The sequence below is a fragment of the Bacillus piscicola genome (assembly GCF_022458745.1).
Taxonomy (GTDB): Bacteria; Bacillota; Bacilli; order Bacillales; family Marinococcaceae; genus Alteribacillus_A; species Alteribacillus_A piscicola.
Map to the genome: position 1 here is coordinate 1 of NZ_JAJJJF010000016.1, position 49,058 is coordinate 49,058.

General features: G+C 41.1%; 39 protein-coding genes and 1 pseudogene. 4 read left to right on the plus strand and 36 right to left on the minus strand.

Annotation, left to right across the window (positions count from 1 at the left end; translation table 11 throughout):
• Positions 1-350: 350 nt before the first annotated feature.
• From LOR49_RS16055 to LOR49_RS16220, 35 genes and pseudogenes are all read right to left on the minus strand, one after another.
• On the minus strand, positions 351-752 hold the full coding sequence (locus LOR49_RS16055) for a VanZ family protein (RefSeq protein ID WP_240377968.1): 402 nt from the start codon (positions 750-752) through the stop codon (positions 351-353).
• Between the two features lie 8 nt (positions 753-760).
• Positions 761-1,186 (minus strand): glucose-6-phosphate isomerase, encoded by a 426-nt coding sequence (locus LOR49_RS16060; RefSeq protein WP_240377969.1) that lies wholly within the window; start codon positions 1,184-1,186, stop codon positions 761-763.
• Positions 1,187-1,473: 287 nt separating this feature from the next.
• Positions 1,474-2,640, minus strand: coding sequence for a nucleotide sugar dehydrogenase (locus LOR49_RS16065; protein ID WP_240377970.1), 1,167 nt, complete (start codon positions 2,638-2,640; stop codon positions 1,474-1,476).
• A gap of 23 nt (positions 2,641-2,663) precedes the next feature.
• Positions 2,664-3,689 (minus strand): GDP-mannose 4,6-dehydratase, encoded by a 1,026-nt coding sequence (locus LOR49_RS16070; protein ID WP_240377971.1) that lies wholly within the window; start codon positions 3,687-3,689, stop codon positions 2,664-2,666.
• 300 nt (positions 3,690-3,989) lie between these two features.
• Positions 3,990-4,193 (minus strand): hypothetical protein, encoded by a 204-nt coding sequence (locus LOR49_RS17785; protein WP_420830493.1) that lies wholly within the window; start codon positions 4,191-4,193, stop codon positions 3,990-3,992.
• Positions 4,194-4,206: 13 nt separating this feature from the next.
• A pseudogene (locus LOR49_RS17790) lies at positions 4,207-4,682 on the minus strand (hypothetical protein).
• 144 nt (positions 4,683-4,826) lie between these two features.
• Positions 4,827-5,633, minus strand: a complete 807-nt coding sequence (gene cysQ, locus LOR49_RS16080; protein ID WP_240377972.1) for a 3'(2'),5'-bisphosphate nucleotidase CysQ — start codon at positions 5,631-5,633, stop codon at positions 4,827-4,829.
• 42 nt (positions 5,634-5,675) lie between these two features.
• The gene (locus LOR49_RS16085) at positions 5,676-7,454 is read right to left on the minus strand and encodes an SLC13 family permease (RefSeq protein WP_240377973.1); all 1,779 of its coding nucleotides are present in this window, start codon (positions 7,452-7,454) and stop codon (positions 5,676-5,678) included.
• Between the two features lie 96 nt (positions 7,455-7,550).
• A complete protein-coding gene (gene cysC, locus LOR49_RS16090; RefSeq protein WP_240377974.1) occupies positions 7,551-9,374 on the minus strand; it encodes an adenylyl-sulfate kinase in 1,824 nt (607 codons plus the stop codon).
• Between the two features lies 1 nt (position 9,375).
• The gene (gene cysD / locus LOR49_RS16095) at positions 9,376-10,275 is read right to left on the minus strand and encodes a sulfate adenylyltransferase subunit CysD (RefSeq protein ID WP_240377975.1); all 900 of its coding nucleotides are present in this window, start codon (positions 10,273-10,275) and stop codon (positions 9,376-9,378) included.
• Between the two features lie 103 nt (positions 10,276-10,378).
• Positions 10,379-11,194 carry a sulfotransferase gene (locus LOR49_RS16100; protein ID WP_240377976.1) on the minus strand — a complete coding sequence of 272 codons (816 nt, stop codon included), beginning with the start codon at positions 11,192-11,194 and terminating at the stop codon, positions 10,379-10,381.
• 54 nt (positions 11,195-11,248) lie between these two features.
• On the minus strand, positions 11,249-12,091 hold the full coding sequence (locus LOR49_RS16105; protein ID WP_240377977.1) for a sulfotransferase domain-containing protein: 843 nt from the start codon (positions 12,089-12,091) through the stop codon (positions 11,249-11,251).
• Between the two features lie 95 nt (positions 12,092-12,186).
• Positions 12,187-13,146, minus strand: coding sequence for a sulfotransferase family protein (locus tag LOR49_RS16110; protein ID WP_240377978.1), 960 nt, complete (start codon positions 13,144-13,146; stop codon positions 12,187-12,189).
• Between the two features lie 86 nt (positions 13,147-13,232).
• Positions 13,233-14,666: a lipopolysaccharide biosynthesis protein gene (locus LOR49_RS16115; RefSeq protein ID WP_240377979.1), complete on the minus strand. Its 1,434-nt coding sequence runs from the start codon at positions 14,664-14,666 to the stop codon at positions 13,233-13,235.
• A gap of 141 nt (positions 14,667-14,807) precedes the next feature.
• Complete coding sequence (locus LOR49_RS16120; RefSeq protein ID WP_240377980.1) at positions 14,808-15,980, minus strand: glycosyltransferase; 1,173 nt, start codon at positions 15,978-15,980, stop codon at positions 14,808-14,810.
• 181 nt (positions 15,981-16,161) lie between these two features.
• A complete protein-coding gene (locus tag LOR49_RS16125; RefSeq protein ID WP_240377981.1) occupies positions 16,162-17,316 on the minus strand; it encodes a glycosyltransferase family 2 protein in 1,155 nt (384 codons plus the stop codon).
• Positions 17,317-17,583: 267 nt separating this feature from the next.
• A complete protein-coding gene (locus tag LOR49_RS16130) occupies positions 17,584-18,789 on the minus strand; it encodes an O-antigen ligase family protein (RefSeq protein ID WP_240377982.1) in 1,206 nt (401 codons plus the stop codon).
• 67 nt (positions 18,790-18,856) lie between these two features.
• The gene (locus LOR49_RS16135) at positions 18,857-19,942 is read right to left on the minus strand and encodes a glycosyltransferase (RefSeq protein ID WP_240377983.1); all 1,086 of its coding nucleotides are present in this window, start codon (positions 19,940-19,942) and stop codon (positions 18,857-18,859) included.
• Between the two features lie 179 nt (positions 19,943-20,121).
• The gene (locus LOR49_RS16140) at positions 20,122-21,324 is read right to left on the minus strand and encodes a glycosyltransferase family 4 protein (RefSeq protein ID WP_240377984.1); all 1,203 of its coding nucleotides are present in this window, start codon (positions 21,322-21,324) and stop codon (positions 20,122-20,124) included.
• Between the two features lie 109 nt (positions 21,325-21,433).
• Entirely contained in the window at positions 21,434-22,492 is a 1,059-nt protein-coding gene (locus LOR49_RS16145) for a lipid II:glycine glycyltransferase FemX (protein ID WP_240377985.1), read from the minus strand.
• Positions 22,493-22,527: 35 nt separating this feature from the next.
• The gene (locus LOR49_RS16150) at positions 22,528-23,592 is read right to left on the minus strand and encodes an aspartate aminotransferase family protein (protein WP_240377986.1); all 1,065 of its coding nucleotides are present in this window, start codon (positions 23,590-23,592) and stop codon (positions 22,528-22,530) included.
• A 26-nt stretch (positions 23,593-23,618) separates the two neighbouring features.
• On the minus strand, positions 23,619-24,428 hold the full coding sequence (locus tag LOR49_RS16155) for a sulfotransferase family protein (RefSeq protein ID WP_240377987.1): 810 nt from the start codon (positions 24,426-24,428) through the stop codon (positions 23,619-23,621).
• Positions 24,429-24,448: 20 nt separating this feature from the next.
• The gene (locus LOR49_RS16160) at positions 24,449-25,078 is read right to left on the minus strand and encodes a sugar transferase (protein ID WP_240377988.1); all 630 of its coding nucleotides are present in this window, start codon (positions 25,076-25,078) and stop codon (positions 24,449-24,451) included.
• Entirely contained in the window at positions 25,075-26,205 is a 1,131-nt protein-coding gene (locus LOR49_RS16165) for a DegT/DnrJ/EryC1/StrS family aminotransferase (protein WP_240377989.1), read from the minus strand. Before LOR49_RS16165 ends, LOR49_RS16160 begins: the two co-directional genes overlap by 4 nt.
• 529 nt (positions 26,206-26,734) lie before the next feature.
• On the minus strand, positions 26,735-27,142 hold the full coding sequence (locus LOR49_RS16170; RefSeq protein ID WP_240377990.1) for a prepilin-type N-terminal cleavage/methylation domain-containing protein: 408 nt from the start codon (positions 27,140-27,142) through the stop codon (positions 26,735-26,737).
• A gap of 132 nt (positions 27,143-27,274) precedes the next feature.
• Entirely contained in the window at positions 27,275-28,162 is an 888-nt protein-coding gene (galU, locus tag LOR49_RS16175; RefSeq protein WP_240377991.1) for a UTP--glucose-1-phosphate uridylyltransferase GalU, read from the minus strand.
• A 537-nt stretch (positions 28,163-28,699) separates the two neighbouring features.
• Entirely contained in the window at positions 28,700-30,520 is a 1,821-nt protein-coding gene (locus LOR49_RS16180; RefSeq protein ID WP_275899712.1) for a polysaccharide biosynthesis protein, read from the minus strand.
• Positions 30,521-31,230: 710 nt separating this feature from the next.
• Positions 31,231-31,746: a winged helix-turn-helix domain-containing protein gene (locus LOR49_RS16185; RefSeq protein ID WP_240377993.1), complete on the minus strand. Its 516-nt coding sequence runs from the start codon at positions 31,744-31,746 to the stop codon at positions 31,231-31,233.
• 209 nt (positions 31,747-31,955) lie between these two features.
• Complete coding sequence (locus LOR49_RS16190) at positions 31,956-32,717, minus strand: tyrosine-protein phosphatase (RefSeq protein ID WP_240377994.1); 762 nt, start codon at positions 32,715-32,717, stop codon at positions 31,956-31,958.
• A 244-nt stretch (positions 32,718-32,961) separates the two neighbouring features.
• Positions 32,962-33,981 carry an LLM class flavin-dependent oxidoreductase gene (locus LOR49_RS16195; RefSeq protein WP_240377995.1) on the minus strand — a complete coding sequence of 340 codons (1,020 nt, stop codon included), beginning with the start codon at positions 33,979-33,981 and terminating at the stop codon, positions 32,962-32,964.
• A 277-nt stretch (positions 33,982-34,258) separates the two neighbouring features.
• Positions 34,259-34,879, minus strand: a complete 621-nt coding sequence (locus LOR49_RS16200) for a flavin reductase family protein (protein WP_240377996.1) — start codon at positions 34,877-34,879, stop codon at positions 34,259-34,261.
• The gene (locus LOR49_RS16205; RefSeq protein WP_240377997.1) at positions 34,869-36,143 is read right to left on the minus strand and encodes an MFS transporter; all 1,275 of its coding nucleotides are present in this window, start codon (positions 36,141-36,143) and stop codon (positions 34,869-34,871) included. The genes LOR49_RS16200 and LOR49_RS16205 overlap by 11 nt, the downstream gene beginning before the upstream one ends.
• 437 nt (positions 36,144-36,580) lie before the next feature.
• Positions 36,581-38,113, minus strand: a complete 1,533-nt coding sequence (locus LOR49_RS16210; RefSeq protein WP_240377998.1) for a BCCT family transporter — start codon at positions 38,111-38,113, stop codon at positions 36,581-36,583.
• Between the two features lie 27 nt (positions 38,114-38,140).
• A complete protein-coding gene (locus LOR49_RS16215) occupies positions 38,141-39,718 on the minus strand; it encodes a zinc-binding metallopeptidase family protein (RefSeq protein ID WP_240377999.1) in 1,578 nt (525 codons plus the stop codon).
• A gap of 290 nt (positions 39,719-40,008) precedes the next feature.
• Positions 40,009-41,634, minus strand: a complete 1,626-nt coding sequence (locus LOR49_RS16220) for an amidohydrolase (RefSeq protein ID WP_240378000.1) — start codon at positions 41,632-41,634, stop codon at positions 40,009-40,011.
• A gap of 614 nt (positions 41,635-42,248) precedes the next feature.
• On the opposite strand from LOR49_RS16220, the gene LOR49_RS16225 reads away from it, so the two are divergent.
• The 3 genes from LOR49_RS16225 (at position 42,249) to LOR49_RS16235 (ending at position 45,793) form a co-directional block, all read left to right on the plus strand.
• On the plus strand, positions 42,249-43,640 hold the full coding sequence (locus tag LOR49_RS16225) for a sigma-54 interaction domain-containing protein (RefSeq protein ID WP_240378001.1): 1,392 nt from the start codon (positions 42,249-42,251) through the stop codon (positions 43,638-43,640).
• Positions 43,641-43,864: 224 nt separating this feature from the next.
• Positions 43,865-44,788, plus strand: coding sequence for a nuclease-related domain-containing protein (locus LOR49_RS16230; protein ID WP_240378002.1), 924 nt, complete (start codon positions 43,865-43,867; stop codon positions 44,786-44,788).
• 66 nt (positions 44,789-44,854) lie between these two features.
• Complete coding sequence (locus LOR49_RS16235) at positions 44,855-45,793, plus strand: nuclease-related domain-containing protein (protein WP_240378003.1); 939 nt, start codon at positions 44,855-44,857, stop codon at positions 45,791-45,793.
• Between the two features lie 632 nt (positions 45,794-46,425).
• Here the strand turns inward: LOR49_RS16235 and LOR49_RS16240 are convergent.
• Positions 46,426-47,799, minus strand: a complete 1,374-nt coding sequence (locus LOR49_RS16240) for an aspartate aminotransferase family protein (protein WP_420830494.1) — start codon at positions 47,797-47,799, stop codon at positions 46,426-46,428.
• Positions 47,800-48,289: 490 nt separating this feature from the next.
• Between LOR49_RS16240 and LOR49_RS16245 the strand changes: the two genes are divergently transcribed.
• A complete protein-coding gene (locus LOR49_RS16245) occupies positions 48,290-48,967 on the plus strand; it encodes a GntR family transcriptional regulator (RefSeq protein WP_240378005.1) in 678 nt (225 codons plus the stop codon).
• The last annotated feature ends 91 nt before the right edge of the window (positions 48,968-49,058 follow it).

Below are 49,058 nucleotides of genomic sequence, written 5' to 3' on the forward strand. Positions count from 1 at the left end.
CAGGTCGACGAATTATATTTAGGCTTGTACTTTACGAATAAAGCTATAGTATCGTATCGTATAGTTAATAGCGGTGTATAGCTTCGACTTACACTTAAGGGGACTGGATGCGTCTGGTCCTTTTTTAATTTTGCCCGAATACTGGGAATTTCATGGAATGGGCTTACATTCAATCCGCTGATTTTTTTCTTTTGGCGGTTCTTTTTGCCGTTCATGAGACCGGATTTATCTTCTTTTTCGCTAATATTGGTCTTATGAACGCTTCATAAGACCGGTTTCCTGTGGATTTGGGTGGTTTTCGGTCTTATGGATGCTTTTAAGGGCTTCTCACTCCTCTCTAGCCCTCGGGGCTAGAGTATCTTATTTATCACCTTATAAAACCCGACAGCCAACAGGACGCCTGCTGTGTTGATGGCGAGGTCGAGGAAGCGGGCGTCGCGGGTGAAATATTCTTGGCTGATTTCGATGGCTGCGATTAGGATGAATAATGGGATCAAGGTTCGAATCTTTAGTCCGAGCCAATTGAAGTAGAGGATCCCTAGGAGGAAGCTGCCGACTAAGTGGCCGATCTTTGAGATGACGAAGTAGGGTTCGGTGTTGGCTAGGTAGCGGATGTCCCAGAATTTGTTCCAGCTTACTTCGGTGGTGAGTTGGAAGGAGATGTGGAGTTCGTTGATGAAGGCGCTAGAGCTGCTGGTCCACATGCCGCATAGGAATATGAGTAAAAAGGTTATGAATGCTATGGCTCTCATGGTTCATGTCAACTTTCTTGTAGTTTTTTCGCGTGCTTCTGGCTTTCTGGCTTCTCTAACAGCTTGGCCATGTTTTGTTTGTAGGCTTCGACTCCTGGTTGGTTGAATGGGTGGACGTCGAGCAGGTAGCTGCTGATGGCGCAGGCTTTTTGGAAGAAGTAAAAGAGAGAACCGATGTGGTATTCGTCGAGTGTCGGGATGGACAGGACTACATTGGGTACGTCGCCGTCGGTGTGGGCCTGGAGTGTGGCTTGGCAGGCTTGTTTGTTTACGTCTCCGATTGTTTTGCCAGCGAGGTAGTTTAGTCCGTCTGTGTTGCTTCTTCGATGGGTACTGCTTGTCCGTTGTCTTCCACCCATAGTACGGTTTCGATTATATGTCGCGGTCCTTCTTGGATGTTGAAGAAGGACATAAGTTAGTTCCACCTCTGCCATCTTTTTGATCCACTCCGGACAAGGTATTGACCCACTTATGACATAAGTGAGTCACTTAGTATAAGTACAAACAGCTCTTGGAGGCTTCTAAGTTTCCAATGGCTGTTTCCATTTACTTTAAGTGGCTCTCAGATCCGCACTTACTGGCTCATTCTGTAGGCACATGCCCACGAGTTCTTCTTCCGTTATAAACGACAGGACATTTTGAATATTGAGCCTCACCATGCCCGCGTCCCCCTTTCGATGCAAAAACAGCGAGGATGACTCCCCGCTGTTCCCATCCGTTCTTAATCTCTGCTGTAAATATCGCGTGTATATACTTTACCTTCTACATCTCGTAATTCAGCGGACATGCGGTTAGCGACGATGACGTCGGATGTTTCTTTAAATGTGGCAAAATCATTGACCACCTGTGACCCTTCAAAGGTGTCCTCCGCGATCGTTGGTTCATAAATAACGACGTCTACCCCGCTTTCTTTCAAGCGTTTCATGACTCCTTGGATAGCGGATTGTCTGAAGTTATCGGAGTCGGTCTTCATGGTGAGCCGGTACATGCCGACGACTTCCGGCTCGCGCGCGAGGATCCGGTCGGCAATGTGGTCCTTTCTCGTCCGGTTGGCCTCCACGATCGCGGTGATCATATTATTCGGCACATCAGCGAAGTTCGCTAAGAGCTGCTTCGTATCTTTCGGCAGACAGTAGCCGCCGTAGCCAAACGATGGGTTGTTGTAATGATCCCCAATCCGCGGATCCAGGCCGATGCCATCGATCATCTGCCGGGCATTCAAGCCATTCACCTCCGCATACGAATCAAGTTCATTAAAAAAAGCCACTCGCATGGCCAGATACGTGTTCGCAAACAATTTGATCGCTTCTGCTTCCGTGGAATGAGTGAACAAGATCGGGATATCCTCTTTCACCGCTCCGGCAGCGAGCAAGCCCGCAAAGACCCGCGCCCGCTCGGACTGCTCCCCGACAATAATCCGCGAAGGATACAAGTTATCATATAACGCCCGGCCTTCCCGTAAGAACTCCGGAGAAAAAATAATAGTATCTGTGCCGAACTTCTCTCGCACTTGTTCCGTATAGCCCACCGGTACCGTCGATTTAATCACCATCACGGCATCCGGATTAATTGCGATCACATCCGCAATCACAGCCTCCACCGAACTGGTATCAAAATAATCCTTCGCCGGATCATAATTCGTCGGAGTGGAGATAACGACATACTCTGCCTCCTGAAACGCTTCCCTTTTATCAGTGGTTGCCATCAAATTCAATTGTTTTGACATTAAAAAATCCTCGATCTCCTTATCGGTAATCGGGGACTTCCTGTTATTAATCCTATCTACTTTTTCTTGAGAAATATCGAATGCTACCACTTCATTGTGCTGAGCTAACAAAATGGCATTCGACAAACCGACGTAACCAGAACCAGCAACTGTAATTTTCATATCCTGACACAACTTCCTTTTTATCATTTTACGTTGTAATAGGTAACATACCAATCCGTAAACTTTTGTAACCCTTCTTCAATCGACCTCTTTGGTTTAAATCCAACTGCTTGCTGAAGTAAGTCAGTTGACGCATATGTAGCCGGGACGTCCCCAGGTTTAATTGGTTCAAACTCCTTTTTAAATGTCACTTTTCTACCTAAAGAGTTACTCAATGCTTTTTCTAATGCCCCAATAAAATTCATCAGCTTCTCTGGGCTGTTATTTCCAATGTTGTACACCTTATGTTGCACTTCCCCTTCAGGCGGATTACTTAATAGCCGCTCCATCCCCTCAACGATGTCATCGATATAAGTAAAGTCCCGGTAAAGGTCGTTCTCAAAATCACCATTATTAAATATCTTAATTGGTTCACCAGCAAAATATTTATCCGTGAAACCAAAGTAAGCCATATCGGGACGCCCCATAGGTCCATATACGGTAAAAAAACGAAGCCCTGTTGCTGGAATCTTATAAAGATGACTATACGTATGTGCCATTAACTCATTTGATTTCTTCGTAGATGCATAAAGTGAAACTGGGTTGTCAACAAAATCTGTTTCTTCAAAAGGAACTTTTTTATTGGCTCCATAAACTGAACTAGATGAGGCATATACAAGTTGATCCACTGGATTATATCTGCAGGCTTCAAGGATATTATAAAAGCCAATGATATTACTTTGCATATAGACATCCGGATTTTCTATTGAATACCTTACTCCTGCTTGCGCAGCTAGGTTTACTATTATACTTGGCTTGTACTCTTCAAAAGTCTTCATCACCATATCCTTATCTGATATGTCACCTTTAATAAAAGTAAACTTCTCATAAGGTTCCAAATTCCCTAAACGAGTATGTTTCAGGTTCACATCATAGTAGTCATTAACGTTATCAATACCAATCACCTGGCAGCCCTGTTCTAGTAGTTTTCTTGATAAATAGAATCCAATAAAACCAGCTACCCCAGTGATTAGGTATGTTTTACTAAGATCAAGAGTTTTGTAATTCAAGATTCTTCGACTCCTTAATAGCTGCTCTAATTGCAGGCTTTCTTCCTATTGAGTGATACTCTACTCCTGCTTCATGCATATCCTCAACTCCATAAACATTCCTACCATCATAAACTAATGACGTTCTCATTAACTCCTTATAAGTTTCAGGCGTTATTGATTTTATTTCTCCCCATTCAATACATAGCAGACATTCGCACCTTCTAAAGCATGCTAGATGTTGGAAACATAAGTGATGTTACCTTCTCCATTCTTACCTTCTGGATGTACTTTAGCAAAGTTCTTTGCACCCTAATATTTTCAAGCGCTTTCGTAATCCTTAGGGAAACATGAACCACCAAAGCCAATTCCTGCATTTAAAAACTTACTTCCAATGCGTTCATCAAAGCTCACTCTCTTAGCGACATCCTGAATATCAGCTCCGACCAATTTACAAAGATTAGCTAGATCGTTCATATAAGAGATTTTTAATACGAGGAAGTCATTGGATGCATATTTAATCATTTCTGCCGATCTCCTATTTACTGACAATCGGTAAATGAAACGGTTCATAAATCTTCGTAGGCAACTCTTCTGCCCATTTACTTTCAGTCCCAATAATAATGCGCTCTGCTTGTAACGTATCATATATAGTCGATCCCTGTGCTAAAAATTCAGGGTTGGATGCTACTTCTACTTACACATCATTGACTAAAAAACATGAATAAACTGCTCTACCTTATCATTTGTACCTACTGTCACTGTTGGTTGACTTTACAACAGCTAAACAGTCCTTTTCTACAGATTCAGCAATTTGCCTTGGAACCGTTGCGATATACGATAAGTTAGCAGATCCGTCAGGTTGTTCAGATGTACCTGTACCAATAAAAATTGCGTCTGCATCTTACAAGCTGATTGATAATCAGTTGTATAATCAATTCTTCCAGCTGCGTAACTCCTCTGCATTAGCTCCTCCAAACCAGTTTCATAAGTTGGAGAAACACCAGACTTCATTAAGCTCACTTTGTTTTCATTTATATCAACTCACGTTACATTATGACCAACTTCGGCAAACCAGACCTCTGCCACTAATCCGACATAGCCTGTTCCAGCTCCTGCGATTTTCATAAAAAAGCCTCCTCTTTTAAATGGGTTAAATTATGAACGTTTTACTAAAAACCACCCGTTCAAAAGATTTTCCCTATTATAATAGAACCTTTCATCATCCTCATATCTAGTCACTTTTCCACCTGCCGCTTCAACAATGGCTTGTCCTGCTCCGGTATCCCATTCCATTGTTGGAGCGTATCGTGGATAATAGTCTGCTTTGCCTTCTGCCACTAAACAAAATTTTAATGAGCTTCCAGATGAGACAACTTCAACATCTCCATGCTTTGCTTCTAATTCTTTAATAAAGGTTTCTGTTTCCTCTGACATATGGGAACGACTTGCAACAGCACGTGTTACTTGACGTTCACCTTGTTCTGGAAGGCGAACACTTTTTTGAAGTAACTCTTCTTCATTTGCTACTTCTGCCTTCGTAGCATTTTCTAACTTATAAGCGCCTTCTCCAACACGGCCGAAGTAAAATACATCCATTGCCGGTGCATAAATAATACCAATTGAGGGGTATTTTCCTTCAATTAATGCGACGTTTACTGTGAATTCACCATTTTTCTTAATAAACTCTTTCGTCCCATCAAGTGGATCAACTAGCCAAAACTGACTCCATTCTTGACGCTCACTGTAAGGCATCTCTCTTCCCTCTTCGCTCAATACAGGAATAGTAGAATCGATTTCATTCAAACCTTTCATGATTGTATTGTGTGAACGTTGATCTGCTTGCGTTAAAGGTGAGTTATCATCTTTCACTTCTACATTAAAATCCTGTGCATAAACATCTAAAATTTCTTTCCCAGCTTCTAGTGTGATTTGAAATAGGTCGTACATATTAAAATTCTTCATCTATTTGAAACCGTCCTTTTCTGAAATTAGATTCCCTTTTTGCTAAAACCATACAAAGTTAACAATCCCTACCGTTACAAACATAACAATTATACTTAATGGTGTACCAACTTTTACATAATCTTTAAATTTATATCCTCCTGGTCCGTATACAATCAAATTGGTTTGATAACCAATCGGTGTTATAAAACTAGCTGACGCAGCAATAGAAATTATAACTGCAAAACCCGTATACGGAATATCCAAAGATGACGCTAACTCTAATCCAATAGGTAGCATTAACACAGCAGCTGCACTATTCGTTATCAGTTCAGTAAAAATATTAGTTAATAAATAGACTAATAAAAGGACTGCAATAATACCTAATGGTTGTCCTAATGCTAATAATCCCTTCGCCATCCATGCCGCTAATCCGCTTTTGGTCATAGCTGCACCTACCCCAAGTGCACTAGCAATGAGAAGTAATACATTAAATTGAATATATTTCTTAGCTTCTTCCGGTGTGATCATCTTTGTCACTATTAATAAAAAAACAGCTAAAATCATAGCCTTGAACATACTTAACCAACCAAAGGTCACTAGCAGAATCATCGAAACTAACAGACTAATAGAGAACCAACCTTTTTTTCTACTTTCATGTAGATTAGTTGGTGTAGCTAAAGAAGAAACAACATAAAAGTCACTAGATTGCTGGTAATTTCGTATAAAATCAGAACCTGCAAGTAGCAATAATGCATCACCAGGGCGAAGAACGATATCTCCCACTTTACTTTTTATGCGCTCATTGTTTCTATGAACAGCTAATACCCCAGCATCAAACCTTGAACGAAATTGTGATTGTTTAATAGATTTATCTAATAATGTGGATTGATGAGAAACAACAGCTTCTACTAATTGGGTATTACCATTTTTTAATTCTTCAAGCTGTAGCTCAGAACCAGTTTCAAGAGCTAATCCTTTTGTGTTTTGAAGATCTGCTATCGTGGATATCAATCCAGTGAAGATTAGACGATCTCCTTCTTGAATGATTGTCGTGGAACGTACTGGAGAAATTCGCTCTTTTCCACGAATTATTTCTATTAAATAAAGACCGTTTAGTTCCCTTAAACCGGCTTGTTGAACAGACTGATTTATATTAGGAAAATCTTGCTTTACAGTCATTTCTGCAATATATTCTTTTGAATGAGCAGTAACTTGTTCTCTAAAACCCAAGTGATTAGGAAGTAACTTATACCCAAAAGTAAATAAATATAAAAGACCAATGATTGTAATTGGAACTCCAACAATTGCTAGTTGAAATAACGAAAAACCTTCCAAACCAAAATCTAATAACATTCCATGCACAACTAAGTTAGTGGATGTACCCATTAAAGTAATGGTACCTCCCAAAATAGTTGCATATGATAAAGGAATTAAAAACTTTGACGGGGCAATCCCTCGTTCTTCACACCAATTCTTAATTACAGGAGTAAAAGCTACAACAATTGGTGTATTGTTAAGAAATGCTGAAAAGAAAGGAATTGGTAAAAAGAAACGAATCATCGAGCCGCGTATACTTTTACTTTTATTTAACCATTGCTTCATGACTTGATCTACAATTCCATGCTTTTGTACCGCCCCAGCCACAATAAATAATAACGCAATTGTCAACATACCTTGATTGGAGAATCCCTTTAATACCTCTTCTGGAGTCAATAACCCCGTTATCAAAAATATAACAACAACTGAAAAAACAACCATGTCGGGACGTGCCAATTCTAATAATAGTGCAGTCAACATGGCTATTATCATAACCAATACGAATATCATTTCTAGTGACATGGGAGGCCTTCCTTTCACAAAACACAAAATCACTTATTATCAATTATCAAAGAAAGCTACTACTAATTAAAAAGTAGTAGCTTCTTATAATAATATCTAATCCCAAAGTTTCATAATTTCCTTCACAACATAATCTGTTGCTTCTTCTAACGTGTATTTGCTTGTATCGATCTCAATTTCTGGATTTTTTGGCGCTTCGTACGGGCTAGAAATACCGGTAAAGTTTGGAATTTCACCTGCTCGAGCCTTTTTATAGAGACCTTTTACATCGCGTTTCTCACATTCTTCAAGTGATGTGCTTACATAGATTTCAATATATTCCTTACCAATGACCTCTCTCGCATTATTACGATCACTGTCATATGGTGCAATGAAGGAGGCTAAAGTAATTAAGCCTGCATCATTCATCAGCTTTGCCACTTCAGCAATACGACGAATATTTTCGACACGGTCACTTTCTTTAAATCCTAAGTTTTTGTTCAAGCCATGACGTACATTGTCACCATCTAGAAGCATCGTATGGTGTCCTAGTGAAACTAATCGTTTTTCAACAGCATTTGCAAGTGTTGATTTACCTGAACCTGATAGACCCGTGAACCAAAGTGTCAATGGCTTCTGTCCCTTTTGTTGCGCTCGAATCTCTCTTGTAATGTCAGTTTCTTGCCATACAACATTTGTTGAACGGCGAAGTGAATGTTCAATTACTCCGCAAGCCGATGTCATATTCGAAACACGATCGATTAAAATCAATCCACCAAGTGCTTCGTTATTTTCAAAAGTATCAAACACCATATTTTCTGATAGTGAAATATCACATTCTACTAGTTCATTTTTGAAGATCTTATCAGCTGGAATATGATCCCCAGTATTAATATCAATCTTATGCTTAATGGACATCACAGTACCAGGAAGAATTTTTGTTCCTACTTTTACTAGGTAGTTACGACCTGGTACAAGCTTCGTATCATCCATCCATAGAATCGTGGACGTGAACATATCGGTTACTTGGATATTGCTTGACGTTGTTAACACATTTCCACGAGACACGTCCACTTCACGGTCTAATTGAATGGTTACAGGCTGTCCAACAATCGCGGAATCCGCTTCTTTATCTGCCACCAATATACTTTTTACCTTTGCTTTTTCATTACTTGGAAGCGTCGTGATTTCATCCCCTACCGAAATAGTTCCAGCTTCGATTTGACCTTGGAAGCCACGAAAAGTGTGGTTCGGACGACTTACACGCTGAACAGGAAGGATAAAGCTATCCTGTTGTTCTTTCGTGACATCTACATTTTCCAGATAAGGTAACAATGGTAAACCATTATACCAAAGTGTGTTCTCTGACTTTTTCGTAACATTGTCACCTTCAGTAGCTGAAACCGGAATCACTTGAACACTTTCAAGATTAAAACCATGCGTTAATTGTGTAAAATCCTTTTTAATTTCCTCAAACCGTCTTTGGTCAAACTCGATTAAATCCATTTTGTTTACAGCTAAAACAAGGTGCTTGATCCCCATTAAAGCACAAATACGAGCATGACGTTTGGTCTGAGTAATAACGCCCTTTGTTGCATCAACTAGAATTATAGCTAGGTCTGCAAAGGAAGCCCCTACAGCCATGTTACGTGTATATTCTTCATGTCCTGGTGTATCAGCTACGATAAAGGAACGATTGTCTGTCGTGAAATAACGATAAGCTACATCAATTGTGATCCCTTGTTCCCTCTCTGCCATTAAACCATCAAGGAGAAGAGAATAATCAATCTCCCCTCCACGACTACCTACTTTACTATCAAGTTCTAAAGCTTTTTCTTGATCAGCAAATATTAGTTTTGCATCGTATAACATATGGCCAATTATTGTTGACTTCCCGTCATCAACGCTTCCACACGTAATGAATTTAAGTAAGCTTTTCATTTTAGAAATACCCCTCTCTCTTACGGCGTTCCATACTTCCAGCGGCTTCTTGATCAATCACTCGGCTAGTTCGCTCTGATGAAACTGCTCCAAGTGTTTCTTCGATAATCTCATCTAAAGTGTCAGCTTCAGACTCAATACCACCAGTAAGAGGGTAACAACCTAATGTACGGAAACGAACTTTCTTCATTACCATTTCTTCACCAGATTCTAGTTTCATACGATCATCATCAACCATCACGATATTGTCATCACGATAGACGACCGGTCTTTCTTTAGCAAAATATAACGGTACAATATCGATGTCCTCTTTACGGATGTATTGCCAGATATCTTTTTCAGTCCAATTCGAAAGTGGAAAAACACGCATGCTTTCACCTTTGTTAATTCTTGTATTATAAAGCTTCCACATTTCTGGTTTTTGATTTTTCGGATCCCATGCATGGTTTTTGTTACGGAAAGAAAAAACTCGCTCTTTTGCACGTGATTTTTCCTCATCACGTCTTCCACCACCAAAAGCAGCGTCAAACCCATATTTGTCCAAACCTTGCTTTAAAGTTTGAGTTTTCATAATATCTGTATAAGCTGAACCATGATCAAATGGATTAATACCTTGGTCTACCGCTTCTTTATTTATTTCTTCTATCATTTCTATTCCAAGTTCTTTTACTTTTCGATCACGGAACTCAATCATTTCTTTAAATTTCCAGGTTGTATTCACATGCATAAAAGGGAATGGTGGTTTTTCAGGATAAAATGCTTTCATTGCTAAATGAAGCATCACAGAACTATCCTTTCCAATTGAATAGAGCATTACTGGGTTTTCGCACTCTGCTGCTACTTCACGAATAATATATATTGCTTCAGCCTCAAGTTGATCGAGGTGTGTTAATTCCTTCATCTTTAATTCCTCCTATATATAAGCTCTTACCTATTCCTGTATAATTCACTCGAAAGATAATATAGAATAAATACGAAAAAAATACTAAATTTTAAAATGGGTGTCAGATTTTGGTTTCTTTATATATATATGAATTAAATATATATACCGGTAATAAGATAGGAGCAAGTGCTAGATTTCTTAAATCGCTAAACCAATGATTATCATAACTGATTTTTTCCCGTTTCTTTGTATCAAATCTCATTCTATTACCCATTATATTATGGGAGTTGGAACTTTTCAGATCATAACTTTCTCTGTTATTTTCCTCTAATTCCAAAAATGTATAAATTGCATTAAGTTGTTCTTCTAATTCAAAAACTACCCTTTCATAAGATACAATATGAAAAGGTATATTGTTTTTCTTTAGGTACCTTAATCTTTGAACATTTGAGATTAGCCATTTATATGCTAGCCATGGATAGATCTGCTTTTTTCTTCCCTTTCTTTTTCTATTGTTCATTTCTGAAACTACCCAACTTCTAAAATCTCTTACTAAAAATAAAACTTTTATATCTTTAGGACTTTCTAAGTAATTATTGTATTTTTCAAGGAATACTAATTGCTTGCTTCCATCAACCAATGTTTTATCAGAATACATTTTATTAAACTTATTTGTTACTTCTTTATAAAACTCTTTTTCACTAGAAGTTCTAGATAAAAAGGGGCCCCAAAATTCACAATCTTTACCAGTTTGACCACAGGAGCATATATGAGATTTAAGATATTTTTTATTAATTGTAAGTTGTTCAATTGTTTGTCCAACTTCACCTAAGCCCTCTAAACAACTATCCCGTGTTAATAATAATTCAAGAAACGTTGAACCACTGTGTCCCATACTGCATATGAATAATATATCATTACTCCCGCAACTTCCCATTCTTTAACACATCCTTCCAAAAAAAGAATATTACTTTCGAAATCTCTTGAGTGTTTACTTATTCCATGAATTAAAATCTATTCCCGTAAGTTCACTTAGTTTCTTATTCTTTTCATAAAAATAGTTATTTAAATATTCTCTATCCTTAATACCCATTTTAGGTATATTCGTTTTTTTTACCAGCTTTCTGGCAATTGGCTTAATTACTCCAGGAGTATACCTAACTACTCTTTTGAGTATTGGATATTTAATTAAAAGATTATTATATTTTCTTCCAAACCGAGTTGCAACATATGATTTGTTATCATGTTGATTAGACTTTGTTTTAAAATGAGAGTTAACACCAATAAAATTGAAGCATCTTTTTAAAGTTTCATCAGGCTTTTCTATTAAATCTTCAAATTTTAGTATTAAAAAGGATTCTAATGGGAAATATTTTAACCACAATAAAAGTTGTTCATTATAGTTGCTTGTATCTAGATGATTAAAATTTTTGCTTCTAATTAATTCCCCAAAGCTTTCGTCTATTCTACCAGTCCTAACACCATGCCAATAGCCTGAGTAAGTTCTATCAGTAGGATTTCTTAATATATATATAAACTTAGCTGAGGGATTTAAAGAATAAACCCTAGCAGGAACACTATCTGTACCAGAACTGGCATTTTGTTTATCAAGTCTAGCCATAGCATAACTAGTAGATGCATCGACTAATATATTTTTTTTACTATTAAATGTTTGTTCGTACCACTTAATACCTTTTTTGTAATTCACAGTAAAAAAATGTGTTTCCTTTGGGTTAGAAACTGTAATCTCAGGATGAGTATCTAATAATGACGCTAAAGTAGAAGTACCCGATTTCTGGGCACCTATTAAAAATACTTCTGGTGGGAAACCCATAACTACATCTCCTTTATTTAAAAATACCAAGTAAAAAGATTTTTTGGGTGCTCAAAGTATGATAAGAAAAATTCATTATCTAAATACCAAAGCATTTATACATAACCTAATTTTTTTAAGTTCTTATAACACAAATTATTAACAGTTTCTTTATCTTGTTCTCCTAGTTCACTTCTCCATTTTCCAATAGATGAAGTATTAATTGGATTTTTAACATTTTCATGATGCGAATGACCACTAACATCACCTAATTGGTTGGTTTTAGATCGATTTAGCATTGAGTCTTTATATTTAATTTCTAAAAATTCGCATAACCTTGTTAGTTCTTCAGTGGTGTTATTAACTAGCATTTCATACTTAACCTCAAACATATTTTCACTTGATATTGTTTTCGAGAATCTATCTATTTCATTTATACTAATATTCCACCTTTCACATGATTCTTCCAACGATTGATATAAATTTGCATTCTTATAAGAAACAGCAACATCTCGTCCATCACGAATAATGTGAATAAATTTTGCTTCAGGAAATGTTTTATATATTTCTTTTAAATAAAATGTATTTAAAGGAGTTTTGTCTCCCCACTTTTTAATATATAAGCCATTACTAGTAGCGTATTCCTTATAAATTTCGTCTAAAATAGAAGCTAGGTTTCTATTTTTATGATCCAGGTTTTTACATCTTTCATAAACCTTCCAAACATCAACATCCCACCATTTAAACTCCGGATTCCCGTCAAAAATGGCTAGGGTTATAGCACAAATTTCATTCCACTGTATGTTCTTAAAATGAGATAGGGCGTAGTACTTTCTTATAACATTTCCAAGAACGTATGATTCAGGAGGTATTACGATACCCTCTCCTTCAACTAACATACTTCTCAACAATGTGTTTCCGGATCGCCCAGAACCTATAATAAAAAAAGGAGCTATTTGATTGCTATTTAACGGATAAGCTTTATTAAAATTAAATAAACTTCTTGTCATATCAAATAAATAGTAAGAAGTAAGTCCTTTAAGCTTATTTTTAAAAATATTTTCTCTTGAATGCAATAGGATATTCCCCCCTCTGTTTGAATGTTAAATATTCATATTTATTTGCCTTAAGCTCATTCCATCTATCATTTATAATAAACAACTCATTTAATCACTCTATTTAAAGAGCGTCTCATTTCCCACAACTTTTTTATATCCTTTAGATACATTAAAATTAAAATTGCAAATGGAATTAAGCCTGCTAATAAGTTTTGCGAAATACTATCGGTTATTATAGAAAATGTGCCATAGCCTGACAAAACAATTATCATTAGATAAATACGTATTAAAGGATACTTAACCTTATAATATTTTAATGATATTTGTGTCCTTAAAATAAAAAATATAATATAAGAAAAGGCTGTTGCTATGGATGCCCCCATAGCACCATAATTAGGAACAAGAAACCAGTTAGCAAAAATATTTACACAACATGATATCCCAGCAATAAAAATATGCCATTTTGTTTTTTTATAAAAATTTATCCCCATCATAGTTGTTAAAGAAAGGGTGTAGAGTACTGGCATAAAAACCAAAAATGGCATAATATTTGCAGCTTCTTTGTAATCACTACCGAGTAATATTATTATAAAATCCTTTCCACCAATACTTATAATAGCTACTAAAAACATAAAAAATGAAACAATTATAGCTATGTTCCTAAAAAACTCCTTATCTTCAGGATTGTTCTCAAACTTTTCGTAAGCAATTGGAGTCCAATATGTTGCAAATGTTGTTTTAAGAACCATAACTAAAGCAACTAATCGGGCTGCAGCAGAATATAATCCTAGTTCATCATGTGTACTCCACTGACGTATTGCGATCTTATCAAAAGCATCAAATAACCATGAGATAAAAATTGATAGAACAAATGGCAGCCCAAATTTAATAATATCTCGTTTTGAATGCTTAGAATCTTTTATTTTGACGTTTTTGATGGACCAAAATTCTTTCCCTAAAAATGCCGCAATAATTACAAGTAATAGTAATGTAATAACATTTGAAAAAATAAGAACTTCATATTTTGCACCAATTAAATAAAAGAAAAATACTATTAGAAGCAAATTAAATACTTTTTGAAATGCCTGCAATAAAGAATACAAATTTCCCTTTTGTTGCATTCGAATGACCAATTGACCAAATCGCAATAATAATTGACATATTACACCAAACGAAAGGATGATTGCCATTTGTAAGCTTTCTTCTCCAATTAAAAAAACAGTAATAGGCTTATAAAATAATATTACTAAAAAAACCATCAAAAAGGTTGTCACAATTGGAATTCGAAGAGAATTATAAAATAATGCACCCCTTTTATCAGGCTTTTCTTCATAAAAAAAACGTACAAACGCTTGGTCTGCACCAAAGATTGTTAATATCATTCCTACTCGTAAAAATAGCTCAAATAAAGAGGCTTTACCGAAAGCTTCTGGAGCTAACAATCTTGTAGTTAACATTGTAGTTATTAAACCAATAACTAACCCGACCCAACTTCCATATGAAAATTTAAGAAATTTTTTAAGTAGTGTATCGTTCATATTCAACCTTCTTTTTATTTCGTTAAAAACAACTGAGATATTTTGTATTAGAAATCCAATAATAAATTAGATTAACTTTACTAAATTCTATAAATCCATTCAAAATTTAAAAACTTAACAGCCAATACCTACTAATGCCACCTATAATATCGTTTCTTTATATACTCTATATTCTTCATCAACAATTTTATCCCAGTTAAACTGATTAACTATACGTTCCCGGTATTTACATGGATTTTTTTGTTTTTCGGTAATTAACTCAACTACACGAATTGCTAGTTCGCCACAAAAACTATCACTTATGTCTTTAATATTCTCTGCTATTCCAATAGCTTCTGGAATACCACCAGTATTAGAACCAACAACTGGTATTCCACATGCATTGGCTTCTAATATGACCATACCCAAGCCTTCTCTTCTACTAGGGACTACCAAGACGTCCATTTCAGACATTTTAATAGGGACTTCATCCGGTTGAATCTGTCCAGAAAAGCTAACATCGATATCTACTAGTTTATTAAATTTACATTTAAGTTCATGTTTTAAAGTTCCATCACCCACTATAATAAATTGCACATTATTATGCATATTGTTAATCTTTTCAAAGATTTCAGGCAATAAATCAGCACCTTTCTTATATTCTAATGAACCAATATAACTAACTACCTTAGTGGAGTTAATGTTACTATATTTCTTTTTTTTAAACTTGTTAGTATCTACTCCATTGTAAGATACCTTTGAGTTAGTACCCGAGTACCCTAATTTCTGAGAATTTTTATATAATCCTTCACTAACAAAAAAGCACTTCTCTGCATGCTCCATAGCAACTAACATACTACTGTAATTATCCTTAGCCAGATTATTAATATCACTTCCATGAAAAGTAATAAAGAAGGGGATAGAATAGATTTGACTTAATCTATAGGCTATATAACCATGTGGCCATCCACAATGGGCATGAATTGCATCTGAATTTTCTAGTAAATGCGAGTAATGTTTTTTGTATAAATTCACTAGCTTTTCTTTGTGATTCTTTTTAAATAATCTATTTAAATAAAAAAATAGGTCTAACTTAAAACCAACATTAAATATTTCTAAGTTGTTAAAGAGAACTTTATCTTTCTTTTTATACAAAATTTTCTTTTTGTATAACTTCCCTGCTATTACGGCGCTAAGTTTACTATGATAAGTATAATTATTTAACACATATACATTATCTAGTTTGGGTTCAAGTCTTTTTATCCTCTCATATGTTGCGTTAAATATACCACCTTTTTTATTCGTATCCATACTTGTAATATAAAGAATATTCATAATATCAGCTCTTTTCATTCACTTTACTATACTAGTTCCTAATAAACTCATTAAACATAGCATATACTTTTTTAAAAGATAGGTTATTTAATAGAAAAATAATATCTTAACACGACCTTAAGTGCCCCTAAACATAAACATTAACTTTTCGGGTATATTGTTACTACTCTAATGAAAAAAATCACCATTTTAAATCCATTATATTAGCAACATGTTTCAGAGATGATGAATTAACATATTCAACAGAACCATCATACATAAAATTTAAATTAGGATTACTTTCAAAGCTGGATATATAATGTTTGTACTCTATACTTCCTCCTGCAAAGTTCCCTTCCTGTGCTATTTTTTTATACCTATTCAAATCAGACTCTAAAAATTTATAATGTAACAAGGCACTACCTATAAATGTATTTTTTTCGAAAGGAAAAATAAAATGAGCTGACTCAAAAATCTCTCCTTGTCGTAAGTAGAAAAGTGGGTTTTTGGTTAATAATGGACCCTCCCAATTATTACTTTCGTTCATTACCCGCTTTCTTGCACCACCTCGAAGTTCTAAACCCTTATAGCTATATTCTTTTGAATAACTATCCGAATCAAAAAATCTATATTCATCTCTTATACTTTCCGTATTATTATTTGTTTGGAATACGCTTTTGTCTGAGTACATATCTAACATTATAGATCCAATTCTGTTTAATTTATTTTTTTTGGCATATTTAATTAATGAGGATATGTTACGGTTTTCCATGTCTTCATAGACAAATAATTCATCAGAATCAACATAAAGGTACCAATTATTAAACCCGTACATGCTTATAATTCTGTTAATCCATCCATACTTTTTTAAAGATGTAAACTTTTCTTTAACTAAGTAAACGTCAATATCAGTTTGTTCACATAACCATTCGAGTGTCCTATCTTCTGAATCATTATCAATAATTACAAAGTGGTTAATTCCAATATTTTTATGATGTTTATAAAGCATCTTTATTCTTTCTAAATCATTTTTCACAACACAAATAAGTATTGTATTTTCACCTTCTGCTTTAGATCTATTTACTTTAACCGGCCTTATATCACAGTTAACAAAAGATTTAACTAACTCTATTCTTTCGGGATAGATCCACATATATTTCTTAAATGCGTTTTCCCAAACTTTTATATCTGAATTATCAAATACTATGTTAGGACGGAACTTACCAAAATATTTTTTTATAGCTTTTTGTGACTTATATAATTTTATTGGAGATAAAATCCCCTTTTTTTGAAATAAATAATGTACCATACTTGTAGGAACCATACTTGCAACTCTCTTAGCAAGATATTTAAACATCTAAATTCCTCCCCTCTATTTGGTGCATTATATGCAACTCGAGTACTATTATCATGTAATGAGTGTTTATATCCCTTTAAGCATGGTATAAATAGTTAAAGTAATTGTTTCGATTAGTGAAAATGATCACACGATATCTATACAAAAGTACTATTCTAATAAATGATGGCTGTTACATTGAAAGTACTCTACTTAAAATTTTTTAGATAAACATTATACATTATAAAAAGCTTTATATTTATTATCACAGTTTTTCTACGATTTTGTTTAATTATTTGAATTAGGTAAATCCAAACTTGCTAAGCACAAACCTAAAATTAACCATAGGAAATAAAATGTCGCCATACTTGACGGTCCTATACTTAGTACCACAAACTGAATCATAAAAATTATTAATAAGCTATAAATATACGTATCATTTAAATTGCTTCTCATCTTTGCCTTGTGTAAATAAAAGAATAACCTTAGTAACCACGCACCAAAGAAAACAAATATCAGCAACCCAAATTCAATTAAAATCTCAAGAAAGTAATTATGAATTGCGAGAATACCACCAGTAAAATAATACTGCGTTGTATTTGCCAAATATCCATTCCCGGGTCCATAACCGACAAAAAGAGAATCTCTACCGGCAAGTAGCGTGTTTTTCCAAACACGTAACCTAATATCGTCACTATGAACCGAGCTAAACATATTCATAACGTCTGATTGAAATATTACATCTCTAAAATACAATGTCATCAGAGCACCTAATAGAATATATAATGTTAGTTTTCTAAAATTAAAGTAGTACATAAGATATAGAATTAAAAACATTAATAGCGATAAAAGGGCGGATCGTGAATCAATAAGAAAAATAGTTACGGAACATAATAAAAATGTAATTATTTTATTCAATATCTTCATTTTTGTATTTTCAATTGCAATAAAACAAATAGGAATTGACATTGCCATAAATGCTGCTAAATTATTTATATTATTAAAAAATAAAACTGGTGTATTTAAACCAATGGGATTAAAATTGAACACATATCTAATTCCAGCTTCATAAAGATAATCACCTGAAATACTTTCATATATAGCTAATACTCCAATAACTATAGTATTTAACCAATATGATTTACATATAGTTACTAGATCATCCTTGGTTTTAACAAATGCTATACAAGTAGTTATAATCATAAACGAAGTAAGATAAACGATTACATATGTTATACCCTTTTCTAGATTTTGAGCCCAAAATAGTGTTACGAGCCCATAAAAAATCATTGACCCCCATAAAAAGTAAGTGTGTTTTGCAATAAATGTATTTTTTAATAATTTTTTTCTAAGAATAAAAGAGCCTATAATTATCAAAATTAATATTAATCTAAGTGGAAACAAAGTTCCTGCATGTGGTATAGCAATTCCAGGTAAAGAATTCCCCCATACCACTGATGTAATGAATATAAACCAGAATATTTTTCGTGTCATCCTACCACTCTTCTCTCACTGCCATTATTACATTAAATCTCATCTATCATTACTACAATTCCAACTATCAATTTTTCAACTTGTTAATTATTATTTTTGAATATACCTCCACAGACTCTTGAGCAATTTTTTCCCAAGAATAACTGTTTGCTAAAGATACTGCGTTCTCATTAATTGATTTATCGTTATTTATAAGGTCAATCATCTTTAATATTCCCTCTGATACACTTTCTACTGTTGGTAGAACTTCTATTCCAGCAGAATAACTTTTCACTTCTTTTGATAAGTTTGTTCCTGGAGTTAATATACAAGGTAGGCCAACTGATAGAGCCTCCAATATTCCCATTGGCATCCCTTCAAACCTAGAAGTTTGAATGAATATATGTGAATCATATAAAACCTTTAGTTTTTCTTCTAAAAAAATAGGTGGATGAACTTTGATTATATTTTCTATTTCATGAGATTTTATTAGTTCATTTAATTGTTGTTCGGAATCTCTAACAAATGGACCATAAAAATCCACTGAAACATTCTTATCGATTAAAGCATGCTTTATCTTTGATATAGCAGCAACTAAAATATCAAGACCCTTATGGTATATATCCAAACGACCAATGAAAATAAGTCTAATATCTCCACCGTCATAATTTTGTTTTGAACTCTTAGGAATGTCGATTCCGTTTGGAAGAATAAAGTCATAGTCGGTTCTATGAACCGATTCTTCTTTTTCCATACTTGTTAAAAATTGAATCGCGCTTGGAGTGTTAAAAAAACGATTAAAAATTAACAAATCCGCAATCTTTTTCTTCAATTTCTTTATTTCCTTAGAACCTTTAGTAAAACCACCTCTGGGTATGATTACATAAGGTATATTATTAGCTTTTAATAACTTGGCAATTTTCACATGTTCAACTATATAATTACTATGAAAATTAACGATATCATAACCCTTAAGAAATCTTAGAAATAAATCATTGTTTTTAAAATCCTTCCTGTAAAAAAATTGTTTATTAGATTTCTCGTTTTTAGTGCTTATCATTAAATGGGACGTTATGCCATCTAAATTATTCTGAGCATTAACATAACTTGGAACTGAATAAGTCAAACCAGCAGACATATTCATATCTAAGGAAGCTATGTGTAAAACTTTCATGTTTTCCCTCCAAGTCTAAAAATTAAATAAATAATGATATTTTCTTTATTCCATGACAGAATTTTTAGTCCATAACGGTTTGTTGTTTTCGAAAATCAATTATTTTTTTCGTTGTATCTCTCACTCTGTTCCATCTAGTTTATTTTTATAAAAAGGTAACTTTTTTTAGAAATTAATAACTATTCTACTAATAAGTCTACTATTCTATTATAAGTCTTTTGACGATCAAACATATCAGTAGCTAACTTTCGATGATTTTCTCCCATTCTATTTCGCAATTCTTTATTCTTACATAACATTAAAATTTTCTCTGCCAGTTCTTTAACATTACTGTTTTCACAATTTATCCCCGAATTATATTCTGTAATTAAATCTCGGTATTCTTGAGATTCTTGAGTATTTATTACCGGTAAACCCGCTGCTGCGTAGTCCCCAACTTTATTAATAATGCTACCAGCAGAACCAGCTTTAATTGGATTCACTGCAATATCACACGAATTTAAAATTCCTACCATTTTCCTATAATCAAGTCTACCAGTAAACTCAGAATATACCCCCTGTTTATTGGCATAATCCTCAAATTTAGATTTTAATGGTCCATCTCCCATAACAATAAATTTAATATTATCAATTTCTTGTTCTTTCAATACCTTCAAAGCCTCAATTACAGAAGTTATATCATAACTATGTCCAAGAGTGCCTATATAAGAAAGCCATATTTCATCTTTTGGTTTTTCTTTGACCTTATTTTCTTTAGCCATTTCATCAAAACTGGTCAACTCTGTTCCCAAGAATATGCTATGAGCTTTTATAGATTTATGATTGACTTTAAGAGCCCTAGTACAGTAAGTTTCTGATACTGCAATAATCTCATCAGCAGATGAATAAATGTAATCAGCATTCCTTTGCATAGGAAAAAATATCATGTTACATATTAATGGTGGATTAAAAACCATCCTAAAAGCTTCTGGCCATAAATCCTGAACATCAATAATAAACTTAATTCTATGCTTATTCGCAAATTCCGCTGCCACTCTAGCTACGTTAAGTGATGGAACGGAGCAATATATGACATCAGGCTTATTTCTTGATTTCATATATTTTTGAAGACTTTTACCCATAATATAATGACTATAAAATCGTCTAAGAGAAACGTTCTTTTTATAGCCTGGTTCATGGAGCATAGTAAATTTATATGAAAGACTATTAATTTGCTCCTTAGTCACATTACGTTGCATTTTTGTTTTATGCGAAAAACTGGTTGTTACTAATTCCACCTGTGCACTCTCATTATTAACTCTCTCCGCAATATAATGAAATCTACCATTACCTTTTTCTCCTGGTGCTTGAGTAAAATGTGAAATTATTAATACATCTTTCATTACTAAATCCGCCCCTGATACATTTTATTGAATATATTACATAAATTGTCATTAAAAATATAATGAGTACAAAAGTGCTGAAGTGTAAAATCTATAATAGGATGAAAACTCATCCCCTATAAACTGGGAAAAATTCAGTCTTTTTGTCAAAACTATATTCTACACTCCTAATTTTTAGTAATTCATCATACTTCTTTTTGTCAAATATTTTCTTACCTATTGCAAAATTAGTATTAGAATTCTTATTAAATGCTTTTTTAAAATTAAAAAGGTTATCTTCTTTTCCACCTAAGCCCCCACCTAAATGGAAAGTTTCAAACCCATTTTCAGCCCCCCAACAAGCAGCTTCATATAGTAATAAATTTGTTGGAGCGTAAGTTAAATATTCTTTATAGGTAGCTGATAAATGGTAATGCATCTTTTCATTCGAAAATAGTATCATTGACATTGCTATGGTCTTACCTTCTAGAACAGCATAGAAAATTAAAGAATTATATTTTAGATCATAAAGAATGCTCTTATAGAAATCCTCATTGAAGTAATAATAATCCTTTGCATTATCCTTATCCATTGTCGCCTCATACATGTCAATAAACTGTTCATATAATTGCCAATTACGCCCCCAAAAAATCTCTACTCCTGATTTTCTTGCTTTTCTAATTACATTCCTATTTTTCCCTGTCAGACTACTCCATATCTGTTCAGTCGTTTCTAACTTCATAGTTACAGTCTTTCCTAGTTTAATAACATCATAGATGTAATCCATATTATTAGAATTATTTAAAAGAGGATGAAACCTGACGAACTCACTAACTATATTATTATTAACACAATATTCCCTATACTCCGAATCAAGTTTTGCTAGAGAGCTATTTGAAGGTTCTCCCTCTATAATAAAACCACCATAACCATAAGGTGTAGATACATCAAAATGAGAATTCAGATCAATTCTGCCGAAAAAGTTAGAATCCTTCCCAATATCCCTTAGCATTACAACATTTATTGCTTTGATATTACTGTCTTCAAAATAAAACAGAAGTGGTTTTCCATCTCCATGTATTTCAAAAGCACGTGTATAATCCGATAAATAATATACATCATAGTTTGTAAATTTATTTACTATATCATCCCATTTTTCTGATTCATTTAGTGACATAACTGATAACATATATTCACTTCCTCAATTCTTTTGGTTCAATAGGATCACAGGTCTTGAATAACTGAAACTATTCGTTTCATGTCTTCCTCTCCATACCTTTGGTCACAAGGAATTGAAAGAATAGTGTTGTATATCCCAAGCGTATTTTTAAAATTATCTTTGCGTACTACATTAGGAATCGGCCAGTGTATTGGACAATAAATCTTATTACTAATTAGTTTTTTTCTTACTAAATCTCTATCACCTTTTATTAATATTGGTTTAAAGATTGGGCAAACATCCTTGGGTAGAGCTTTAAATAATGTTGTTATTTCATCTTTTTCAGAAAGTCCTTTCAATAAAATGCCAAAATTTTCTTTTCTCTTCTTTACTAATTCATCCTTTTCAAGCGAGCTAATCAGCTTTTTAGACAGAATGTCTATCGAATATGGTTTTACATCTTTATCTAACATTCCCTCTGCTTCAGTAAACTGCGCCAAGAATTGTGACTTAGCATTTTCGGCTTTGTTAATGTCTTTCATATAATTTCCCTTTGTTATCAAACCTTTTGTTCTTAAATCTATAAAGGGTTTATTTAACGATAAATTATATTTTATTTGCTTCTTATTGGATGCTATAAATCCACCACTTGGGATACCAAACCATTTTCTAACGCTAGCTATAAAATAGTCATTAGATTGATATCTATTAAAACTTGAAAAAAGTGTGTGTGTAATATCTTCTACAATTATGGTTGATTGACTTTTTAAGTGTCTAATCACATCATTTAAATTACAATTTGTTTGAAAACCATAGTACCCCAAATGGAGAAATACACCAACCGTGTTAAAGGATTTGATAGACTCTATATTTGGTGATAAATCCTCATTAATTTCATAGAAATAACATTTATATCCTGCTTCTACAAATGGTAGAATTACAGATTCACATATATACTCTGGTAATAAAACAGTTTTTTTCTGAGGATTTACTTGTTGTAGCAGTAAAGATATTGCACCTCTAGCTGAAGAAGTTAATACTAAATTTTTATATTCGGATAGCCAAAGTGGTAGATCCCCGTTAGCTTCCTCGGCTATATTACTAAGCCAAAATTCACTACCTATCTCCATACATCACCTCTTATTAACCAAATAGTTTATAGGAATTCTTCAAATTCAGATCCCTTTAATTCATCGTATATTTTCATGGCTATATTATTATCTAGTTGTTCTCTCCATTTTTCGATATCAACTTTCCCCTTAAACACGCTGTAAGGGTCTTTATGAAATTGAGTTCTAGACTGTTCTAAAAAACTTATTGTTTCTTCCTTTATCTCCAGGTTACAAAACTCGAATATTTCCCTTATGAATTTCAAAGGATCTTTGACTAAATCTTCATATTTAATGATGAGCACCTTATTAGGATATCTTTCATTCATTTCTAAAAAGATTTTTGTTGCTTCTTTCCACTTTTCAAATCCAAAATATTCTTCGGGCTTAAATTCATTCCTATTCTGCGCAAACCTCCATTCAGAATTAAAGTCTATATCTGCTGGGAATTCATTTGGTGAGTTTCTCCAAGAATTCAAAGCAGAACATGGATTTCTTACAATAAAAAGAAACTTTATATTCTCTAGATTCTTAAGCAATTGAGGAATTAAATAATGGTATCTCACCATCTTGGTCATTAAAATCGGGGGATTTTCATCTTTATATTTAAAGCTTGGCGAATATCCTTTTGCAATTTGACCTTTTTGATCCAAAAAATCATCTTCATAATAATATAACTTTTTATAGAATTCATTTATTTCTTCCTTGGCACTTCTAACATTAATTGCATCTTTAAAAGCATATGAAAACAAAGGTTGATACTTATATCTAACTTTATCACTAGAATTCAAGATTTGTCCTAGCCAAGTAGTACCCGACCTTGGGACACCATGAATAGAAATAATATCCTTAAACATTAAGAATTGCCCCCCATATATTATAAATTTTTATATTGATTAGAAATCTCTTTTTTATGAACTCCATCTCGTTTGAGAACAACAAGTATAGTTAGAAAAAGTATTTTAATATCTAGTTTAAAGGATAGACTATCAACATATTGAACGTCATATTTGATTTTCTCAGACCAGTTAAGTGATTGCCTTCCATTCACTTGTGCTAAACCAGTAATTCCTGGTTTTACCACATGGCGTTTCTTACCATCTTCTGAGAGTTGCTCAACAACCTTCTTGATTGTTGGTCTAGGTCCAATTATACTCATATCACCTTTTAAGATATTAATTATTTGCGGCAATTCATCTATACTAGTTGTTCTTAGAAATTTGCCTACTCTAGTTATTCTTGGATCATTTCCACTTATTTTCAGTCCTGTGCCTATATTTTCTGCATTATTTATCATTGTTCTAAATTTGTAAATTCTGAAAACTCTATTATGCTCCCCCACTCTATCTTGGGTAAAGAATATTGGACCTTTCGACTCTAACTTTATAATAATACTAATAACCGTTAATAATGGTATTAATAAAATAAGTATTAGTATTGAAAGTATCAAATCTATTACTCTCTTTATAAACTTTACATAAAAAGTCCGTTTTGATAAACTGCTCACCTTAACCACAACCCCTTAATATTATTGATAACTCTTATTAAGTCGTCATCTTTCATTTTAGTATCAGAAGGCAAACAAATACCGGTCTCGAATAACTTTTCTGAAACATCTGTACCAACAAAGTCATACTTCTCAAAAAACGGCTGCAAATGCATCGGTTTCCAAATCGGCCTTGCTTCAATATTTTCAGCTTCCAAAGCTTCCATAACTTCTATTGGCCTTACTTTTCCACTAAGAGTCATAGAGCTTAACCAATAGTTTGGTTCATCCCACTCATTAACAGGCATGAATTCAACACCGTCAAGGTCACTAAGTTCTCTCTTATAAAATTCAAAAATATACTGTTTCTTTTTGACTCTCTGATCTAAAACCTTAAGTTGTCCACGCCCAATCCCAGCAACAACATTACTCATACGGTAGTTAAAACCTAGTTCACTATGTTGATAATGCCTCGCTTGATCTCTTGATTGAGTTGCCCAAAATCGCACTTTTGCAACTTTCTCTTCATTATTAGAAACTAGCATCCCACCACCAGAGGTAGTAATAATTTTGTTCCCATTAAAAGAGAAGATACCATAATCACCAAATGTTCCTGTGTGCTGTCCTTTATAGTAACCACCTAATGATTCTGCTGCATCTTCTATAACAGTTACATCATGTTGCTTACAAATCTCCATTATCTTATCCATATCTGCAGAAAGACCGTAAAGGTGGACAACAATTACCGCTTTTACTTCTGGATATTCCTTAAATGCTTTTTCCAATGCTTTAGAACACATATTCCAGGTCTCATAATCACTATCTATAAAAACAGGGCTAGCATTTTGATATATTATTGGATTAGCTGTTGCTGAGAAAGTGAGTGTAGGACAAAAAACGATATCCCCCTCTCCAACACCAGCTGCTCTTAATGCTAAATGAATAGCCCCAGTACCAGAAGATAGAGCAGCAGCAGACTTAGAACCAACTTTAGTAGCTAGTTCTTTTTCAAATTCATTTACGTTTTCTCCAAAAGGAGCAATCCAGTTTGTATCAAAAGCTTCTTGTACGTACTGCATTTCATAACCTTCATCACTCATATGTGGTGATGAAAGAAAGATTCTCTCGTTTACTTTTGTTTTCTCCATCTTCAAGTCTTCCTTCCTATAATTAGGTAGTTTCTTTAGTAGATTAGGACTTACTTGGAATCTCCTTAAATATTACTCCAAATAACTTCTAAACCACTACAAATGTTATCCATATCTGATGGCCACCTCGTTGCATGTATGCAACATTTGAATAATATAGCAACCTATTTTTCATCCATTTTACACAGAACCAAAATCAACATGTGGTATTTTTTGTACAAAATCACACAAAAACACTATATATTGTGCTTTGTTATCGATTTTCGATACTCACCTCGTAATATCTATTCAGTCTACCTAACAAATGCGAACTAGATATTAACATTTCTAGCACCTTTAACCGATTTTCTTCCTATTATATACGTCAGTCAATCAATCTATAAATCTCACTAAAAACGCCCAAAACCCTTATCCCGCAAAGTTTCTAGCACTCAATCTAACTACGATAGTCAGTTCCTTTACACCATTCAAAAATAACTGCTTATAAGACAACATGTAAGCAGTTATTTTTGAAATCTGCCATTAATGGTTATAAAAAGGGTACATCGTTCTCTTCATTGTTATTCTCCTCTTCCGTGTGAATAGTACAATGAACTTTTTCATCCATATAATGAATGGTCCCTTCTTCTGGACATAATTCCTCAGTATAGTGCTCGTGTATGAACTGAATAAACAATGGATCTGTATGATCTTTGTCCTCCAATTGTAAGTAGGTATGATAGTTGTTCTCAATCTGAAATCTATTGTGCTCGCATACTTTTCTTTTCGATTCCTCAATCGGTCCTTTCATGGACAGCACACCAATGGTTATTAAAATTGCAAGTATGGTAATTACCGCTAATACCTCTACGAGACTAAAGCCTGCTTTGGAGTCTGGTTCAACTTTTCTTATCCATTTTTTGCAGATGTAGTGTGCGGTTATTACATATTTTCTCACTTTGACTAACCACTTTCACAGTACATTTTCCAAAATATACCGTTGCAACAAAAAAAGCCCTCCTTAAAGCAGTTCATCTAGTCACTGCTTTAAGGAGGCATATTTTCTTGTTGTTGTTCTTGGTGTCATTCCTTATTCCTTCACTAGTTCCGTTCCGACTACACTTTGAAGGTAGCTTTGAATGTCTTCTTTTAAGTCTTCTCGTTCTAAGGCGAAGTCGATGGTTGCTTTGATGAAACCGAACTTGTCGCCAGTGTCGTAGCGCGTTCCGCTGAATTCGCAGGCAAGGACGGCTTGCTGTTGGTTGAGTTCTTTGATGGCGTCGGTGAGCTGGATTTCGTTGCCGGCACCTGGCGGCAGTGTTTCTAAGATGTTAAAGATCTCTGGTCGCAGGACGTAGCGGCCCATGGCAGCATAGTTGGACGGTGCGTCTGCGAGAGCTGGTTTTTCCACGAGATCCTGTACGTGAATCACGCCGTCTTGAATGGCGTTTCCTTTCGGTGCGACGATGCCGTATTTGGATACGTCTTCGTCGGGTACTTGCTGGACGCCGACGACCGAGGCGTGATAGCGTTCGTACACGTCGATCAGCTGCCGCAGACAAGGCGTTTCGGACTTGACGATGTCATCTCCTAACAAGACAGCAAATGGTTCATCGCCGATAAAACGGCTCGCGCAGTGGATCGCATGCCCGAGGCCTTTCGGTTCTTTCTGACGGATATAATGAATGTTCGCGAGTGCGGAAATCCGCTGGACCTCGTCAAGCATGTCCATTTTTTGTTTCTTGAGTAGTGTTTCTTCGAGTTCGTATGACTTATCAAAATGGTCTTCGATCGCGCGTTTGCCGCGGCCGGAGACGATGATAATGTCTTCAATACCAGACGCTATCGCTTCCTCGACAATATATTGAATCGTCGGCTTATCCACGATCGGCAGCATCTCCTTCGGCTGCGCTTTCGTTGCCGGCAAAAAACGCGTCCCAAGACCCGCCGCCGGAATAATCGCCTTCCTAACTCCCATACCCTTCTCCCCTGACTCTTTATAATTTCCTTTTTAAAGTAATGAATTACACAAATGCTACTCCAAGCTGCATACCCGAACAATTAAGCAAAATGTATATTTTTATTTGTTAACAAAGAACACTAATTTGGTTGATTGTAACGGAAGGCGGCGACTCCGACGGGAATAGCATGAGTCTTGAGACCTCCACAATGAGCGAAGCGAAAGTGGAGGGCTCAAGCCATGCCCGCGGAAAGCGTCCGCCTGCAGTGGAAATCAACTAGACGGTCCACCATAATTATAACGAAGTTTAATATTCGAATCTTAGAATCATATTACTTATAGAATGGTTCATCATTGTGTGAATTGCGGAAGGCGGTGACTCTAGCGGGAAAAGCACCAAAGGAACTTCTGCTAAAACCGCACACGTCCTGTGTGCAACGCAGAAGCCACCGCATCCTGCGGAAGTAAGTTTCCGTAGTGAGTGGTTTTCTCACGAAGGAAGCTGAAGCGTTGCCCGCAGAAAGCATCCGCCTGTAGCAATTCACTTTAGGACGCCTACCCCATTTCCGTAAGCATCTTTTCTTCTTTTTCTTTGAAATTCGCGATATTCACTAAACGTTCCCGTAATTCTTCCGAAGTAATAGTAGAGTAGTTTTCCAGTACGTCGCTGTAGTGGCTTTCGCTGATTTCCGGTGTCTTCCCGATGTGGATTTTCGGGTAAATCTGTTCGGGGTAGACTTCGTCGTCTTTTAACAGTTCTTCGTACATTTTCTCCCCTGGCCGGATGCCGGAGTAGGTGATGCCGATGTCGTCGATGTCATAGCCGGAGAGCTTGATTAAGTTCTCGGCAAGGTCGGTGATTTTCACCGGTTCGCCCATGTCGAGGACGAACGTTTCGCCGCCTTTCGCAAGGGCTCCGGCTTGGATGACAAGGCGTGATGCTTCCGGTATTGTCATGAAATACCTCGTCATCTCAGGATGAGTAACCGTGACGGGTCCGCCTTTCTGGATTTGCTTTTTAAAAAGCGGAATAACGCTGCCGCGGCTCCCGAGGACGTTTCCGAAACGGACGGAGACGAATTTCGTCGGGCTGATGCGGTCCATGTGCTGGACGACCATTTCGGCAATGCGTTTCGTCGCCCCCATGACGCTTGTCGGGTTCACGGCTTTGTCGCTTGAGATCATAACAAAGGTGCTTGTCCCGTTCATGTCGGCGGCTTCGGCAAGGTTTTTCGTCCCGAAGACGTTATTTTTCACCGCTTCTTCCGGGTTTCGTTCCATGAGTGGCACGTGTTTGTGAGCAGCGGCATGGAAAACAACGTCCGGCCGTTCGCGTTCAAACACGATGTTTATTTTCGCCGCATCTTTAATATCCGTAATCTCGGTGACAAGCTCGGTAGCATTCGTTGTTTCTTTTAATTCCATTTCGATATCATAAATGCTGTTCTCCCCGTGGCCGAGCAGGATAAGCTTTGCCGGGTCGAAGTTCATGATCTGCCGGCAGATTTCGGAGCCGATCGAACCACCGGCACCGGTGACGAGAACGACTTTTCCGGTAAGACTGTCGGCAATTTCCTCGATGTCGAGTTCAACGGGTTCCCGGCCGAGCAAGTCCTCCACTTGCACGTCACGGAATTGGTTAACGGACACCTTGCCCGTTAACAGGTCCTCCATAAGCGGGAGGATCTGGGTGCGCACTTTCGTCTGTTGACACGCTTCGAAAATATGCTGGAGCTCGGGCTGCTTTAACGAAGGAATCGCGATGATGATATGCTCGATCGCTGCCTGTTCGACGATGCGTTCGATGTCGTTCACCGTGCCCTCGACCGGAATGCCCATAATTTCGAGATGCTGCTTGCGGATGTCATCGTCAACGAACGCCACCGGCCACAGTTCACTCTCCTTACTATGAAGCATCTGCCGTGCAATCATTGTACCCGCGCTGCCCGCCCCGATCAGGAGCGTCCGTTTTTTGTTAGTTGCCGGCTTTATGTACGTATCCCGGAAGATGCGCCAGGCAAAGCGCGAGCCGCCGATCAAGAGAATGTGCAGCATCCACGTAATGAGAAGCGTCCGGCTGTGGAGCGCCCCAAACACCACAAGCTGCATCACCCCCGTCGTACCGATGGACAAGGTAACCGCCTTGAAAATCTCTGTTAATTCACTAATACTCGCGTACTGCCATACGCGCTTGTAGAGCTTGAAGAAATGAGCAAAAATATGATGGGACACAACAAGCGTCAGCGAACTTGCGAAGATAATCGGCGTTTCAATATATGCTGTATTATAAATAAGATAGCCACCCATAAACACCGCCGTCATCACAATCACCGTATCAATCCCCATCAACCCAAGCAACCGTTTCCCATACGTCAACACAGCCACCTCCTTTTTATGTTTTTTACATAGACTTACGTTCGCTCTGGGCGGACGATTTCCGCAGGCATGGCTTGAGTCCTCCTCAGGCCAACACGATGTTGGTCACAAAGGCGTTGCCACAGGACGTGGCGTCTTTAGCCTTTGACCCTTAATCCTGCTACCTGCGGGGGTCCCAAGACTCATGCTATTCCCGCTGGAGTCGCCGCCTTCCGTTGCAATCAACAGCTATCTGTACTTATTTATGATTAACATTATTTGATATAATTGTCCGTACTTAAGCAGCAGTTGACATACACGAGACTCCTGCGGGAAAAGCAACAGTCCGAAGACCCCGCAGACCTGCCACTGCAGGTCGAGGAGGCTGAGGCGTTGCCCGCGGAAAGCGAAGTGTATGCAACTGCTGCGATGTATACGCGGTGACATTATTATTGTAAATAAGACAAAAAGCGCGTTCTCTGATTAACGAACAATACGCTTGTTCGCTAATGAGAAAACACGCTTTATTATTCTAGCAGGTAGTGATGAATAATAGTCAGCAACAGTTGGCATGCACCAACTGCTGCTGTATATAGAGGCATCTAACCTCTCCTCACACCGCACCAGTGGCGACAAGCGCCTAAGGATCCAAAATCCCACAGCACGGCCGAGTGTTCGTAATGATAACGGTGTAACGACTGTTACCGTAGAAGATCATCTGCTTCCCCTCTTTAACAGATGACTGTATCGTTTTGTTTCGTCCAGATGCGAAAGCACGGTCTGTTTTCTTTTTGCAATTTTTCCACTTCTGTACTCGTTAGCGTTTTGACACAAAACGAGTCGTCCTTCTCGTGTGAGAGCGCCTTGCTGTCGCTGTCTTGCACGATGATGTAGGCGTAGTCGTCCGGCTTGTCCTTTTTTTCGCATAGGTAGATCGCTTTCATGCCTGGGTCTTCTTGCACGTACAGTTGCTGGAACATGTACCAGCCGATGTAGCGTCTCACCATGTATTGAATATCTGCGAAAAAGGGATGCGTTGTGTTCGCCCGGTATACTTTACGGTTTTTTACATTCGTGCGGCACAAGAGGCCGGCATTCATAAAACGGTTCAGTTCGACACGCACCGCGTTCGTTGAGTCCCCAAATTCTGCTGCGAGCTCTCGCAAATACGCTTCGGTCCCTTCATGAGTGAAAAACTTAATCAGCATTCGAATTCTTGTTTTAGATGTAATGAGATGCTCGAGCATCCTTTTCACCGTCCCTGTTGAAGTTGTCCCTCTGTAGCCGCTCGCCTCCTATGAAACGCAGTGCTTCTGGACATGTTTCATACATATTTTTTTATGAAAAATCATGTTTAGTTGTCGTAACGATTGGAAATCGAAGTATCGTGATGTAAAAACTCACAACATATACGCTTGACTGGGAAGAAGGTCAATAGGGTCAAAGTCTCCTTTCCTTAGAAAAGGCCTAGAAACTTCTTCCTTATACGCTCCGGTGGTTCTGCCACAACCGGCTTGTTCTCGACGAGGCGCGTCGCGTTCGTTTGAAAGAGATTCGTGTAGGAAGCACCGAATTCGTCGGTCAGCGCCGCATACGCTTCCCGCAGATTAAAAGAGCGCGCTCTTGTGTTGTGCGCGTCCGATGCGATAAAATGGGTTAGGTGATGTTCGAGTAACCGCTTCGCAAACTGGTTCGTCTTTTTCGAGGCCCGTCCGGTTAAGCAGTGGCTTGTAATCTGTGTGAGGGCGCCGTTTTTCACAAAGCGGTAGAGCTCGTCCGGGCGTTCGACAAAGGTCTTGTTCCGCTCGGGATGCACGATAATGGGGACATACCCTTCCATCTGCACGTCGTAAAACAGATGCCGCGCATAGGCCGGCACTTCCACCGAGGAGAACTCGACGAAGACGTAGCGGCTTTCGTTCAGGCCGATCGCGTCTCCTGTCCGGAGCTCCTCGAGAAACTCGCCGTGAATGCGGATTTCCTGCCCTGCGAGTACGTGAAGCGGTACGCCGAGTTGTTCGAGCGTTTTGTTAAAGCTGTGGGCCAGGGCCGTGACCGCGCCCCCGGGATTCGTAAACGCCCCATTCCGGTGATGAGGAGTCGCGATGACGGTACGGATGCCATTTGCGGCCGCCGCTTCGGCAAGCTTCACCGCTTCTTCTTCCGTCTCCGGCCCATCGTCAATCCCCGGTAATATGTGAGTATGGATATCAATCATCCACGCCCCTCCCCCCTTCTCGATAACCGCCGATAGACTCACAGACTAACATCTTCCTATTGGTGCTATATTCCTAAACGTAATTGCTTAAATTTTAGCATGAAATGGTTCAATATGTAACCGTTTTTGGAAATTAATTGCTAAAAACAATGTCTAGTTCGATAGATTATTGTCGATCGTTTTGTCATTTGTTTATAATAAGGAGGAATTGTCGGAAAATTGGGTGTTTCCTGTGTCATATGCCTTAGGATAATAGCTCTTCAGCGATGAGGGTGTAGGATGTGATCCGATCGGCGGGTGAATGGGTGTGGGTGTTGATCATGATTTCATCCGCACCGGTTTTTCGTTGGATATTGATGAGCTGTCTTGCCACGGTTTGCGGATCGCCGTAGGTGAGACGCTCTTTTCGTTTCGCAAGCTTTTCCTCTTCTTCCGGTGTTAGCTTGTATTGTTTGGCGGCTTCGATCGACGGGAGGCCGTTTTGTCCAGCCCCTTCGTCTCTCTCCAAGGAAGCGATGAGGGAGCTAAGCGCGATGTCTTCCGCTTTTTCGGCCGTCGCCGCGCAAATGGCGTTGATGGTGACGAGCGTATCAGGCTGCTTGGCTGTGCGCGCACCGATTCGGTCGGCCTGCCGCGGCTGGAATGCTTTTTTGTACGCAGCGATGGCGTCCGCTCCGTCGCTGTCGCTCATGAACGCCCCGAAGGCATAAGCCATCCCGTGCTCCGCGGCGAGGCGGGCACTTTTTTCACTCGTCCCGAGCATCCACGGCTCCGGCGCGATTGCCGGAAGCGGGGACGCGGATAAGCTCGCGTGCTCATTCGCGGGCTCGTAGGTGTCATCGAGAAATTGCAGGAGCTCGGCGGTGAGGTCCGGCAGGCGAAAGACGTTTTGCAGAAAATTATCCGAAAGCGCATTCGTCGCCTCCGCGGAACCGCCGGGCGCGCGTCCAATGCCGACATCGATCCGTCCCGGGAACAGCGTCGCGAGCATATGGTGCACCTCCGCCACTTTGTACGGCTTGTAGTGCGGCAACAGCATCGCCCCCGTCCCGAGCCGGATCGTGTTCGTCTGCGCACCGATGTAGGCAAGCATCACTTCCGGCGCCGAACACGCGAGCCCCGGCAGATCATGATGCTCCGTCATCCAAAAACGCGTGTAGCCGAGTGCCTCTCCGACTTGCGCAAGCCGCGCCGATTCCCGGAGCGCCTCCTCCGCCGACTGCCCCGCCGAAACCGGCGCTTGATCCAAAATACTCACTCTCATCAAACGTGACCCTCCTTTTAGGTAGTTGTTTTTTCTGTCTCCTGTGCTTTTCAGGAGACACGGTTTTCAGCCATTGAAATGGTTTTTGGTTTCTGGAAGCGGCGTAGCGTCGCTCATGGGGTTTGCATGAGACACGTTTTTCAGGCATTCTTACGCTTTTTGGTTTCATGGAGGAGCAGCACGGCCCCCTAACCAATCCACCGGCCCCCTCCCGCTCTACTGCCGAATAATGCAGGAGAGGAAGCTGATCGTCGGCGCTCCCTCTCTCGTTGTTCCCTTATTCGTTTTTTGGCAGGCGGAAGGCGGGGGTGATGTTCGCATAGTCACCGGCGAGGCGGGCGAGCGGCTCCCAGTTGGCGATGTCGGTTTTGTAATTGCCGAGGTAGGCGGAGTCGTCGACGCGGGCGCGCTGGACTTGGCCGAGCACGAGATGGTCGGTGCCGACTTCGATGATGCGGTCGAGCTTGCACTCAAACGCGATCGGGGATTCTTGGACCGCGGGCACGCTGATCGTCTCAGACGGCTCCGGGGTCAGCCCCGCTTTTTCAAACTCGTTGACCTCGGGTGCGAGATGAAGCGATGATTCGTACATGTTATTTGCGAGCGCATCAGGCACCACGTTAATGACAAATTCTTCCGTTTCGCGAACATTCGTGAGCGTATCCTTAACCGTGCCTTTTCGCTCCTGGACACCGGGGCCGATCGAGACAAGCAAGGTCGGCGGCTTCCGGGAAGCGACGGTGAAAAAGCTGAACGGCGCTAGATTCAGAAGACCGTCCTTGTTTTTCGTCGACACCCACGCGATAGGCCGCGGGACGACGGAGCCGATGAGTAATTTGTACATTTGTTGCGTTTCTAATTGTTCCGGGTTGAAAATATGAGCATCTTTAGCTGGCATGATTTTTTTCTCCTTCCGAATGAATCGTTAGTTGTATGAGTAAAAAAAGCAGGGCGGTGAGCACGAGGACCGCAGCAAGCGCGAACCAGCCGGCGGTAAACGCACCGGTCATGTCGGTCGTCAGCCCGAAAAGCGGGGGACCGACGACCATGCCGAGCGACCCGACGCTGACGCTGAAGCCACTCGAGATTCCTGCTTGTTTGGCGGGAACCACTTCGGTTGCCGCGTTCATCCACAGCCCGTTAAAACCAGAGACACAGAGGCCGAACACGAAAATCAAGGCAGCAACGGCGATAAACGGCACGCCCGGTTGAAACAGCGCCATGACAACGGCGCAGGCCGCGGAAATGAGCGCAATCATCATTAACAGTATCATCCGGTTTCCATGAAAAAGCCGGTCGCTGATCACGCCCCAGGCAACACGCCCGATCGAACCGCCTACTTCCGAAACCACGAGGAGGACGGCCGCCGCGGCAATCGACATGCCGAGCACCTGATTGGCGTAAATAATGACGTACGTGTTTAAAGACGTCTGCGCGATGTTAAAACCGATCGCCCCGCTGCTTACAAACACGAGCGCACGATTTTTTACCATCTGAAAAAATGCCGCACCCCGGCGTTCGCTGGTGCCCGGTTTCTTTTTTCCCTTGGTCTCCCTTTTCACCGCTGCCGTGTCCTGATACCGGACATAACTAAGGAGGCCGGCTGCGACGAGGAGGGAAGCGGCGCCGAGAATGACCGGGCGCCAGCCAATCGCGGCCGACAGCGGCACGAGGAGAAGGGCGGCAAGCGCTGATCCCGCGGTCACGCCCATCTGCTTAATCCCCATCGCCGTGCCGCGCTTCCGCCGTTCGAACCAATTCAGGATCCCGATGCTCGACGTCGGATGCATCGCCCCGTACCCGAAGCCGCCAATCATGAAAAAAAGCAGCACGAGCAGGAAGCTAGACGAGAACGACGCCGCGATAAAACTGAGACCGAGGCAGAGCGAAAGCCCGAGCAGCAGCGCCCGGGAGCCAAAGCGGTCGACGAGGGCTCCCGACGGAATCGCGACTGCGATCTGCCCGAGAAACAAGGCCGCCGGCAGCATCCCGATCTGCGCGTTGGAGAGCGACAAACTAGCTCCGATAAACACCCCGAGCGGCGCGATGCTGCGGCCGACAAACGCGACAAGTACTTGCGTAAACAATAGCCACCCGAGCATCTGCCACGGACTGCGGTCTGCGGATGCGCGCATCCCCTCCCTTCCCTCTGTATCCACCATAGCTGAAAACCCTTCCTCCGCGAGACCTCTCCCGCTAGTTGCATTTTTCAAGCTATTCTTAGTTTACTTGATTCGAGGAATTTTTTCATTTCCCAGCGATCCATGCACTGATTTTTCTCAAATTAGCTCTTCGACATACGACGTGAACGTACCATAAGACTAAAATCGAGCTAGAGCAGGGCGGAATTGGTCTTTTGAACGCTTCATAAGACCAAAATTGAGCTGGTGCAGGACCGGTTTGGTCTTTTGAACGCTCTATAAGACCAAAATTGAGCTGGTGCAGGACGAGATTGGTCTTTTGAACGCCCCTTAAGACCAATATCAAGCAGGAGTAAGGCTGAATTGGTCTTTTGAACGCTCCATAAGACCAAATCTTCTAGAAAAAAAGAGAGTTCTCGCTCTCATGTTGAGGGGGAGAACTCTCTTTTCGTCTGGTGTTACGATTTTTTGCGAAGTTTTTCTTCTTTGACGGGCGTGACAGGGGTCGTGGATTCGAGTTCTTCTTGCCGTAGTGATTTGAAGAAGGAGATAATCATCAGGATCACTACGATCGAAAACGGAAGTCCGGCTACAGCTGACACGGTTTGCAGCGGGGTTAATCCTCCGCTTAACAAGAGTGCAATGGCCACTCCGGCGATAACGGCGCCCCACATGATTTTGCTTCGATTAGAAGGTTCCGTCGTTTCTTCGCTGTACATCCCTAATACGTATACGGTTGAGTCTGCTGATGTGACGAAAAAGATGATTAAGGAAATAAACGTCATCACGATCAGGATCGGACTCATTGGAAAGAGCTGTAAGAAATAAAACAGGGCGGTGTCCATATTTTCAAGGATACGGTTCGCTAGTTCATTGTTACCGAGGTTGACGATATTGTAGAGAGCGCTTCCACCAATTGTCGAGTACCAGATGATTGTCGCGAGCGTTGGAATGAGCATCGCGCCGAAGATAAATTCCCGGATCGTCCGGCCTCGTGAAATACGGGCAATAAACAGTCCGACAAATACGCCGAAACTAATCGCCCAGCCCCAATAGAAGAAATCCCAGCCGGCTTGCCACGTATAATTATCAAGAAATGGCTCTAAGTGGAAACTCATGCCTAAGAAATTCTGCAAGTAGTCGCCGGTGCCACTTACGAAGATTTCAAAAATCGAGCGTGTTGGCCCTAGTACAAAGATTAATACCATAATGAGTAACGCAATGACGATATTAATATTGGACAACCACTTAATTCCGCGTTCAATTCCCGTACTGGCAGACAGGATAAACATGACGGTTAGAATAAGAATGACGATAATTTGGTTCACCGGTGTGTTACTGATTCCCCATACGTAATCAAAGCCGGCCCCCATCTGCTTGACACCCAAACCTAGGGATGTCGTAATGCCGCTGATGACCGCAAAAATCGCAATGATGTTGATGAGTTTTCCGATAGGACCGAATGCTTTCTCCCCTAGTAACGGCTGCAGCGTATGGTTGATCAATGGCGGTGTGTTTTTCCGATACTGGAAGTAAGCCATTAACAAACCGATGATGGAGTATGACCCCCAGCTATGCAGCCCCCAATGAAAGAACGTGTACTGCATCGCGGTCTCGGCTGCTTCTTTCGTCTGGCCGTCACCAAATGGCGGCTCCATGTACATGAGAACCGGTTCCGCCACTCCCCAGAAAAACAGGCTGATCGCCAGTCCCGAGCTGTAGAGCATCGCAATCCATGTAAAGCGGCTGAATTGCGGTTTCTCGTTGTCCTTTCCTAAGCGGATTTTTCCGTATTTTGAGAAAGCCGCGTATAAACAGATAACGACGAATGCAAAAGCAATAAGCATATAATACCAACCGAAGTTTTCACTAATAAAGGTGTAGAGAATGTATTCGGAAGCCGCTCCCAATGTTTCAGGAGCGATAATTCCGAAGGCTACAAATATAAAGGTGACGATGAGTGAACCGATGACGACACTATTTTTTCCCATAGAACCCTCTCTTTCTTGCGTAAATTTTTATTCTTCTGCGGGGATGACCCACTGATCTTTCCCGCGTACGGTCGTGACGTATTCCGGCCAGCGGTAGTGAATCGGCGGTTCGTAATCACAAAGCGGTTCTACCCAGTTGCTGCCGCCGATTCCGCCGCCGGTCCGTTCCTTAAATTCTTCCTGTGCTTCTTTTAACAAGTCTGGCTTCGTCAGTAAATCGATGACGGTCATGCCGACTGTTTTGGAGGCGCTTTCGATCATCGGATCTATACACTCGCGCATACCGCCGAGCGCGTTCATCACCCAGGCCGGGTACGCATAGCCGGGTTTCGGTGATTTTAATGCCGGCCTTCCGATGTACAGGCGGACAGTTGGCGCATGCCAGCAGTATTCCGTGTAATCATCCGACGTGAAATGTTCCTGCCAGGCCGGCAGCATGTTACGCAGTTTCTTTTCTGCTTCTTCCGGCGGGATCAATGTTTCAATTTCATCGATAAAGGGTTTATCCAAGACTTCCAGGCCGAGATTCTTCTGAATTTCCTGGGCGCGCTTGATCGCCTCTCCTTCAAACTTAGGAGCCCCTGCGAGTTCCAGGTTTTCATACGTTGCTTTCGCCATCGTGTGATTCGCAAGCCCGGTCCGCGACTTTGTAATCCAATTCCGTTCCCACTTGCAGTGCGCAGCGTTGGCGGCACTTTCGGCGTTCTTGTCCAGGACATGGACGACTTTTTCTGCCATTTCAATATCAGGGACACGGATAAAGTAGTAGATCTGCCCCATCTGTCCCGGAATGTTGTCTGCCGTGGCCTGTCCGGTATTGAGGATCGTTTCATTCATCGACCATCCCATATTGTTCGGCAGCATGTGCTCCTTCGACATTTTCGACATGCTGTACATATTTACGACGGCATCAGTGGCACCGGGCGCCCGGGCTGCCGCGTGGGAGGCAGGGATTGGCGAGTCATCACCGGATGCAAGCCACGTTTCCGGTTCGTCACACGTAAACGTATACATAACGGAGAACGCGACTGCACAGTGCGTGTCCCAGCGGGTTGTATTGCAGAGCGGCAGCATGTAAAAAGGATGGAAGCTAATGGCTGCATCCAGGTCGTCATAATATCCTTTGGCGGCGTGAATCGGCTTCGAACCTCGTAGTTTTTCAGCTGGTTCTCCGAAAAACTTCAATTTTCCCTTTATGTTGTGCTTTTCCATGACCGCCTTGGCGGCTAAAAATCCGCCGAGCGACCCGATGCCGAGTGCCGAATGAGGATCCGTGTGCCCGCCTGCGTGTTTACTTAAGCCGTCCCGGGGGCGTTCCACCGTATCCGCGGCTTGGCAATTACCGGGAACGGCGTCGTATTCTGCAAACCCGCCAATGATCGGTCCCTCGCCGTTTTCCCACGTGGCGCAGAAAGCTGTCGGCATGCCGCCGCTCCCTTCCTCCACCGTGAACCCTTCTTCTTTTAAACGTTCCACGTACCAAGCGGCTGATTTATACTCCCGCCAAGCCGTTTCCCCGTAGTTCCAAATCGTTTGATTCCAGTCCGATAAGTGGTTCTTATTTTCCGTAACCCACTCCATTACTTGCTTTTTTTCCTCTGTCACAACGTTCACCTCATTATTAATGAATTCCATTCGTTCGCAAAATGCACATGCGAACAATTTTTTAAATACACACTTTCATTAAAAAAGCTAATTTAGTTGATTGGAACGGAAGGCGGCGAATCCCGACGCACAGGATGTGCTAGTGCCGCCGTTCCCACAGGACGTGGGGAACTTAGGCGGCTTCCTTCTAGTACCCGCAAGTGAAAGCGTCCGCCTGGAGTGAAAATCAACCGCTCTATCCTATTTTCGAATTGTTCTCGATTAAACAGCTGTGGAGTTGCCAACTAAGATCAGTTGGTGTGTACTTTTTCGCCGGCAATCCAGGTTTCGTTAACTTTTATGTCTTTTACTTCTTCGATTGCAACGTCGTAAGGGTTCTCGGATAGTATCGCAAAGTCTGCGAATTTCCCTGCTGCAATGGAGCCGATATCGTTTTCACGGTGAATGGCTTTCGCCGCTTCAATCGTATAGCCTTTTAGTGCTTCCGTGAGTGTGATCTGGTGTTCGTCGCCGACGACGTTTCCTTTCAACGTATTCCGGGTGACCGCGGCGTAGATGGCTAACAGCGGATGCGGCGGTGCTACCGGAGCATCAGATGACAGAACAATCGGGATGTTCTTTTCTTTAAACCAGCCGTATGGGGAATAATTCTTGCCGTAATCTCCGACGGCGTTGACGACCCCTTCGCCAAACTGGTACACGTGCTGCGGCTGCGGAACAGGCCAGAGATCGAGCTCAGCAATGTCGTTAATTTGTTTCCGGTCCGGCAGGCCGCAGTGCTCAATGCGGTGGCGCACATCGTCGCGCGGTGCTTGCTTTTGCGATTCTCTCGCGCCGTCAATAACTAATTGAATCGCCCCGTCTCCCTGCGCATGGGTAATCGTTTGAAATCCTTGCGTATGGGCTTTCACAAACATTTCATTAAACTCATCCGGCTCGTGGTATAAGTAACCTTGCGTCCGGTCGCTGTCGCCGTATCCCGAAGATAAGTAAGCGGTCCCGGAGTTTAGAGAACCATCTGCGTAAAATTTAATCGACCCGATCTGAAGCTGTTCATCACCAAATCCGGAGCGGAAGCCAAGTTCAATGAGCTCATCTAAATACGTAGATAAAAAGGACATCACGATCCGCATTTTCAACTGACCGTTTTTTCTGGCGCTGTCAAAGGATTCCATCTCCTGCTTCGTTACCTGCGGGTCATTGATTGTGGTAACACCCGCTGCGAGGCACTGCTGTTGCCCGACTTCTACTAATTGCAACAGATTCTCGGTCGTGTCTGGCATATGGATGTTCGGTCCGTTATTTCCAACAACGACACCGGTCGCTTTCGCAAAGAAGTCGTTCGCACTGTCATATAATTGGCCGTTCGGCTCTCCGTTTTCGTCTCTCCCGAAGGCGCCGCCCTCTGGATCTTCCGTATTTTTATCGACCCCGAGCTGCTCGAGGAAATGATGATTCACGACGTTCGAATGACCGCTGACATGCATGATCTGTACGGGATAGTCTGTGCTGACCCGGTCGAGGTCATCCGCCGTCGGGTAACGTTTTTCTTTTAACGTCCGCTGATCAAAGCCAAACCCTCGGATAATTCCGCCGTCTTTTAACATAGCGGTATGTTTGGAGAGTCGCTCGACGATATCGTCAATACTTTTCACAGCCGGGTAGCTGAGATCCACCCACGTATGGCACATGCCGAGCATCATTAAATGGGCATGGGGGTCTACGAAGCCTGGTACTAAACAGCAGCCTTCCAAATTGACTTCCTGGACATTTTCTCCCTTCAACTTCTCTTGGCATTCGGCAAGGGAGCCGGCCGCGATTATTTTATTATTCTCCACCGCTACCGCTTCCACTTGTTCTGTTTCCTCCATCGTCAAAATGGATCCACCATAAAATAACGTATATTGGTTTTTCACTTTCTGTCCCTCCTGTTGTATAAACGCTTGACTGTATTATTTTTAAAAAAAGCGCGAATGGCCTGAGCATAAGCTACAAGCCTTTGCCCCTTATATAATTGCAAGTATTGTGCCAACATTCCCTTCCCCTTTGTATCAGGGATTTGATCATGTGCGGCCGACCAGCTTATACGAAACTGTATAAGACAAACGCTTAACTGAATGTTTCCCAGGGCTGATTATGGACTTGTATGTAAAAAGCAACTTGACAACAAAGATGTTTTAACTATCTTGACTGAAAAGAGCGTCGGGCGGCGACTCCTGCGGGAAAAGCAACAGCTGAAGATCCCGCAGCGAGTGCTCTTTAAGGGGAAAGGCTAAGGACGCCACGTCCTGTGGCAACGCCTTTTTGACCAACATCCTGTTGGCCCGAGGAAGCTGAAGCGTTGCCCGCGGAAAGCGTCCGCCCAGAGCGAATGGAAGTCAGCTGTAGGCGCGCAAAAATAGAGTGTTGAAAGTGTAGATTGAATAGTTTCCTCGAGAAAAACTGACGCATACATGAACTCATACGTTTTTGTATAGGTCTATACAATGTTGTATAATGAGAGTTATAGACAGGTATGGGGGCGATAACAGTGGCTATCGAATACTCGTTGGAAGTAGATAAGATCGTGGACCGCATTTACACTGATGTCATCATCGTGGATATGGACGGCATTGTGGTGTTCGCGAATGATTCCACGGAGCACTGGTTTGACATGAAAAAAGAAGAAATCATCGGAAGGTCCGTCTATGAGTTGGAAAAAGAGCGGGTTTTTTATCCGTCAATTGCGAGAAAAGTATTAGAAACCGGGGAAAAACAAACAATGGTGCAGCAGTCTCAAAATGGCAAGAACCTGCTTGTCACCGGAAACATGGTGTACGATGAACAGGGCCAAGTGAGGCTTATCGCTTGTTATTCCCAGGACTTTACCGAACTGGAGAAATTAAAAGCCTACATCAAAAAAATGGGGGGCGAGCTGGATAGCATCAAGCAAGAGCTCGAACACTTAAAGCACTACAAAGAGAATGGATCCACCATTATCGCGCGCAGTAACAACATGCAGCAGGTGCTTACGATGATGAACCGAGTGGCGGAAACCGAAGCTGCCGTTTTGTTCACAGGGGAATCTGGAGTTGGGAAAAGTTTATTGGCGGAGCATTTACACCAAAAGAGCAACCGGAAAGGAAACTTTGTCCCGATTAACTGTGCGAGTATTCCCGAATCCTTACTAGAGTCGGAGCTGTTCGGCTACACAGCCGGAGCGTTTACCGGCGCTAATCCAAAAGGAAAAAAAGGACTCGTCGAAGAAGCGCAGGACGGCACCTTGTTCCTCGATGAGATTGGGGAACTTTCCTTTAATCTGCAAGCAAAGCTGCTCCAATTAATTCAGGAAAAAACATTTTACCGAATTGGTGATACCGAACCGCGCGAAGTCAACTTCCGCCTTATTACCGCCACCCATGTCGACTTGGAGAAGCGGATTGGGGAAGGTAAGTTTCGGGAGGATCTGTTCTTTCGTTTGTCGGTTATTCATATCCCGATCCCGTCATTGAAGGAGCGACAGGAGGACCTACTCGCCTTAATCATGGAATTTACCCGCACTTTTAATGAACGCTATCACCTAGAAAAAGAGCTGTCGCATCATACGATCGACTGCTTGCTGCGCTACTCTTGGCCCGGGAATGTCCGGGAACTCGCAAACATTATTGAAAGACTTCTCTTAACCGTGGAGGACCAAACAATTCAGCCCGAGCATCTACCCGAGAGAATGAATCCGCATCATTTATCCGTCTCTTTGGACGATATCGACCGCAAATCTTTAGCGGAAATAATGAGAGATACGGAAATCAAGGTGCTGCTGGAAGCCCGGGAACGCTGCGGAAGCACCACTAAAATGGCAACCTATTTGGGGGTCAGCCAGCCCACCGTCGTTCGGAAATTGCAGAAGTACGGGTTAACCACAAACCATCATATAAATGAATGAGACGTTACTCGATTACGCTCGTGAATCAGGATGTGCTGTGCCGCCGTTCCTACAGGACACGCCGGGGAACTTAGGCGGCTTCCTTCTAGACCTCAGGGCAAATCAACTTTTAAAGCTAGCGTTCCTCTTTAGTTTTTGTTTTTCATCTAAAATTCAGATAATTATCTTGCACTTTTGTGACCCATATCCTAATATAATAGTATTACAAGTGAAGGAAGTGGCCTATGATTAAAAAACATCGCCGTGAACCGTTGGAGTTGCAGGTTTTTCTGTGTGCCAGCGCAAGAAAAAATTTCCCTCCGGAAGATAATTTTTATTTCCATCATATTTACAATGATTACAAAGGCATGGTGAGATTTGATCAGTTCCTGAATAGGGCACCGCTCGATAATTTGATTCTACATAACCTGACGTTTGAGTACCGAAGAAGTTATATCCACGTGGATACCCTTCTCATCAAGGCTAACACGGTCCATTTATTTGAAATGTGTACGCGGCCGGGTTCGTATTATGCGAAGGGGGACTATTGGTATCCGTACCCAGAGATGGATGAACGATGGGCTCCGCATCAGGAACTGCAGGATAAGGCGTCCCTTTTTACTAGTTTTTTGAGGCAGATCGGCTTTTCCTCCTTTACCGCAGCGTCGCATCTGATGTGTATGGAACCTCAGTTTGTTTTGTACAATGCGCAGCCGGACCCTGACGTTGTGTTTGCGGGTCAGTTAGGTTCTTTTTTTGCCGATTTGGTCCTCGACTCCCCTCCTGACGTCACCGAGCAGCATCATCAACTCGCGGATCGGCTGTTGTCTTTGCACATCGAGGACCCTTCCGACCGCTACACGCCCGCGTATGAGTATGAGGAATTAGCGAAAGGGGTCACCTGTGAAAAGTGTGCCACGATGATGACGTTTGACGAGAACCAGTTTCATTGCGCTCCTTGCGACCGTTCCTGGAAGTATGACACGACCATGCAGCGGCTGATCGGTGAGTTTAAACTGCTTTTTCCCGAGAGACGAGCTACCGCCGCCGCGCTAGACGATTGGTGTGCCGGTACCGTTCCGCTGTCGACAATACGCCAGTCCTTGAAAGAATATTCTCCCCCTCGCCGGCCGTCTAAGACTACTTCCTTCTTTATGGAAAGCCTCTAATGTTCCCTCTCACAAAGGCGGTTCGTCCGCCTTTTCCTTCCATTCTGTTCAGAAAGGACGTGCCAGATGTTTCTAAAAACCCGCACGAAACCAAAAGAGTTACAGATTTTCCATTACGTCGACGCACGGATGACGTTGCCGAAAGAGAACAGGCAGCATTTTCGTAATATCGAAAAAGGATTCGAAGGTGAAAAAATGTTTGATCACTGGCTGCGGGCGTTGTCGGTGGATTGCCTTGTTTTGAATGATTTGACCTTTAACGTCCAGCAGTCGTATGTGCAACTTGATTCCCTCGTTTTGTTACGTGACACGCTTTTTTTATTCGAAGTGAAAAATTTCGAAGGCGATTTTTACTTGGAGGACGATCGGTGGTATGCGATGTCCGGCACCGAGATCAGCCATCCGCTTCACCAAGTAAAGCGGGCCGAATCTCTTCTTTCCAAACTCCTCCGCCACAACCGCTCCTCCCTTTCGATCGCGCCTTATTTGATTTTTATTAATCCGGAATTTATGTTGTATCATGCTTTGCCGGACCCTTCCATTATTTTCCCGAATCAATTGAAGCAATTTTTCACCAAGTTTAACAGCAGAGCTTCGTCGATTACCCAACAGCATCAACAGCTTGCGGAACGGCTTCTTTCCCTGCATACGGACAAGTCACCTTATCAGAAATTCCCGAAGTATGAGTATAAGCAGTTGAAAAAAGGCGTTACCTGTGACCAGTGCGGCTCCTTTCTCCTGTTGGTTGACGAGCGGTTTCATTGCCGCATTTGTAAAAACACCATCGACCGAAAAACCGCGGTACTCCAGCAAACAGCGGAATTTGCCGCACTGTTCCCCGAGAAAAAAATCACAACCGCGGCGATATTCGAGTGGTGCGCGGGCGTGATCCCGATGAGACAGATCCGCTACGTGTTAAAACGCAACTACACCCTCATCGGACGCGGCAGATATGCGTATTTCGTAGAGAATCCCATGGTTCCCTCCCCGAGAAACCCCTTTTGATAAGTAGTAGTGAGTGGTTAGTTGCGGGCCGTGTCCAAAAGACCAGATTGGGCTTGATTCCTGCTCGGGTTTGGTCTTTGAGAGCGTCCTTAAGACCAATTCGGACCTGTTCCTACTCGGGTTTAGTCTTTGGGAGCGTTCTTAAGACCAATTCGAGCCTGTTCCAGCCGAGTTTTGGTCTTTTGGGGCGTTCTTAAGACCAATTTCGAACTGCTCCAACCGGGTTTTGGTCTTTTGACGCGTTCTTAAGACCAATTCGAACCTGCTCCAGCTGGGTTTTGGTCTTTGGGAGCGTTCTTAAGACCAATTCAGACCTGCTCCTACCTAGTTTTGGTCTTTTAGGGCGTTCTTAAGACCAATTCGAGCCTGTTCCTACCGAGTTTTGGTCTTTGGGAGCGTTCTTAAGACCAATCCGGGACTGCTCCAGCTGGGTTTTGGTCTTTTGACGCCCGCGTGAGACCGATTTCCTCATGGTTTTTGTTTTTGTTGTCTCATGAGGTTTTCATGAGACACGGTTTTAGGAATTCTGATGTTTGTTGCTTTTGGGGAGGGCACGTGTGGGTGCTGCGGAAATGAAAAGAAAAGGGAAATAGAAAAAAGGCGGGGAGCCCCGCCTTTTTCTTTATCTATTCTTATGCGTTTGCTACTTGTTCTTTGACGTGCTTTTTGATCGTTTTGACGATGAATTGGAAGTCGTCTTCGGTAATGCTGAGCGGCGGGCTGAGTGTGATGATGTTGTTGTTGCCGGCTGCCGTGTCTGCTGTTTTACCGATGATCAGGCCGTCTTGCTTACAACCGCCGACGATTTTAGCGAGCATGTCGCCTTCGAGCGGTTCTTTTGTTTCTTTGTCTTTTACCATTTCAATACCAAAGAGAAGACCGCGGCCACGTACGTCGCCTACGTAAGGAAGCTCTTCTAGTTCCTTCATTTCGTCGAGGAGACGGTCGCCGAGTTCAGCGGAGCGTTCTACGAGTTTTTCTTCTTCCATGATTTCGAGGTTTTTGATCGCAAGCGCACATGCGGCCGGGTTACCACCGAACGTGTTCACATGGCGAAGGTGATCGTACTCGTCAGAACCTTGGAATTTCTCATAGATATCTCTTCTTACTGCTGTCGCAGAAAGTGGTAGATAGGCACTGGTGATTCCTTTTGCCATGGAGATGATATCAGGCTTCACACCGGAGTGTTGGAAACCGAATTTCTTACCAGTACGTCCGAATCCGTTAATGACTTCATCAGAAATGAGAAGCACACCGTACTCGTCACAGATCTCACGAACGCGACGCATGTAGCTGTCGTGCGGGATTAAGATACCGCCGCCGGTGATCATTGGTTCCATGATAACCGCTGCGATTGTTTCTTTCATTTCCCATTTAATCACTTGCTCGATTTCGTTTGCACACTGGATCGCCCATGATTCTGGTGTTTCCCCTTTCGGAACACGGTACGAATCTGGAGGAGTCACGTGCAAGAACCCTGGAGAAAGCGGCTCATATTTATACGCGCGCTGGTTCTGACCGCCGGCAGCCATGGTTGCCATGGTGTTGCCGTGGTACGCGCGGTAACGGGCAATGAACTTAAAGCGGGAAGCATCGCCTGTTTGGTGATGGTATTGACGAGCGATTTTAAACGCTGTTTCGTTTGCTTCCGAACCACTGTTAGAGAAGAAGAAGACGTAATCGTCGTCGCCGATCCATTCGTTCAGCTTTTGAGCAAGCTCAATAGCTGGCTCGTGGCTTTGAGTAAGTGGGAAATATGGCATTTCCATCAACTGTTTATGCGCAACGTCCGCAAGTTCTTTTCGTCCGTACCCTGCGTTTACGCACCAAAGACCAGCCATCGCGTCCAAATATTTATTGCCTTCGTTATCTGTAATCCAAGCGCCTTCTGCTTTCTTCGCGATCAACGATTTGGCGTTTTGATCCGCGCGCATGGCGTGCCAAATGCTGGAACGGTCCTTCTCGTGATATTGAGAAGCGGTAAGTTCTTTTGCCATCTCTATCATCCTTTCGTTCTGAAAATCATCTATATGAGTTAACGTAACTCCAAAGGTCATGATGAAACAATGGGGATCTGCCCACGTCCTGGCGCTTGAAAAAACCACGCCTTACACAAGCACGCAGGAAACAGGGTGTTCTTCCCATTCGCAAAAAAGACACGCCATGTACGTGACGCCGCCTTTTTTATTATTTGTCTTATTGAAGGAATCATGCGAGTCTTTTGTTGTTTGTCGACATACGGCAAACGACTATCCTCATCCTCTATTTTACAGGGTCGTTTTTTTTTGTCAATCCTTTTGAATATATTATATTTTTGCAATTTTCCTATTTAGAGAGCGTTCGGTTGCCTGTCGTTTAAATTTTCTAAAAAGGTTGACCATTTAAAAAGGTGACGTTAAGATAAATGTGGGTATGTTGTCGACATTCGCATATCAACAAGATTTTTTTCACCATCCTCTTGCCTCCTATTAATTACGTGAAGGAAGTTGGAAGTCTATGCACCTACCTATTCATAATGAAGAAAATTCTCGTGCTATTAAACAGAAGCCTCTAGGCCAAGTGGTCGCCGATGAACTGCGCCGGCGCATTTGGACGGGAGAAATTGCGTACGGAGAGCGGTTGCTCGAAGCTGAGCTCGCGGCCGAACTGGATATTAGCCGCAGTTCGCTCCGGGAGGCCCTCCAGAGCTTGGAATATGAGGGGCTCGTCATTAATAAAGCGCGCAAAGGCACGTTTGTGTATAACTTTACGAAACAGGACATGAAAGAAATTACCGAGCTCCGTTATCTGATCGAGATTCCCGCCTTGCTCAAAACGACATCCCGCATCACGGACGAGGATATTGCGTACTTGGAAACATTGCTGGTGGAGATGGAACGATTAATTGACGAAGAAAAGTGGTATGACCTTTTTAACATCGATATGCAATTCCACTTGACGTTGGTGCATCGCTGCGGCAACAGCCGGATTATCAGCATGTATAAAGTCATTCAAACGCAGATCCGCACGTTTTTATCCCAGCTGGAGCCGTATTATAGGGAGAAAAAACAGCTGTTTACGAAAGAACATGCGATGCTCGTGGAAGCTTTTAAAAAACGAGACGTTCAAAAAGTCGAACGATTGGCAAAAGAACATATTAACCAAGTTGCCGTCACCCTCGATTTTGTGGATTAATCTAAATAGTTTTATATTGATTTTCACTGCAGGCGGACGCTTTCCGCGGGCAACGCCTCAGCCTCCTCGACCTGCAAAAGCAGGTCTGTGG

Bases quoted from the DNA above. Each gene is read 5' to 3' on its own strand.
- LOR49_RS16105 (WP_240377977.1), bottom strand. From the start codon at position 12,091: ATGGGTTTCCCACCAGAAGTATTTTTAATAGGTGCCCAGAAATCGGGT.
- LOR49_RS16060 (WP_240377969.1), bottom strand. From the start codon at position 1,186: ATGGCAGAGGTGGAACTAACTTATGTCCTTCTTCAACATCCAAGAAGG.
- LOR49_RS16065 (WP_240377970.1), bottom strand. From the start codon at position 2,640: ATGAAAATTACAGTTGCTGGTTCTGGTTACGTCGGTTTGTCGAATGCC.
- LOR49_RS16100 (WP_240377976.1), bottom strand. From the start codon at position 11,194: ATGGGAAGTTGCGGGAGTAATGATATATTATTCATATGCAGTATGGGA.
- cysC (WP_240377974.1), bottom strand. From the start codon at position 9,374: ATGAAAAGCTTACTTAAATTCATTACGTGTGGAAGCGTTGATGACGGG.
- LOR49_RS16245 (WP_240378005.1), top strand. From the start codon at position 48,290: ATGCACCTACCTATTCATAATGAAGAAAATTCTCGTGCTATTAAACAG.
- LOR49_RS16130 (WP_240377982.1), bottom strand. From the start codon at position 18,789: ATGACACGAAAAATATTCTGGTTTATATTCATTACATCAGTGGTATGG.
- LOR49_RS16145 (WP_240377985.1), bottom strand. From the start codon at position 22,492: ATGTTATCAGTTATGTCACTAAATGAATCAGAAAAATGGGATGATATA.
- LOR49_RS16140 (WP_240377984.1), bottom strand. From the start codon at position 21,324: ATGAAAGATGTATTAATAATTTCACATTTTACTCAAGCACCAGGAGAA.
- LOR49_RS16155 (WP_240377987.1), bottom strand. From the start codon at position 24,428: ATGTTTAAGGATATTATTTCTATTCATGGTGTCCCAAGGTCGGGTACT.
- LOR49_RS16115 (WP_240377979.1), bottom strand. From the start codon at position 14,666: ATGAACGATACACTACTTAAAAAATTTCTTAAATTTTCATATGGAAGT.
- LOR49_RS16055 (WP_240377968.1), bottom strand. From the start codon at position 752: ATGAGAGCCATAGCATTCATAACCTTTTTACTCATATTCCTATGCGGC.
- LOR49_RS17785 (WP_420830493.1), bottom strand. From the start codon at position 4,193: ATGATTAAATATGCATCCAATGACTTCCTCGTATTAAAAATCTCTTAT.
- LOR49_RS16235 (WP_240378003.1), top strand. From the start codon at position 44,855: ATGTTTCTAAAAACCCGCACGAAACCAAAAGAGTTACAGATTTTCCAT.
- LOR49_RS16185 (WP_240377993.1), bottom strand. From the start codon at position 31,746: ATGCTCGAGCATCTCATTACATCTAAAACAAGAATTCGAATGCTGATT.
- LOR49_RS16210 (WP_240377998.1), bottom strand. From the start codon at position 38,113: ATGGGAAAAAATAGTGTCGTCATCGGTTCACTCATCGTCACCTTTATA.
- cysD (WP_240377975.1), bottom strand. From the start codon at position 10,275: ATGAAGGAATTAACACACCTCGATCAACTTGAGGCTGAAGCAATATAT.
- LOR49_RS16120 (WP_240377980.1), bottom strand. From the start codon at position 15,980: ATGAATATTCTTTATATTACAAGTATGGATACGAATAAAAAAGGTGGT.
- LOR49_RS16125 (WP_240377981.1), bottom strand. From the start codon at position 17,316: ATGTTTAAATATCTTGCTAAGAGAGTTGCAAGTATGGTTCCTACAAGT.
- cysQ (WP_240377972.1), bottom strand. From the start codon at position 5,633: ATGAAGAATTTTAATATGTACGACCTATTTCAAATCACACTAGAAGCT.
- LOR49_RS16190 (WP_240377994.1), bottom strand. From the start codon at position 32,717: ATGATTGATATCCATACTCACATATTACCGGGGATTGACGATGGGCCG.
- LOR49_RS16200 (WP_240377996.1), bottom strand. From the start codon at position 34,879: ATGCCAGCTAAAGATGCTCATATTTTCAACCCGGAACAATTAGAAACG.
- LOR49_RS16195 (WP_240377995.1), bottom strand. From the start codon at position 33,981: ATGAGAGTGAGTATTTTGGATCAAGCGCCGGTTTCGGCGGGGCAGTCG.
- LOR49_RS16085 (WP_240377973.1), bottom strand. From the start codon at position 7,454: ATGTCACTAGAAATGATATTCGTATTGGTTATGATAATAGCCATGTTG.
- LOR49_RS16150 (WP_240377986.1), bottom strand. From the start codon at position 23,592: ATGGAGATAGGTAGTGAATTTTGGCTTAGTAATATAGCCGAGGAAGCT.
- LOR49_RS16165 (WP_240377989.1), bottom strand. From the start codon at position 26,205: ATGGAGAAAACAAAAGTAAACGAGAGAATCTTTCTTTCATCACCACAT.
- galU (WP_240377991.1), bottom strand. From the start codon at position 28,162: ATGGGAGTTAGGAAGGCGATTATTCCGGCGGCGGGTCTTGGGACGCGT.
- LOR49_RS16240 (WP_420830494.1), bottom strand. From the start codon at position 47,799: ATGATAGAGATGGCAAAAGAACTTACCGCTTCTCAATATCACGAGAAG.
- LOR49_RS16135 (WP_240377983.1), bottom strand. From the start codon at position 19,942: ATGAAAGTTTTACACATAGCTTCCTTAGATATGAATATGTCTGCTGGT.
- LOR49_RS16205 (WP_240377997.1), bottom strand. From the start codon at position 36,143: ATGGTGGATACAGAGGGAAGGGAGGGGATGCGCGCATCCGCAGACCGC.
- LOR49_RS16230 (WP_240378002.1), top strand. From the start codon at position 43,865: ATGATTAAAAAACATCGCCGTGAACCGTTGGAGTTGCAGGTTTTTCTG.